This window comes from Pseudonocardia cypriaca (genome assembly GCF_006717045.1).
In the GTDB taxonomy this organism is placed as follows: Bacteria; Actinomycetota; Actinomycetes; order Mycobacteriales; family Pseudonocardiaceae; genus Pseudonocardia; species Pseudonocardia cypriaca.
In genome coordinates this window covers 680,712-736,368 of sequence record NZ_VFPH01000003.1, presented here as the reverse complement: position 1 = coordinate 736,368, position 55,657 = coordinate 680,712, and the positions used below count along the sequence as shown (strand labels likewise).

57 protein-coding genes and 1 pseudogene (2 of these 58 only partly in view) are annotated in these 55,657 nt (G+C 73.2%); 37 read left to right on the top strand and 21 right to left on the bottom strand.

Annotated elements, in window-relative coordinates; all coding sequences use genetic code 11:
• From FB388_RS35225 to FB388_RS35210, 4 genes are all read left to right on the top strand, one after another.
• Positions 1–324: the 3' portion of a MaoC family dehydratase gene (locus FB388_RS35225; RefSeq protein WP_142106995.1), read on the top strand. 129 nt of this gene lie to the left of the window's left edge; only the last 324 of its 453 coding nucleotides appear in the window; its start codon lies off the left edge, out of view; its stop codon occupies positions 322–324.
• A gap of 36 nt (positions 325–360) precedes the next feature.
• Positions 361–1,578, top strand: a complete 1,218-nt coding sequence (locus FB388_RS35220; protein ID WP_142106994.1) for an acetyl-CoA C-acetyltransferase — start codon at positions 361–363, stop codon at positions 1,576–1,578.
• A gap of 81 nt (positions 1,579–1,659) precedes the next feature.
• Complete coding sequence (locus FB388_RS35215) at positions 1,660–1,896, top strand: hypothetical protein (protein ID WP_142106993.1); 237 nt, start codon at positions 1,660–1,662, stop codon at positions 1,894–1,896.
• Positions 1,897–1,950: 54 nt separating this feature from the next.
• A complete protein-coding gene (locus tag FB388_RS35210) occupies positions 1,951–2,412 on the top strand; it encodes a MarR family winged helix-turn-helix transcriptional regulator (RefSeq protein WP_246122694.1) in 462 nt (153 codons plus the stop codon).
• 9 nt (positions 2,413–2,421) lie between these two features.
• On the opposite strand, the gene FB388_RS35205 is transcribed toward FB388_RS35210, so the two are convergent.
• Entirely contained in the window at positions 2,422–2,910 is a 489-nt protein-coding gene (locus tag FB388_RS35205; RefSeq protein ID WP_142106992.1) for an inorganic diphosphatase, read from the bottom strand.
• 154 nt (positions 2,911–3,064) lie between these two features.
• Between FB388_RS35205 and dacB the strand changes: the two genes are divergently transcribed.
• The 4 genes from dacB (at position 3,065) to hpt (ending at position 7,225) form a co-directional block, all read left to right on the top strand.
• Positions 3,065–4,489, top strand: coding sequence for a D-alanyl-D-alanine carboxypeptidase/D-alanyl-D-alanine endopeptidase (dacB, locus tag FB388_RS35200; protein WP_170225980.1), 1,425 nt, complete (start codon positions 3,065–3,067; stop codon positions 4,487–4,489).
• A 65-nt stretch (positions 4,490–4,554) separates the two neighbouring features.
• Entirely contained in the window at positions 4,555–5,631 is a 1,077-nt protein-coding gene (locus FB388_RS35195) for a zinc-dependent metalloprotease (protein WP_425468603.1), read from the top strand.
• Between the two features lie 37 nt (positions 5,632–5,668).
• Complete coding sequence (gene tilS, locus FB388_RS35190) at positions 5,669–6,649, top strand: tRNA lysidine(34) synthetase TilS (RefSeq protein WP_142106990.1); 981 nt, start codon at positions 5,669–5,671, stop codon at positions 6,647–6,649.
• Positions 6,650–6,679: 30 nt separating this feature from the next.
• Positions 6,680–7,225, top strand: coding sequence for a hypoxanthine phosphoribosyltransferase (hpt, locus tag FB388_RS35185; protein ID WP_142106989.1), 546 nt, complete (start codon positions 6,680–6,682; stop codon positions 7,223–7,225).
• A gap of 606 nt (positions 7,226–7,831) precedes the next feature.
• Here hpt and FB388_RS35180 read toward each other — a convergent pair.
• Positions 7,832–8,749 (bottom strand): serine protease, encoded by a 918-nt coding sequence (locus FB388_RS35180; RefSeq protein WP_211362428.1) that lies wholly within the window; start codon positions 8,747–8,749, stop codon positions 7,832–7,834.
• Positions 8,750–9,037: 288 nt separating this feature from the next.
• Between FB388_RS35180 and ftsH the strand changes: the two genes are divergently transcribed.
• The 10 genes and pseudogenes from ftsH (at position 9,038) to FB388_RS35130 (ending at position 18,616) form a co-directional block, all read left to right on the top strand.
• Positions 9,038–11,443, top strand: coding sequence for an ATP-dependent zinc metalloprotease FtsH (gene ftsH / locus FB388_RS35175; protein ID WP_142106988.1), 2,406 nt, complete (start codon positions 9,038–9,040; stop codon positions 11,441–11,443).
• Positions 11,444–11,451: 8 nt separating this feature from the next.
• The gene (folE, locus tag FB388_RS35170; RefSeq protein WP_142107723.1) at positions 11,452–12,066 is read left to right on the top strand and encodes a GTP cyclohydrolase I FolE; all 615 of its coding nucleotides are present in this window, start codon (positions 11,452–11,454) and stop codon (positions 12,064–12,066) included.
• A 4-nt stretch (positions 12,067–12,070) separates the two neighbouring features.
• On the top strand, positions 12,071–12,913 hold the full coding sequence (folP, locus tag FB388_RS35165) for a dihydropteroate synthase (protein ID WP_142106987.1): 843 nt from the start codon (positions 12,071–12,073) through the stop codon (positions 12,911–12,913).
• 9 nt (positions 12,914–12,922) lie between these two features.
• Complete coding sequence (folB, locus tag FB388_RS35160) at positions 12,923–13,312, top strand: dihydroneopterin aldolase (RefSeq protein ID WP_142106986.1); 390 nt, start codon at positions 12,923–12,925, stop codon at positions 13,310–13,312.
• Positions 13,309–13,809, top strand: a pseudogene (gene folK, locus FB388_RS35155) (2-amino-4-hydroxy-6-hydroxymethyldihydropteridine diphosphokinase); the annotation flags it as partial. The gene folB and the pseudogene folK, both read left to right, overlap by 4 nt.
• Positions 13,810–13,982: 173 nt before the next feature.
• Positions 13,983–14,456, top strand: coding sequence for a DUF3180 domain-containing protein (locus FB388_RS35150; protein ID WP_142106984.1), 474 nt, complete (start codon positions 13,983–13,985; stop codon positions 14,454–14,456).
• 21 nt (positions 14,457–14,477) lie between these two features.
• Entirely contained in the window at positions 14,478–15,812 is a 1,335-nt protein-coding gene (locus FB388_RS40990) for a PrsW family intramembrane metalloprotease (RefSeq protein WP_142106983.1), read from the top strand.
• 187 nt (positions 15,813–15,999) lie between these two features.
• Complete coding sequence (locus FB388_RS35140; protein WP_142106982.1) at positions 16,000–16,893, top strand: Rossmann-like and DUF2520 domain-containing protein; 894 nt, start codon at positions 16,000–16,002, stop codon at positions 16,891–16,893.
• Positions 16,890–17,768: a pantoate--beta-alanine ligase gene (gene panC / locus FB388_RS35135; RefSeq protein WP_142106981.1), complete on the top strand. Its 879-nt coding sequence runs from the start codon at positions 16,890–16,892 to the stop codon at positions 17,766–17,768. The genes FB388_RS35140 and panC overlap by 4 nt, the downstream gene beginning before the upstream one ends.
• 8 nt (positions 17,769–17,776) lie before the next feature.
• Positions 17,777–18,616: a type III pantothenate kinase gene (locus tag FB388_RS35130; RefSeq protein WP_142106980.1), complete on the top strand. Its 840-nt coding sequence runs from the start codon at positions 17,777–17,779 to the stop codon at positions 18,614–18,616.
• 6 nt (positions 18,617–18,622) lie between these two features.
• Here the strand turns inward: FB388_RS35130 and FB388_RS35125 are convergent, their stop codons facing one another.
• Positions 18,623–19,354 (bottom strand): hypothetical protein, encoded by a 732-nt coding sequence (locus FB388_RS35125; protein WP_142106979.1) that lies wholly within the window; start codon positions 19,352–19,354, stop codon positions 18,623–18,625.
• A gap of 95 nt (positions 19,355–19,449) precedes the next feature.
• Positions 19,450–20,217, bottom strand: coding sequence for a class I SAM-dependent methyltransferase (locus FB388_RS35120; RefSeq protein ID WP_142106978.1), 768 nt, complete (start codon positions 20,215–20,217; stop codon positions 19,450–19,452).
• Between the two features lie 123 nt (positions 20,218–20,340).
• Here FB388_RS35120 and lysS point away from each other — a divergent pair, with 123 nt between their 5' ends.
• The 5 genes from lysS to FB388_RS35095 all read left to right on the top strand — a co-directional run bounded on the left by lysS (position 20,341) and on the right by FB388_RS35095 (position 27,136).
• Complete coding sequence (gene lysS / locus FB388_RS35115) at positions 20,341–21,795, top strand: lysine--tRNA ligase (protein ID WP_142107722.1); 1,455 nt, start codon at positions 20,341–20,343, stop codon at positions 21,793–21,795.
• Positions 21,796–21,908: 113 nt separating this feature from the next.
• Complete coding sequence (locus FB388_RS35110) at positions 21,909–22,253, top strand: histone-like nucleoid-structuring protein Lsr2 (RefSeq protein WP_142106977.1); 345 nt, start codon at positions 21,909–21,911, stop codon at positions 22,251–22,253.
• 70 nt (positions 22,254–22,323) lie between these two features.
• Positions 22,324–23,127 (top strand): siderophore-interacting protein, encoded by an 804-nt coding sequence (locus FB388_RS35105; RefSeq protein WP_142106976.1) that lies wholly within the window; start codon positions 22,324–22,326, stop codon positions 23,125–23,127.
• 255 nt (positions 23,128–23,382) lie between these two features.
• Complete coding sequence (locus tag FB388_RS35100) at positions 23,383–25,926, top strand: ATP-dependent Clp protease ATP-binding subunit (protein WP_142106975.1); 2,544 nt, start codon at positions 23,383–23,385, stop codon at positions 25,924–25,926.
• A 211-nt stretch (positions 25,927–26,137) separates the two neighbouring features.
• Positions 26,138–27,136, top strand: coding sequence for a YihY/virulence factor BrkB family protein (locus FB388_RS35095; protein ID WP_142106974.1), 999 nt, complete (start codon positions 26,138–26,140; stop codon positions 27,134–27,136).
• On the opposite strand, the gene FB388_RS35090 is transcribed toward FB388_RS35095, so the two are convergent.
• The 4 genes from FB388_RS35090 to FB388_RS35075 all read right to left on the bottom strand — a co-directional run bounded on the left by FB388_RS35090 (position 27,122) and on the right by FB388_RS35075 (position 33,412).
• Positions 27,122–28,390, bottom strand: a complete 1,269-nt coding sequence (locus FB388_RS35090; protein WP_142106973.1) for an RNA polymerase sigma factor — start codon at positions 28,388–28,390, stop codon at positions 27,122–27,124. The two genes, FB388_RS35095 and FB388_RS35090, sit on opposite strands and share 15 nt — an antisense overlap.
• Positions 28,390–28,812 carry a YciI family protein gene (locus FB388_RS35085; RefSeq protein ID WP_142106972.1) on the bottom strand — a complete coding sequence of 141 codons (423 nt, stop codon included), beginning with the start codon at positions 28,810–28,812 and terminating at the stop codon, positions 28,390–28,392. Before FB388_RS35085 ends, FB388_RS35090 begins: the two co-directional genes overlap by 1 nt.
• Positions 28,813–29,009: 197 nt before the next feature.
• Positions 29,010–29,825, bottom strand: coding sequence for a hypothetical protein (locus FB388_RS35080; protein WP_142106971.1), 816 nt, complete (start codon positions 29,823–29,825; stop codon positions 29,010–29,012).
• Between the two features lie 11 nt (positions 29,826–29,836).
• Positions 29,837–33,412 (bottom strand): type VII secretion EssC family protein, encoded by a 3,576-nt coding sequence (locus FB388_RS35075; RefSeq protein ID WP_142106970.1) that lies wholly within the window; start codon positions 33,410–33,412, stop codon positions 29,837–29,839.
• A 78-nt stretch (positions 33,413–33,490) separates the two neighbouring features.
• Between FB388_RS35075 and FB388_RS35070 the strand changes: the two genes are divergently transcribed.
• From FB388_RS35070 to FB388_RS35060, 3 genes are all read left to right on the top strand, one after another.
• On the top strand, positions 33,491–34,837 hold the full coding sequence (locus FB388_RS35070) for a serine/threonine-protein kinase (RefSeq protein ID WP_142106969.1): 1,347 nt from the start codon (positions 33,491–33,493) through the stop codon (positions 34,835–34,837).
• Between the two features lie 61 nt (positions 34,838–34,898).
• Positions 34,899–35,534: a hypothetical protein gene (locus FB388_RS35065; protein ID WP_142106968.1), complete on the top strand. Its 636-nt coding sequence runs from the start codon at positions 34,899–34,901 to the stop codon at positions 35,532–35,534.
• A complete protein-coding gene (locus tag FB388_RS35060; protein WP_211362427.1) occupies positions 35,531–36,133 on the top strand; it encodes a DUF6529 family protein in 603 nt (200 codons plus the stop codon). Before FB388_RS35065 ends, FB388_RS35060 begins: the two co-directional genes overlap by 4 nt.
• 24 nt (positions 36,134–36,157) lie before the next feature.
• Here the strand turns inward: FB388_RS35060 and FB388_RS35055 are convergent, their stop codons facing one another.
• On the bottom strand, positions 36,158–36,856 hold the full coding sequence (locus tag FB388_RS35055; RefSeq protein ID WP_142106967.1) for a helix-turn-helix transcriptional regulator: 699 nt from the start codon (positions 36,854–36,856) through the stop codon (positions 36,158–36,160).
• Between the two features lie 65 nt (positions 36,857–36,921).
• On the opposite strand from FB388_RS35055, the gene FB388_RS35050 reads away from it, so the two are divergent.
• Positions 36,922–37,803 carry an alpha/beta hydrolase gene (locus FB388_RS35050; RefSeq protein WP_142106966.1) on the top strand — a complete coding sequence of 294 codons (882 nt, stop codon included), beginning with the start codon at positions 36,922–36,924 and terminating at the stop codon, positions 37,801–37,803.
• Positions 37,804–37,805: 2 nt separating this feature from the next.
• On the opposite strand, the gene FB388_RS35045 is transcribed toward FB388_RS35050, so the two are convergent.
• Positions 37,806–38,114, bottom strand: coding sequence for an antibiotic biosynthesis monooxygenase family protein (locus tag FB388_RS35045; RefSeq protein ID WP_142106965.1), 309 nt, complete (start codon positions 38,112–38,114; stop codon positions 37,806–37,808).
• A 19-nt stretch (positions 38,115–38,133) separates the two neighbouring features.
• On the opposite strand from FB388_RS35045, the gene FB388_RS35040 reads away from it, so the two are divergent.
• The 3 genes from FB388_RS35040 to FB388_RS35030 are packed head-to-tail and all read left to right on the top strand — an operon-like array spanning position 38,134 to position 39,948.
• Complete coding sequence (locus FB388_RS35040) at positions 38,134–38,904, top strand: alpha/beta fold hydrolase (RefSeq protein WP_142106964.1); 771 nt, start codon at positions 38,134–38,136, stop codon at positions 38,902–38,904.
• Between the two features lie 16 nt (positions 38,905–38,920).
• A complete protein-coding gene (locus tag FB388_RS35035) occupies positions 38,921–39,466 on the top strand; it encodes a PadR family transcriptional regulator (RefSeq protein ID WP_142106963.1) in 546 nt (181 codons plus the stop codon).
• Positions 39,463–39,948, top strand: coding sequence for a peptide deformylase (locus FB388_RS35030; RefSeq protein ID WP_142106962.1), 486 nt, complete (start codon positions 39,463–39,465; stop codon positions 39,946–39,948). Before FB388_RS35035 ends, FB388_RS35030 begins: the two co-directional genes overlap by 4 nt.
• Here the strand turns inward: FB388_RS35030 and FB388_RS35025 are convergent.
• Positions 39,939–40,400 (bottom strand): 2'-5' RNA ligase family protein, encoded by a 462-nt coding sequence (locus FB388_RS35025; protein WP_142106961.1) that lies wholly within the window; start codon positions 40,398–40,400, stop codon positions 39,939–39,941. The two genes, FB388_RS35030 and FB388_RS35025, sit on opposite strands and share 10 nt — an antisense overlap.
• Positions 40,400–41,260 carry an HhH-GPD family protein gene (locus FB388_RS35020; protein ID WP_170226029.1) on the bottom strand — a complete coding sequence of 287 codons (861 nt, stop codon included), beginning with the start codon at positions 41,258–41,260 and terminating at the stop codon, positions 40,400–40,402. Before FB388_RS35020 ends, FB388_RS35025 begins: the two co-directional genes overlap by 1 nt.
• 151 nt (positions 41,261–41,411) lie before the next feature.
• Here FB388_RS35020 and FB388_RS35015 point away from each other — a divergent pair, with 151 nt between their 5' ends.
• Positions 41,412–42,206, top strand: a complete 795-nt coding sequence (locus tag FB388_RS35015; RefSeq protein ID WP_142106959.1) for a hypothetical protein — start codon at positions 41,412–41,414, stop codon at positions 42,204–42,206.
• Between the two features lie 30 nt (positions 42,207–42,236).
• On the opposite strand, the gene radA is transcribed toward FB388_RS35015, so the two are convergent.
• Complete coding sequence (gene radA / locus FB388_RS35010; RefSeq protein WP_142106958.1) at positions 42,237–43,607, bottom strand: DNA repair protein RadA; 1,371 nt, start codon at positions 43,605–43,607, stop codon at positions 42,237–42,239.
• 7 nt (positions 43,608–43,614) lie between these two features.
• Entirely contained in the window at positions 43,615–44,325 is a 711-nt protein-coding gene (locus tag FB388_RS35005; RefSeq protein ID WP_170225978.1) for a copper chaperone PCu(A)C domain-containing protein, read from the bottom strand.
• Positions 44,326–44,620: 295 nt separating this feature from the next.
• Here FB388_RS35005 and FB388_RS35000 point away from each other — a divergent pair, with 295 nt between their 5' ends.
• From FB388_RS35000 to ispF, 3 genes are read left to right on the top strand one after another with little or no spacing between them, the layout of a single operon-like run.
• Entirely contained in the window at positions 44,621–45,112 is a 492-nt protein-coding gene (locus FB388_RS35000; protein ID WP_075953662.1) for a CarD family transcriptional regulator, read from the top strand.
• A gap of 35 nt (positions 45,113–45,147) precedes the next feature.
• Positions 45,148–45,810, top strand: coding sequence for an IspD/TarI family cytidylyltransferase (locus FB388_RS34995; RefSeq protein ID WP_142106956.1), 663 nt, complete (start codon positions 45,148–45,150; stop codon positions 45,808–45,810).
• Positions 45,807–46,274, top strand: coding sequence for a 2-C-methyl-D-erythritol 2,4-cyclodiphosphate synthase (gene ispF, locus FB388_RS34990; RefSeq protein ID WP_142106955.1), 468 nt, complete (start codon positions 45,807–45,809; stop codon positions 46,272–46,274). The genes FB388_RS34995 and ispF overlap by 4 nt, the downstream gene beginning before the upstream one ends.
• 64 nt (positions 46,275–46,338) lie before the next feature.
• On the opposite strand, the gene FB388_RS34985 is transcribed toward ispF, so the two are convergent.
• Positions 46,339–46,758, bottom strand: coding sequence for a VOC family protein (locus FB388_RS34985; protein WP_142106954.1), 420 nt, complete (start codon positions 46,756–46,758; stop codon positions 46,339–46,341).
• A 92-nt stretch (positions 46,759–46,850) separates the two neighbouring features.
• Between FB388_RS34985 and cysS the strand changes: the two genes are divergently transcribed.
• Together cysS and rlmB are read left to right on the top strand one after the other, a co-directional pair.
• Positions 46,851–48,242, top strand: coding sequence for a cysteine--tRNA ligase (gene cysS, locus FB388_RS34980; protein ID WP_211362425.1), 1,392 nt, complete (start codon positions 46,851–46,853; stop codon positions 48,240–48,242).
• Positions 48,243–49,223, top strand: a complete 981-nt coding sequence (gene rlmB, locus FB388_RS34975; RefSeq protein WP_142106952.1) for a 23S rRNA (guanosine(2251)-2'-O)-methyltransferase RlmB — start codon at positions 48,243–48,245, stop codon at positions 49,221–49,223.
• Here rlmB and FB388_RS34970 read toward each other — a convergent pair whose 3' ends face one another.
• From FB388_RS34970 to FB388_RS34960, 3 genes are read right to left on the bottom strand one after another with little or no spacing between them, the layout of a single operon-like run.
• On the bottom strand, positions 49,224–50,078 hold the full coding sequence (locus FB388_RS34970; RefSeq protein ID WP_142106951.1) for a metal ABC transporter permease: 855 nt from the start codon (positions 50,076–50,078) through the stop codon (positions 49,224–49,226).
• Positions 50,075–50,920 (bottom strand): metal ABC transporter ATP-binding protein, encoded by an 846-nt coding sequence (locus FB388_RS34965; protein ID WP_142106950.1) that lies wholly within the window; start codon positions 50,918–50,920, stop codon positions 50,075–50,077. The genes FB388_RS34970 and FB388_RS34965 overlap by 4 nt, the downstream gene beginning before the upstream one ends.
• A gap of 4 nt (positions 50,921–50,924) precedes the next feature.
• Positions 50,925–51,914: a metal ABC transporter solute-binding protein, Zn/Mn family gene (locus tag FB388_RS34960; RefSeq protein WP_142106949.1), complete on the bottom strand. Its 990-nt coding sequence runs from the start codon at positions 51,912–51,914 to the stop codon at positions 50,925–50,927.
• 133 nt (positions 51,915–52,047) lie between these two features.
• Here FB388_RS34960 and FB388_RS34955 point away from each other — a divergent pair, with 133 nt between their 5' ends.
• Entirely contained in the window at positions 52,048–53,151 is a 1,104-nt protein-coding gene (locus FB388_RS34955) for a LacI family DNA-binding transcriptional regulator (RefSeq protein WP_142106948.1), read from the top strand.
• Positions 53,152–53,154: 3 nt separating this feature from the next.
• On the opposite strand, the gene FB388_RS34950 is transcribed toward FB388_RS34955, so the two are convergent.
• The 3 genes from FB388_RS34950 to FB388_RS34940 form a co-directional block, all read right to left on the bottom strand.
• Positions 53,155–53,715: a TetR/AcrR family transcriptional regulator gene (locus FB388_RS34950; protein WP_142106947.1), complete on the bottom strand. Its 561-nt coding sequence runs from the start codon at positions 53,713–53,715 to the stop codon at positions 53,155–53,157.
• A 62-nt stretch (positions 53,716–53,777) separates the two neighbouring features.
• Positions 53,778–54,539 carry a trehalose-phosphatase gene (gene otsB, locus FB388_RS34945; protein ID WP_142106946.1) on the bottom strand — a complete coding sequence of 254 codons (762 nt, stop codon included), beginning with the start codon at positions 54,537–54,539 and terminating at the stop codon, positions 53,778–53,780.
• Positions 54,540–54,541: 2 nt separating this feature from the next.
• A protein-coding gene (locus FB388_RS34940; RefSeq protein WP_142106945.1) for an alpha,alpha-trehalose-phosphate synthase (UDP-forming) crosses the window boundary here: on the bottom strand, positions 54,542–55,657 show its 3' portion. It continues 306 nt past the right edge of the window; 1,116 of the gene's 1,422 nt are visible here — the last part of the coding sequence; the start codon falls outside the window, past its right edge — the gene reads right to left on this strand; its stop codon occupies positions 54,542–54,544.

Genomic DNA, 55,657 nt, shown 5'->3' with positions numbered 1-55,657 from the left:
ATCCACGTCGACGAGGAGCGCGCGAAGGCGGGCCCGTTCGGCGGCACGATCGCCCACGGGTTCCTCACGCTCTCGCTGCTGCCGCACTTCGTCGGCCAGACCTATCGGATCGATGGCACGAAGATGGGCGTGAACTACGGGATGAACCGCGTGCGGTTCACCTCACCCGTGCCCGTCGGCAGCAAGGTGCGGGGCAACATCGAGCTCGTCGACGTCGCGGACGTGGCGGGCGGCGTGCAGATGACCACGAAGGTGACGGTCGAGATCGAGGGGTCGGAACGTCCCGCGCTCGTCGCCGAGTGGCTGACCCGCCAGTACGTCTGAGACGCAGTACGTCCGAATTCTTCAGGAGGGATCTCGATGCGTGACGCGGTGATCTGCGAGCCGCTGCGGACGCCGGTCGGCGGGTTCGGCGGCGCGCTGCGCGACGTGCCGGCCCACGAGCTCGCCGCCACCGTGATCCGGGCGCTGGTGGAACGCACCGAGCTGCCCCCGGACTCGGTGGACGACGTGGTGCTCGGGCACTGCTACCCCACGATGGACGCGCCTGCGATCGGCCGCGTGGCCGCGCTGGACGCCGGGCTGCCCGTGACCGTCCCCGGCCTGCAGATCGACCGGCGTTGCGGCTCGGGCCTGCAGGCGGTGCTGTACGCGGCGATGCAGGTGCAGTCCGGGGTGGCGGACCTGGTGCTGGCAGGCGGTGCCGAGTCGATGTCGAACGCGCCGTTCTACTCCACCGGCATGCGCTGGGGCGTCAAGGGCGGCACCGGGGTCATGCTGCACGACGGCCTGGCCAGGGGCCGCGTCACCGCAGGTGGGATCAACTACCCGGTGCCGGGCGGGATGCTGGAGACGGCGGAGAACCTGCGCCGGGAGTACTCGATCCCGCGCGAGGAGCAGGACGAGTTCGCCGTGCGCTCGCACCGGCGCGCCGCCGCCGCCCGCGACGAGGGCCGGTTCGCCGACGAGATCGTCCCCGTCACCGTGAAGGGCCGGAAGGGCGACACGGTGGTCGACGCCGACGAGCACATCCGGCCCGACTCGACGGTGGAGAAGCTCGCCGGACTGCGGCCGGTGCTGGGCCGGGACGACCCGGACGCCACCGTCACCGCCGGCAACGCGAGCGGCCAGAACGACGGTGCCGCCATCTGCGTGGTCACCCACCCGGCGAAGGCGGCGGAGCTGGGGCTGCGGCCGCTGGTGAAGCTCGTGTCGTGGGGTGTCGGCGGGGTCCCGCCGGCCACGATGGGCATCGGGCCGGTGCCGGCCGTCGCGAAGGCCCTCGACGCGGCCCGGCTGACGCTCGCCGACATCGACCTGATCGAGCTGAACGAGGCGTTCGCCTCGCAGGTGCTCGCCTGCACGCGCGAGTGGAAGCTCGTGCCGGACGACTTCGAGCGGCTCAACGTCAACGGTTCCGGGATCTCGCTCGGCCACCCCGTCGGGGCCACGGGTGGCCGGATCCTCGCCACCCTCACCCGCGAGATGCAGCGCCGCGACGCCCGGTACGGCCTCGAGACGATGTGCATCGGCGGAGGTCAGGGGCTCGCGGCGGTCGTCGAACGGGTGACCCCCTGATCGTGACGTGAAACACCTTCGTCGCCGGGTACGAAAGCTCTCGTAGAGGCGGTTCGAGAGGGGTCGAGGGCGATGGCGGGCGTGGGAACTGCGACGTTGAGCGGGCGGGACCGTGCCCTGCTGCGCGCGGTCGCCGCAGGTCGTTGCAAGCTCGGCAGCGGCTGGCAGCCCGTCCTCCTGGTCGACGGCCTCGCATGCGCCGACTCCGCGGCCGGACACCGGCTGGTGGCCGCCGGGCTGATCGACCCGCCCGACCCGGACCGGCCCCTGGCACAGGCGAGCATCACCTCGCTGGGGTGGCGGGCGCTCGCCAGCTGAGCGTCACCGCCGGGGTTTGTTGCCCGAACCCGGCGCGCGGTCCATGCTCGCGCCGTGCCGTCAGACGACGACCTCGCATTGGCCGATGACGTGAGTGGTCAGCTCATCCGGCTGCTCCGCCTCATGGACCGCAGGCAGGCGCAGTACCAGGCCGAGCACCCGGACGCGGTGGAGCGGGCCACCTACTACCTGCTCGTCCACCTCGTGAAGGGCGGCCCCCAGCGCGCGGGGGCGCTCGCGGAGTCGGTGCACTCGGACCCGTCGACGATCAGCCGCCAGGTGGCGCACCTCGTGCGGCTCGGCCTGGTGGAACGGATGGCGGACCCGGAGGACGGGCGAGCAACGCTGCTCACCGCGACCGACGAGGGGCGGCGGGTGTTCGAGGAGAACCGCCGCATGCGGATCGAGCGGTTCGCCGAGATGTTGTCGGACTGGCCGGTGGCGGACCGGAGCAAGTTCGCCGAGCTGCTGGGCCGCTTCGCCACCGCGTTCGAGAGCAACCAGCGGCCGTCGTGACGGCGGCGGCTAGTGCCCGGCCACCTTGGCGCGCTGCCAGGACGCCTTGATCTCCCGCTCGGCGTCCGCCCGCCCGACCCAGGTGGCGCCCTCGACGCTCTTGCCCGGCTCGAGCGCCTTGTAGATCTCGAAGAAGTGCTGGATCTCCATGCGGTCGAACTCGGGGAGGTGGTGGATGTCGCGCAGGTGCTCCTGGCGCGGGTCGTCGGAGGGCACGCAGAGGACCTTGTCGTCGCCGCCCTTCTCGTCCTTCATCCGGAACATGCCGATCGCGCGCGAGCGGATCAGGCATCCCGGGAAGGTTGGCTCCTGCACGAGCACGAGTGCGTCCAGCGGGTCGCCGTCCTCGCCCAGGCTGTCCTCGATGAACCCGTAGTCGGCCGGGTACTGGGTGGCGGTGAAGAGCGTCCGGTCGAGCCGGATGCGACCGCTCTCGTGGTCCACCTCGTACTTGTTGCGGCCGCCCTTGGGGATCTCGATGGTGACGTCGAAGTCCATCGGCGCTCTCCTGCTGTTCCGTGGGTCGGATGGATGGCCGGTACCGGTCGGGCGACCGGCCCCGGCGCCTACCTCTAGTGTGATGGACCGCGTCGGGGATACCGACGGCCGGGGCGCGCCTCCTGCGCTCCAAGGATGTCGAGGGAGGGCGCCCGTGGGCATCGGGCGACGAATCGGTGACTCGCTGCGACTGCCCGGTCGCGGAGCGCGGCGCGCGATCGCGGTGCTCGTCGTGCTCGCGGTGGCGGGGGGTGCCGGCGGCGCGATCGCGCTCACCGGCCCCACGCTCGTGCAACGGCTGGGCCTGGTGGCGCCCCCACCGGCGCCGCTGCCGCCCGTCCCACGTGCCGAGCTGGGGGCGCTCTCGCCCGACGCGCCGATCCCCACGCCCCAGGGACTGAGCGCGGCGCTCGACGATGCCGCCGCCGACATGCCGGGCAAGTTCGCGGGCGTCGTGATCGACCCCGTATCCGGCCGCGAGCTGTGGGGCCACACGCCCGAGCGGCCGCTCGTGCCCGCCTCCACCGCGAAGGTGATCACCACGGCGGCGGCGCTGCTCGCGCTCAACCCGACCGACCGGCTGACCACCCGCGTCGTCACCGGCCCGGCTCCGGACACGATCGTGCTGGTCGGGGGTGGGGACCCGACGCTCACCGCGCTCCCCGATCCGAAGGACAGCCTCTACCCGGGCGGGTCGAGCATCGGTGAGCTCGCCGACGCGGTGCGGAAGAAGGCTCCGGGTCCGATCCGCCGGGTGCTCGTCGACACGAGCCGCTACACCGACGACGGGCTCGCCCCCGGCTGGAGCCAGGGCGACGTCGCCGCCGGGTTCATCACCCCCATCCAGCCCGTGATGCTCGACGGGGGCCGGCTCGACCCGAAGCTGCAGGACGGCCCGCGCGTCTCGGACCCCGCCCTCACCGCGGGCCGTGCGCTCGGTGACGAGCTCGGCGCGGCCGTGGTGGAGCGGGGCACGGCGGCGCCGGACGCCACCGCCATCGCCGCGGTGGCGTCGGCGCCCGTGAGCGAGCTCGCGGAGCACGCGCTGCGCACGTCGGACAACGTGCTGGCCGAGGTGCTCGCGCGCGAGGTGGCGATCGCCCGGCAGGCGGAGCCGTCGTACGCGGGCGGGGCCCAGGCCGTCCTCGCCGCGCTCCGGCAGGCGGGGATCGACACCAGCGGCGCCGAGACGGTGGACGGCAGCGGCCTGTCCACGCGCAACCAGGTGCCCGCCCGCCTGCTCGGGGAGATCCTCGCCGCTGCGGCCTCACCCGCGAAGGGGCCGCTCGACACGCAGTTCCTGCGCCCCGTCCTCACCGGCCTCCCCGTGGCGGGCGGCGTCGGCACGCTCGACGACCGCTACGCCCGTGACGGGAAGGCCGCGGCCGGGCGCGGTGTGGTTCGTGCGAAGACCGGCTCGCTCACCGGGGTGAGCAGCCTCGCGGGCGTCGTCACGGACGTCGACGGCAGGCTGCTGGTCTTCGCACTGGTGTCGAACGGGGCCAGCCCGGCCACCGTCCGCCCGTTGCACGACGCCATGGCCGCCGCACTGAGCCGCTGCGGCTGCCAGAAGCCGTGAGCGGTTACGAGTGCTCTGGCACTCGTAACCACTCACGACCCGCATCGGGCACGTAGCGTGGACCCGTGCAGCACGTGACCGACCCACAGTCCGCATCGAGTCCACCGGGCGAGCGTGGGCTCCCGGTCGACTGGGACCTCGCGAGTCGCACCGCAGGTCGGCTCATGCAGCCCGGCCCGGACGCCACGCTCGCCGAGGCCGCCGAGCTTGTGCAGCGTCTGCGCGCCGACGCGGCCGTCGCCGAGCGGCACGTCCGGGAGACCACGGGGCTCGGTCACGGCCTGCCGCTGCTCCCGGCCGACGTGGTCGACCGCAAGGCGTGGGCCACGGCCGCCGTCGCGAGCATGGCCGCTCTCACGTCGGGCGCGCAGCTGCCCGAGGTGTCCCGGGTCACCCGCACCGTCACGGCGCGTACGGCGGGGCTGCAGGTCGGCAGCGTGGTCGCGTACCTGGGCGGGCGGGTGCTCGGCCAGTACGACCCGTTCGGCGGGCCGGAAGGCGGCGGCCGGCTGCTGCTCGTGGCCCCCAACGTGCACGCCGCCCAGAAGGCGCTCGACGTGCCGAGCACCGACTTCGGGCTGTGGGTCTGCCTGCACGAGGCCACCCACCGGCTCCAGTTCACCGCGGTGCCGTGGCTGCGCTCCTACTTCGCGGAGGAGGTCGGCCGGTTCCTGTCGATCGCCCAGACCGACCGCGGCGCCGTCCTGGAACGCCTGCCCGAGGTGGTGCGGTCGCTGCGCGAGTCCGGAGGCGACTCGCTCGCGATCGTCGAGCTGCTCCAGGGACCCGAGCAGCGGGCGGTGCTCGACCGGCTGCTCGCCCTCACGACCCTCCTGGAGGGCCACGCCGACCACGTGATGGACGCGGTCGGCCCCGATGTCGTCCCCACGGTCACCACCATCCGCAACCGGTTCACCGTCCGTCGTCGCGGTGGTGGCCTCGTCGACCGCCTGCTGCGCGCCCTGCTCGGCGTGGAGGCCAAGGTCCGCCAGTACGCGGTCGGCTCGGCGTTCACGAAGCACGTGGTCCTCGCCGCGGGCATGGAGGGCTTCAACCGCGTGTGGGAGAGCCCCGAGACGCTCCCGACCCGCGACGAGCTGGCCCATCCTGGCCGCTGGCTGGAACGCGTCCACGGCATCTGAGCCGCTCGCGGCGGCCGGCGGGCTACAGTCCGCGCCCGTGGCACAGGACCCGGCGGTGCCCGCCGTGCGGCGGGCCGTTCGCGCCGCGCTCGCCGCGCTGCCCGCGCCGCACCGGGACGTCCCGCTGCTGGTCGCCTGCTCCGGCGGCGCCGACTCGCTCGCACTCGCCGCCGCGGCGGTCGCGGTTCGGGGCCGGGGCGACGTCCACGGCGCGGTGGTGGACCACGGCCTGCAGGACGGGTCCGCGAAGCGGGCCGCAGCCACCGCCGAGCTGCTCGAGGGCCTCGGTATCCCGGCGAGCGTGCACACGGTCGAGGTCGGTGGGAGAGGTGGGATCGAGGCCGCGGCCCGCCGTGCCCGCTACGCGGCCCTGCGCGCCGCCCGCCCGCACCCGGACGCGCCCGTCCTGCTCGGGCACACCCTCGACGACCAGGCCGAGACGGTGCTCCTCGGGCTGGGCAGGGGATCGGGCGCCCGGTCACTCGCCGGGATGCGGGCGTGGGACGCACCGTGGTGCCGGCCGTTGCTCGGGGTGCGCCGCGCGGTGACGCGGGCGGCGTGCGCGGCGGCGGGCCTGCCGGTGTGGGACGACCCGCACAACACCGACCCCCGGTTCACCCGCGTCCGGCTCCGGCACGAGGTGCTGCCGTTGCTGGAGGACGTGCTGGCGGGCGGGGTCGCGGAGGCGCTCGCCCGCACGGCGCGGCAGCTGCGCGAGGACGGCGACGCGCTCGACGCCGTTGCGGCCGACCTGCTCGGCCGGGCGCACGACCCGGAGGCCGGTCTCCTCCTCGCCCCGCTCGACGGTGTGCCCGCTGCGCTGCGCCGCCGGGTGCTGCGGGCGTGGCTGGCCACGGCCGGCGTGACAGCTCTCACCGACGAGCACCTCAGGGCTGCCGACGTTCTCGCTGTTCAGGGGCCGGATCGCGGCGGTGTCGCCCTACCGGGTGGCTTGGAGCTGGTGCGTGCGCGTGGCAGGCTCTCCCTGCGCCCGGTCCGCTGGCCATCCGGCGGCTGATCGCCCCGACCACGCAGGAGGCCGCCCCCCGTGTACGACGGTGAGATCGCATCGACGTTGATCACCGAGGAGGCGATCCGGGAGCGGACCGCCGAGCTGGCGGCCCAGATCGCGGCCGACCGCGCCGGGTCCGACTCGGATCTGCTGCTCGTCGGCGTCCTCAAGGGCGCCGTGATGTTCATGACCGATCTCGCGCGGGCGCTGCCGGTGCCGGTGCAGCTCGAGTTCATGGCGGTGAGCTCCTACGGCTCGTCCACCTCGTCGTCGGGGGTCGTGCGCATCCTCAAGGACCTCGACCGCGACATCGCAGGCCGCGACGTGCTCATCGTCGAGGACATCATCGACTCGGGGCTCACGTTGTCCTGGCTGCGGGGGAACCTCGAGTCCCGCCAGCCGGCGTCGCTGTCGATCTGCGCGCTGCTGCGCAAGCCGGACGCGGTGAAGGTCGACGTGCCCGTGAAGTACGTCGGCTTCGACATCCCCAACGAGTTCGTCGTCGGCTACGGCCTCGACTACGCCGAGCGCTACCGCGACCTGCCGTTCATCGGCACGCTCGACCCCGCCGTCTACGCCTGACCCACCCGGTGGTCGAGTAGCGCCGACGCGTATCGAGACAGTTGCGCCTGCCTCCTCGGTCAGGGCCTCCTGTCTCGAAGGTCTGCCTTCTCACGGCCTCCTGGCGGCGCCGCGCAGTGTGCGGGGCCGCCCCGTCACGGGATCTTCTTGCCCTCGCGCACCCGGTTCGTGCTGGCGCACCCGGGGTGAGGTCACGCTGCCCGTCGACGGGCAGCGTGGGCCGAGCAGGGGTGGGTCACCGGTGAAGAGCAGCGCGAGCAGCACACGAGGGCCTGGCTGGCCACCGTGGTGTGCGTCTCGGGTCGACCAGGAGGCGGGTGGGAGCGATGATCGGCAGTTGGGCGCGTTTCCCGACGAATTCCGTCGGGAAACGCGCCGAAACACTGATCATGTCCGTGAGTCCGCCTTCGGTGGCGCCGCGCGCCGAAGGGGCTGGCCTGTGGCCTGCCCGCGAAGCGGCCCCGCACGATGCGCGGCGCCACCGAAGGCCTGGGGAGAGGTTGCCTGGACGGTGCGTGCCACCAGTGAAGGCCTGGTGGGAGACGGCGTGGTGGTCTCGATACGGGCCGGCGCTGGGCGCCGGCCCTACTCGACCACCGGGGCTGCTCAGCCGTTCAGCACGGGGAGCGCGGGCAGGGTGGGCAGCGCCGGCACCGGGAGACCCGCCGCGGGGCCGGAGTTGAACTCCTCGGTGCCGAGCGCGAGCTGGACGTTGCCCACGTCGCCGTTCGCGCGGGCGTACTCGAGCGCGTGGGCCAGGTCGATCACCCCGTTGCTGGCGGGCAGCGGTGCGAGGTTCAGCGTGGACAGCACGCCGAACGCGGCGCCCGAGCCGTCGACGAAGGCGCTGCCGGAGTCGCCGGGGATGCCCGGGGTGAGCGTGTAGACGTCGTGGCTGCGCCCGTCGCCGGTGTCGGTGACGTTGATGCCGACCTTCGGGCCGAGCGCGCTGATCCCGAGCCGCAGCTCGGAGTTGCCGACGCTGTAGACCAGCTCGCCGGTGCGGAGGCCGTCGGTGTCGAGGCCGGTGGGGCCGCCGAAGACCGGGAGGCTCGGGTTCACGTCGGCCACGTCCTCGCCCGCGATCTCGACGAGGGCGAAGTCGTTGAAGGAGCAGAGGTCGGGGTCGGTCTCCCCGTTCGCCTGCATCGACAGCCAGGAGCTGTAGGCGAGGCGGCCGGTGCGATCGGTGCCGTCGGCTGCCTTGATGGTGACGGGGGTGCCGATGTCCATCGTCCCGGAGTCGCACCCGTCGGTCTCGGTGGCGTCACCGGTGCCGGCGCAGTGCGCGGCCTGGCCGAGGAACGTGCGGCTGCCGCTGGTGAACACGAAGTTGCTCGTGCAGGACCCGCCACCCTCGGTGTCGGTGACGACGCCGGGCCGGATCGCAGCCGAGCCGGCGGCGGCCCAGTCCGCCTGACCCGACCGCGCGGGCGCGGCCGTGGCCGCCGGAGCGAGCACAGCTCCGAGCGCGATCCCACCGAGCGCGACCGCCACCGCGACGCCACGGGCCCTCGCCGTCATGCCACCAACCCCCACCTACCGGCTTCGTCGCCGGCCAAGTCGTGATCACCATCCGCCAATGGCCCAACGACGCCGTGCGCGTGGGGATATGCCCTCCGGGAACACCGGTTCGCCACCGTCCGTTGAGCGTCTGTGTACTCGTGATGAGTACGCCGATGGACATCGACGGCGCAGCTGTGCTCGCGGCCCGCTATCCTGGCGGACTCAGGGCCGGTCAGTCCGCTGCGCCGGGTCTCTCCGCCGGAGAATCTCGCCAGGAAGGGTGAAGGCCGCCACGGCCGAAGCTGCATGGACCGCAAGCGCCTGCTCCGAAACCCGCTGATCTGGATCCTCGCCGCGATCCTGGTCTACTTCACCTTCAGCGTGCTCTTCGACGACACGCGCGGCTTCACGCGGGTGGACACCTCCGTAGCGCTGGCCCAGATCAACGACGGCAACGTCACCAACGCGCTCATCGAGGACCGGGAGCAGCGGCTTCGGCTCACGCTCGCGCAGCCCGTCGAGGGCACCACGCAGATCATCACGCAGTATCCGGCGCAGACCGCCGCCACCATCGTGGAAACGCTCGGGAACGCGAGCAACAAGCCGGCGTTCAACACCACCGTGCGGCAGGACTCGTTCCTGACCACGATGCTGATCTACCTGATCCCGCTCGGCCTCGTGCTGCTCGTCCTGTTCTGGATGATGAACAACGCCCAGGGCGGCGGAAACCGGGTGATGTCCTTCGGCAAGTCGAAGGCGAAGCAGCTCAACAAGGACATGCCGAAGACCACCTTCGGCGATGTCGCGGGCGCCGACGAGGCGGTCGAGGAGCTGCACGAGATCAAGGATTTCCTGCAGAACCCGGCGCGTTACCAGGCGCTCGGCGCGAAGATCCCGAAGGGCGTGCTGCTCTACGGCCCGCCCGGCACCGGTAAGACGCTGCTGGCGCGCGCTGTCGCGGGCGAGGCGGGCGTGCCGTTCTACACGATCTCCGGTTCCGACTTCGTCGAGATGTTCGTCGGTGTCGGTGCCTCCCGCGTGCGCGACCTGTTCGAGCAGGCCAAGCAGAACTCCCCCTGCATCATCTTCGTCGACGAGATCGACGCGGTCGGCCGCCAGCGCGGCGCGGGCCTCGGCGGTGGCCACGACGAGCGCGAGCAGACGCTCAACCAGCTGCTCGTCGAGATGGACGGCTTCGACGCGCGCGGCGGCATCATCCTGATCGCGGCCACCAACCGGCCCGACATCCTCGACCCGGCGCTGCTGCGCCCCGGCCGCTTCGACCGGCAGATCCCGGTCGGTGCTCCCGACCTCGCCGGCCGCAAGGCGATCCTCGGCGTGCACGCCAAGGGCAAGCCGTTCGCGCCCGACGTCGACTTCGAGTCGCTGGCCAAGCGCACGGTCGGGATGTCCGGTGCCGACCTCGCCAACGTCATCAACGAGGCCGCGCTGCTCACCGCGCGGGAGAACGGCACGCTCATCAACGCAGCGGCTCTCGAGGAGTCGGTCGACCGGGTGGTCGGCGGGCCGCGCCGCAAGGGCAAGATCATCTCCGAGCAGGAGAAGAAGATCACCGCCTACCACGAGGGCGGCCACGCGCTCGCCGCGTGGGCGATGCCCGACCTGGAGCCGGTCTACAAGCTCACGATCCTGCCGCGCGGGCGCACCGGCGGCCACGCCCTCGTCGTCCCCGAGGACGACAAGGGCCTGATGACCCGCTCGGAGATGATCGCCCGGCTGGTCTTCGCGATGGGCGGGCGCAGCGCGGAGGAGCTCGTGTTCCACGAGCCCACCACCGGCGCGTCCAGCGACATCGACCAGGCCACCAAGATCGCCAAGGCGATGGTCACCGAGTACGGCATGAGCGCGCGGCTCGGTGCCGTCCGCTACGGGCGCGATCAGGGCGACCCGTTCCTGGGCCGCTCCATGGGCGCACAGGCCGACTACTCGCTCGAGGTCGCCCACGAGATCGACGAGGAGGTGCGCGCTCTCATCGAGGCGGCGCACACCGAGGCGTGGGAGATTCTCAACACCTACCGCGACGTCCTCGACGACCTGGTGTTCGAGCTGCTCGAGAAGGAGACGCTCACCCGCAGGGACCTCGAGCGGATCTTCAACCAGGTGGAGAAGCGGCCCCGGATCACGGCGTTCAACGACTTCGGCGAGCGCACGCCGTCCGACAAGCCGCCGATCAAGACACCGGCCGAGCGGGCGAAGGAGCGCGGCGAGCCGTGGCCGCCGCACACCGAGCCGGTGCGCGAGCCCGCGCCCGTCGGTTCCTACCCCGGTGGCGCCAACGGCGTGCCGGCTCCCGGCCCCAACGGCGGTCCGGTGCCCGTGCCGCCCGGCGGTTACCCGGGCGGTCCCGGACAGCCGTTCCCGGGGGGATATCCGCCGCAGGGGCAGCCCGTGCCGCAGCAGGGCTGGGGCGGGCAGCCGCAGCAGCCCAACTCGGTGCCCCACAACTACGGAGCACCGCCGGACTGGCGGCCCGCCACCACCCCGCACGGGCAGACCTGGCCGCCGCCCGGCCACTGGCAGCAGCCGACGAACCCGCAGTGGGCTCCGGCCCCGAACCAGGTGCCCCCGTCGCAACAGGCGGGTGCCAACGGTTCGAGCGAGCCGACGCAGCAGCTCCAGCCCGAGAAGCCGTCCCTCGACAAGCCGAGCGAGGAGAGCGGCCCCGGGTCCGACGAAGGCGGCTCACGCTGAGCGCAGCAATACCTGGTGGTGCGGCGTCCGAGAGGGCGTCGAGGAACGGTCAGCCGGTGATCGATCACGCGCGGGCCGAGGCCGCGGTGCGGGAACTGCTCATCGCGATCGGGGAGGATCCCGACCGCGAAGGCCTGCGCGACACGCCTGCCCGCGTGGCCCGGTCGTACGCGGAGATCTTCCAGGGGCTCTACGCCGAGCCGGACGAGGTGCTCGACCGCACGTTCGACGAGCACCACCAGGAGCTGATCCTGGTCAAGGACATCCCGATGTTCTCCATGTGCGAGCACCACCTGGTCCCGTTCCACGGTGTGGCGCACGTCGGCTACATCCCGAACCCCGAGGGGCGGGTCACCGGGCTGTCGAAGATCGCCCGGCTCGTCGACCTGTACGCGCGACGGCCGCAGGTGCAGGAGCGGCTCACGGCGCAGGTGGCCGACGCCCTGGTGCGCAAGCTCGAACCGAAGGGCGTCATCGTGGTGATCGAGGCCGAGCACCTCTGCATGGGCATGCGGGGGATCCGCAAGCCCGGCTCGCGCACCACCACGTCCGCCGTGCGCGGGATGCTCCGCTCGTCGCCGACCTCCCGCGCGGAGGTGCTCGCGCTGATCCGGAACGGTTGAGCCGATGGCTGGCGGGCTGCCGGATCCCGGGCGGTGCGTTGTGATGGGCATCCTCAACGTCACGCCGGACTCGTTCTCCGACGGCGGCCAGTGGCTCGACCGCGACCGCGCCGTCGCCCACGGGGTGGAGATGCGCGACGCGGGTGCCGACCTGGTGGACGTCGGCGGTGAGTCCACGCGGCCGGGTGCACCCCGGGTCGAGCCGGAGGCCGAGCTGGCCAGGGTGCTCCCGGTGGTGCGCGAGCTCGTCGCCGCGGGGGTGTGCGTCAGCATCGACACGACGCGGGCCGCGGTGGCCGAGGCCGCCGTCGAGGCGGGGGCCAGCGTCGTCAACGACGTCTCCGGCGGGCTGGCCGATCCCACGATGGCCAAGGCGGTGGCGTCGGCGCAGGTGCCGTGGATCCTCATGCACTGGCGTGGGCACAGCGACCGCATGAACGCACTCGCCCACTACGGCGACGTGGTCACCGACGTGCGCGACGAGCTGGCGGCGCGCGTGGACTCGGCCGTGGCCGCCGGCGTGGAGCCGGGGCGGCTGGTGCTCGACCCCGGCCTCGGGTTCGCGAAGACGGCCGACCACAACTGGGCGTTGCTGCGCAGGCTGGACGTGCTGCGCGGGCTGGGGTTCCCGGTGCTGGTGGGGGCCTCCCGCAAGCGGTTCCTCGGATCCCTGCTGGCCGACGAGCAGGGCGTGCAGCGCCCGACCTCGGGCCGGGACGTCGCCACGGCCGCGGTGAGCGCGTTCGCGGCCCGCTGCGGCGCGTGGGGGGTGCGCGTGCACGATGTGATCGGCTCGCTCGACGCCGTGCGGGTGGCGGATGCCTGGCACGGCCGGGTGGAGCGGTAGGAGGTCCCCATGCCCGATCGCATCGAGCTGCGTGGTCTGCGCGTGCGCGGCCGCCACGGGGTGTTCGATCACGAGCGCCGCGACGGCCAGGATTTCGTCGTCGACGTCACGGTGTGGATGGATCTCACGGCCGCGGCCCGGTCCGACCGGCTCGAGGACACCCTCGACTACGGCGCGCTCGCCCAGCGGGTGGCCGCGATCGTCGGCGGGCCGCCGTGCGATCTCATCGAGACGGTGGCCGGGCGCGTTGCGGACGACGTGTTCGCCGATGTGCGGGTGCAGACCGTCGAGGTCGTGCTGCACAAGCCGCACGCGCCGATCCCCCTCGACTTCGCAGACGTCGCGGTCGTCGCGCGGCGTTCCCGCAGCGGCGGCCGGGCCCGGGTGTTCCCGGCGTGACGAAGGCGGTGCTCTCCCTCGGCTCGAACCTCGGCGACCGTTTCGAGCACCTGCGGTCCGCGGTCGCGGGCCTCGGTGACGCGGTGCGGGCGGCGTCGCCGGTCTACGAGACCGCCGCGTGGGGCGGCGTCGAGCAGGACGACTTCCTCAACGCCGTGCTCGTGGTCGAGGACTCCGGTACCGACGCATGGGGCTGGCTGCGCCGCTGCCAGGAGCTCGAACGGGCCGCGAAGCGGGTGCGGGACGTGCACTGGGGTCCGCGCACGCTGGACGTGGACGTCGTCACCGTCGACGGGCCGGACGGTCCGGTGCTGAGCGACCACCCGGAGCTGCTGCTCCCGCACCCGGGCACGCCCGAGCGGGCCACCGTGCTGCGCCCGTGGCTCGACGTCGAGCCCGACGCGGTGCTGCCGGGCCACGGACCGGTGGCGGCCCTGCTCGCCGCGCTCGGGCCGCGCGCGGAGGACGGGATGCACCGCCGCCACGACCTCGTCCTCCTCGTGCCCCCGACCGGGAGTCCTGCACGTACCTCGACGGCCCAGCTTCCCGCTGAGCGCACCGGCGACCCGGCCGAGTACACCCGGTACGAGGCCGGCCCGCCGGCACACCCAGCGGAAACCTGGATCCGCCGATCTACGCACCGCACTCCCGGTCGGGGACACGAGGCCCGGTGACCCCGACCCGACCGCGCGACCTGTTCGCCGTCGCCCTCGTCACGGCCGTGGTCGTGGGCATCCTCGTCCGGCTGAGCTACGGCTCGCTCCCCCAGCTGCCGCTGTTCGCGGGCGCCAGCCTCGGCGTGCTCGGCATCGCCGAGGCGGTGGGGGGCAACATGCTGCGCGCTCGCATCCGCCGCGATCCCGGCACGCGCCCCGTGCAGCCGCTCGTCGCCGCCCGCGCCGTGCTGCTGGCCAAGGCGTCCTCGCTGGCCGGCGCGATCATGACCGGCGCCTGGGGCGGGCTGCTCGCGCACGTCGTGCCGCTCGCCGGTGACGTCACGGCCGCGGGGAGCGACTCCCTCGCCGGCATCGTGGGCGTGGTGTGCTCCCTGGGGCTGGTCGGTGGGGCGCTGTGGCTCGAACACTGCTGCCGCACCCCGGACGACCCCGGGGACGAACCGAATGGTCATTCGCCGACGGGCTGATCACCCGTAGGCTCCTCGGCCATGACCCAGGCGACGCGCGTCATCCCGATGCCGACCCCGGGACGGCAGCGCCGCGGCGTGCTCGCCCCGGTCCTCGGGTTGATCGCGCTCGGCTTCTGCGGGCTCGTCGTGCTCGGGCTCGTGGTCAGCAGCGTCGGTGTCACCGGGGTGGTGGTCGGGGCTCTGTGCGCACTGGTGCCGGTCGGGCCGGTGGTGGCCACCTTCCTCTGGATCGACCGCTGGGAGCCGGAACCGCCGCGCACGCTGCTCATCGCGTTCCTGTGGGGCGCCTGCTTCGCCGCGCTGAGCGCCCTGCTGATCAACAGCAGCGCGAGCATGGTCGTCGACCAGGTGCTCGGCCGGGACCAGGCCGACTTCTTCGGGGCGGTGGCGGTGGCCCCGGTCGTCGAGGAGGCCGTGAAGGGCGCGTTCCTCGTCGGCATGCTGATCTTCCGGCGGCGGGAGTTCGACGGCGTCGTCGACGGGGTCGTCTACGCCGGGCTGGTGGCCGCCGGGTTCGCGTTCACCGAGAACATCCTCTACCTGGGCCGGGCGTTCACCGAGGACGCTGCCGTCGGCCAGGTCGGCAGCGTGCTCGCCGTCCTCGTGCTGCGTGGGGTGCTCTCGCCGTTCGCCCACCCCCTGTTCACGGCGATGACCGGCATCGGGGCCGCGATCGCGGCGCGCAGCAGGTCCGCAGGCGGCCGGATCGGGGCGGTCGCGATCGGGTACGTGGTGGCCGTCGCGCTGCACTCCCTGTGGAACACCTCCGCTTCGGTGCTCGACGGGGGCCTCTTCCTCGTGGTCTACGGCTTCGTCATGGTGCCGCTGTTCGTCGCTCTGGTGATCGTCGTGGTCTGGCAGCGCCGCCGGGAGCAGCGCATCGTGGCCTCCCAGCTGCCCGGCTTCGCCGCCGCCGGCTGGATCGTGCCGAGCGAGGTGCCGCTGCTGTCCAGCCTCGCCGGCCGGCAGGGCTGGCGGGCGGCGGTGCGCAGGCGCTCCGGGCGCCGGGTCGCCAAGGCCGTCGCGGAGTACCAGGCCGCGGTCACGGAGCTGGCGTTCCTCCGCGACCGAATGGCTCGCGGCACGGTCGGCCCGCTCGGTCCGATGTGGCACAACGAGGCGGTCGAGGCGGTGCGCCAGGCCCGTGCCCGCGCCGTGGGTCACCCGGAGGCCCTCACCGTCGCGATCCGCCACCACCGGCCCCCTGGCTGGACACCCCCGCCGCCCGGCCCGCCCCCGCCGCCTCCCCGGAGCCAGCAGGCGGCGGCGCCCCCGTACCACCCCGGCTACCCGCCGCGCCCGAGCTACCCGCCGCCGCCCCCGCCCCCGCCGCAGGGCCCCTGGCGCCGCTGAGCCGAGGCCCGTTCCGACGAACGGCGCGTTCGTCGGATAGGTACCGACGAACGGACCGTTCGTCGACGCGGGGCAGGGGACACGAGCCGGTGAAGCGCGTCACCGCTGCTCGGTGCGGCCTCGGCGGGCGGTTAGCCTGAACCGCCGTCTGGTACCCGCGTGACGGGACTGGAACGAGGAGAGAGTGATGAGCGCTGGCAGGCCCGCGCGGCTGGCGGTGGGTGTCGTGTCGGCCGGGCGCGTCGGCGCAGCCGTGGGGGCCGCGTGGGCGGGCGCAGGGCATCGGGTGGTCGCCACCTCGGGTGTCTCGCGTGACTCCGTCAAGCGGGCCACCGCGCTCCTCCCCGGCGTCCCCCTGCGCCCGCCGGACGAGGTCGTCGCCGGCGTCGACCTGGCCCTGCTCGCCGTCCCCGACGACGTCCTTCCCGGCCTCGTGCGCGGACTCGCCGCAGCGGGCAGCTTCCGGGCCGGTCAGATCGTGGTGCACACCTCGGGCGCGCACGGGGTGTCGGTGCTCGCTCCCGCCGTCGAGCACGGCGTGCTGCCGCTCGCGCTGCACCCCGTGATGACGTTCACCGGCCGCACCGAGGACGTCGCCCGCCTCGCTGCCTGCAGCGTCGGGGTCACGGCCACCGCGGGGGACGAGGCGGCGTGGAGCGTCGGTGAGGCCCTCGTGGTCGAGATGGGCGCCGAACCGGTGCGCGTGCCCGAGGAGGTCCGCCCGCTGTACCACACCGCGCTGGCGCACGGGGCGAACCACCTGGTCACGCTCGTGCGCGACTGCGTCGAGATGCTGGAGCGGGCAGGCGTCGCCCCGGCGGAACGGCTCGTCGCGCCGCTGCTCTCCGCGGCGCTCGACAACGCGCTGCGCCACGGCGACCGCGCCCTGACCGGCCCGGTGGCCCGCGGCGACGTCGGGACCGTGCGCATGCACCTGCGCGAGCTCGACGCGGCCGACCCGGACCTCGCCGAGACCTACCGCGTGCTCGCGGGCCGCACCGCGCACCGCGCCGTCGACGCCGGGCTGCTGCCCGACCACGCCGCCCACGACGTGCTCGAGATCCTGCAGGAGAAGCCATGACGACCGCACGCACCCGGGGTGGCTACGCGTCCGGTGCGCTCACCGTGCACGGCTCGCCACGCGAAATCGCCCCGGTCACGCGGGCGTTGCGCGCGGCGGGCCGCAAGATCGCACTCGTGCCGACGATGGGTGCCCTGCACGAAGGGCACCGCGAGCTGATCCGGCACGCCCGCCTGGCGCCGGGCGCGGTCGTGCCGGTCGTGTCGATCTTCGTGAACCCGCTGCAGTTCGGGGCGGGGGAGGACCTGGAGCGCTACCCGAGACCGCTGGAGGCCGACCTCGAGGCGTGCCGGGAGGAGGGCGTGGAGCTGGTGTTCCTGCCCGGTGTGGCCGACATGTACCCCGATGGCGCCGACACCACGGTCACGCCGGGCCCGCTGGGTGAACGGCTCGAAGGCGCCGTGCGGCCGGGGCACTTCGCCGGGGTCCTCACGGTGGTGGCGAAGCTCTTCCACATCGTGGGGCCGGATCTCGCCTTCTTCGGGGAGAAGGACTACCAGCAGCTCGTCCTCGTCACGAAGATGGCGCGGGACCTGGACTTCCCGCTGTCGGTGGTCGGCGTGCCCACGGTCCGCGAGCCGGACGGGCTGGCGCTGTCCTCCCGCAACGCCTACCTGTCTCCCGAGGACCGCCGCCGCGCGCCCGTGCTGCACCGGGCGCTGACCGCCGGTGCCGCGGTGTCGGCGCGCGGGCCGCAGGCGGTGCTGGACACCGCCAGGGCCGTGCTTGCCGAGGAGCCCGGTCTCGCGCTCGACTACCTGGAGCTCACCGATCCCGACCTCGGCCCCGACCCGCAGGCCGGCCGTGCGCGGCTGCTGGTGGCCGCGCGGCTCGGTGGCACCCGCCTGATCGACAACGTCCCGGTCCAGCTGTAGGAACGGCCGTGCTGCTCTGCGTGGACGTCGGCAACACCCAGATCGCACTCGGCCTCTACGCCGACGAGGCCGGGTCGGCCGACGAGGTCGACCCGCCGCTCGTGCGGGACTGGCGGATGCGCACCGACCCGCGGATGACCGCTGACGAGCTGGACGTCGCCTTCGCGGGCCTGCTCGGCCCGTACGCGGCGCAGGTCACCGGGATCGCGGCGCTCTCCACGGTGCCCACCCTGCTGCGCGAGCTGCGGCTGCTGATCGATCGACGGGACGTGCCGGCGGTCGTCGTCGGGCCCGGCGTCCGCACCGGCGTCCCGCTGCTCGTGGACAACCCGCGCGAGGTGGGCGCCGACCGCGTGATGAACACGCTGGCCGCGCACCGGCTCTACGGCACCGCGTGCGTCGTGGTCGACTTCGGCACCTCCACCAACATCGACGTCGTGTCCGCGAAGGGCGAGTTCCTCGGCGGCGCGCTCGCGCCGGGCATCGAGATCTCGATGGAGGCGCTGGCCACCCGCGCCGCGGCGCTGCGCACCGTCGAGCTGGTCCGGCCGCGTTCGGTGATCGGCAAGAACACGGTCGAGTGCCTGCAGTCCGGCGTGCTCTTCGGCTTCGCCGGGCAGGTGGACGGGCTGGTCCGCCGCATCGTCGCCGAGCTCGGCCCGAAGGCGGGGGCCGTCACCGTGCTCGGCACCGGTGGGCTCGCGCCGCTCATGAGCGGGGAGTCGGAGACGATCACGGAGTACGTCCCGGACCTCACTCTGCTCGGCCTGCGCCTGACCTACCAGCGCAACGCGCACCCCCAGGCGCCGAGCGGAGACGGCGCCCGAGCCGCCGGATCAGCGTCGTAGGACGCATCATCGGCGGCTCGCGAGTCCTCCGCGGGACCGGCACACGAGCATCCGGTCGCCACCGGGCAACGGGGTGTAGGAGCAGGCCGCCGTGCGGATCGCGGTGCTGACGCCCGAGTCGTGCAGGCAGCTGCGGAGCCGGTCGAGCTGGCGGTACGGCATGCCTGTCGTGTCGTGCAACGGGAAGACCCGCACCTCGCCGCGCGTCACCCGCGCCAGCTCGACGATGGCTGCCCGGTGAGCGTCGAGATCGAGCAGGTCCGGGTAGACGAACAGCAGGAACCCGCTCACCGTCAGGGCGAAGTGGCCATCGGGGAAGGGCAGCTCGGGCAGTGTGGCCGCGACGTACCGGTTGTCGTCGAGCGCGAAGTCGGCGGCGAACTCGTCGACCGCCCCGGTCCAGAGGTCGTGCACCCTGTCGGGTGACCCGAGGTAGGACCAGTCGAAGCCGTCCGGGGCGGCGCGCTGCCACGCCACGACGCGCTCGACGTCGGCACGGGCTCTGGTCACCAAGCCGTCCGGATCGAGGTAGGCCGGGTCCACGCTGACGGCCGTGCCGCCGAGCGCTCGCACCTGCGCACCGAACGGCGACGCACCTGCCGGGCAGTCCAGGACCGGACCGCCACGCAGCTGCTCGTCGTCGAGCAGGAACATGTCGCGGTACGCGGCCAGCGGACGGGGCGTCGTCGCGATCTCGCCGGTGAGAGCCACCCGAGCGGGGGTCGTCGTGCGGTCCATGGGCTCCTCCAGCGGCGACGAACGGTTGGCCCCATGCTCCTGCCCCCGCGCCGGACGCACATCGGCAGCGACTGCCCAGATCGGTGGGCGGGTCGTCACGCCCCCGGGGACGGAGCCTCCTCCCGCCGCACCGCCCGCACCACGTCCGTCACGAGCGGGTGGTCGAACTCCCCCGACGCGGTCTCGGGGCGCGCGGCGAGGTAGGCGCGGATCCGGTCGAAGATGACCTCCCGCTCCGCGGGATCCGTCGTGAGGGCCCACGAGTGGGTCCGCAGGGTGGCGATCAGCCCGTCGACCGTGGTGGGGATCGGGTTGGCGAACTGCGCGAACCCGTCGGGGGTGAACGCCGGGTGGGTCGGCAGCGACGGCTCCTCGTCCGGCCTCCGGATCACGGTGGACTTCCAGCGCCCTGCCTCGTACATGCCGCGCACCCAGTCCACGTGGGCGTCGTCGCCGTTCCACAGCACCGCCAGCACCCCGCCGGGCCGCAGTACCCTCGCCACCTCCGCGAAGGCCCGGTCGGTGTCGAACCAGTGCCACGCCTGCCCGACGAGCACCGCGTCGAACGACGCGTCCGGCAGCGGGATCGCCTCGGCGCTGCCCTCGAGCGCGTCGACTCCGGGGAACCGGGCCCGCAGCTGGGCGAGCATGGCCGGGTCGGGCTCGACGGCGGTGACCGCGCCCCTGGTCAGCAGCCCCTCGGTGAGCTTTCCGGTGCCTGCGGCGAGATCCAGTAGCCGGAGCGGGCCTCCGGCGACGGGCGCGAGCGCCCAGTCGACGGCGTCGGCGGGATACCCGGGTCGGTGTTCTGCGTATGCGGCGGCCGCCGCGCCGAAGGAGCGGGCTCGCGAAGAGGTGGTCACGTTCGAACACCGTACGGAGCACCACCGGGCAGGCGAGCGAATTCGGCTCGATGCACCTCACTACCCTTGACACCCGTGAGCAACGAGCCCCCCACCAGCCCCGACGACGACCTGCCCGAGCAGATGCGGGTGCGCCGGGCCAAGCGGGCGGCGCTGCTCGAACAGGACCGCGACCCGTACCCCGTCGCCGTCGAGCGCACCCACACCCTGCGCGAGGTGCGCGCCGCCCATCCCGATCTCCCGCCGGACACCGCGACCGGCGACGTCGTGGCCGTCACCGGGCGGGTGATGTTCCTGCGCAACACCGGCAAGCTGTGCTTCGCCACCCTGCGCGAGGGTGACGGCACCGAGCTGCAGGCCATGCTCTCCCTCGCGCTGGTCGGTGAGGAGGAGCTCGCGCGCTGGAAGGCGCAGGTCGACCTCGGCGACCACGTGCAGGTGCACGGCGAGGTGGCCACCTCCCGGCGCGGTGAGCTGTCGGTCATGGCCGACAGCTGGCAGATGGCCGCGAAGGCGCTGCGGCCGCTTCCCGGGCTCCATCGCGAGCTTTCCGAGGAAACGCGGGTCAGGCAGCGTTACGTCGACCTCATCGTCCGGCCCCAGGCACGGGAGACGGTGCTGCGGCGCGCCACGGTCGTGCAGACCCTGCGGTCGGTACTGCACGATCGGTCGTTCGTGGAGGTCGAGACGCCGATGCTGCAACTGCAGCACGGCGGGGCCACCGCTCGTCCGTTCGTCACGCACTCCAACGCCCTGGACACGGATCTGTACCTGAGGATCGCTCCCGAGCTTTTCCTGAAGCGGTGTGTGGTCGGCGGCATCGAGCGCGTCTTCGAGATCAATAGGAACTTCCGGAACGAGGGCATCGACTCCTCGCACTCGCCGGAGTTCGCGATGCTGGAGGCCTACCAGGCCTACGCCACGTACGACGACATGGCCGAGCTCACCCGTGAGTTGGTGCTCGCCTCGGCACGCGCCGTGTTCGGCTCCACGGTTGTACGCCATGCTGACGGTTCGGAACACGAGCTGGGTGGCGAGTGGCGTTCGGTCACCCTCCATACGGCGGTCTCGGAAGCCGTCGGACAGGAAGTGACCCCGGACACCTCGGTGGAGGAGCTGCACAAGCTGGCGATCGCTCACGACGTCGAAGTGGACGGTTCGCACACAGCCGGCCAGATCGTACTCGAACTGTTCGAGAAGCTCGTCGAGCACACGCTGCACGAGCCGACGTTCGTCCGTGACTACCCGATCGAGGTGCGGCCGCTGACCAGGCGGCACCGCGCGAACCCGCGGCTCTCCGAAGCGTGGGACCTCATTGCCTTCGGCACCGAGCTCGCAACGGCCTACTCGGAACTCGTCGACCCGGTCGACCAGCGGGAACGCCTCACGGCCCAGTCGTTGCAGGCGGCGGCCGGTGATCCCGAGGCGATGCAACTGGACGAGGACTTCCTGCGCGCCATGGAGTACGGATTGCCACCCACTGGGGGGATGGGAATGGGCATCGACCGGCTGCTCATGACGCTCACCGGCCTCGGAATCCGTGAAACCATTCTGTACCCGCTCGTGCGTTCTGAGTAACTATGACGCGACACCGGACAGGGTGACTCGACGAACCGCCACATCCGGTTTATGGTTTCGCTCGCGGCATTGCCGCGGTCAGAAGCAGGCACGAAGTGTGGAGGGTTGCGGCGATGGCGCAGATCCGTGAGGTCCGACTGGTCGACGACCTGGACGGAGAGGCCGCCGACGAGACGATCGAGTTCGGTATCGACGGCAAGAACTACGAGATCGACCTCTCGAAGGCGAATGCGGGCAAGCTGCGCGACGCGCTGGCGTCCTACGTTGCGGCGGCCCGCCGATCGGGTGGTCGGCGTAGCCGCTCCGGTGGTGCCGGCACCGGTCCGGCTCGGCGGCCCTCGATCGATCGTGAGCAGAATCAGGCGATCCGGGAATGGGCGCGCAAGCGGGGCATGAAGGTCTCCGACCGCGGGCGCATCCCGGCCGAGGTGCTCGAGGCGTACCACAAGGAGAACTGAGTCCGGCCCGCCGTCGCCACCGCGCACATCAGGTTAGGCTGGCCTCAGCAATCGAACCTCAGGAGGCCAAGTGGCGCGCAGGACGACCACCCTCGAGGTGCGCCGCACCGAACGGCTCACCCCGCACATGATCCGCGTCGTCGCCGGGGGCGAGGAGCTCGCGGCGTTCCCGGAGACTCCCCACACGGACCGCTACGTCAAGATCCTCTTCCCGCGCCCGGGCGTCCGGTACCCCGAACCGTTCGACATGGACGCGATCCGCGCCGAGCTCCCCCGGGAGCAGTGGCCTGCGATGCGCACCTACACGGTGCGGGCGCTGGACCACGCGGCGGGCGAGCTGACGATCGACTTCGTCCACCACGGCGACACGGGGCTCGCCGGGCCGTGGGCCGCGTCGGCCCGACCGGGCGACGTGCTGCGGCTCGCCGGCCCCGGCGGGGCGTACGCACCGGACCCGGACGCCGACTGGCACCTCATGATCGGCGACGAGAGCGCGTTGCCCGCGATCGCGGCCGCCTGCGAACGGGTGCCTGCCGGGGTGCCGGTGGTGGCCGTTCTGGAGGTCGCCGACGCCGCGGAGGAGCAGGAGCTCGCCTGTCCCGGCGCGCTGCGCGCCACCTGGCTGCACCGGCGGGCGAGCGAGCCGGACCAGCTGCTGGACGCGGTCAGGGCACTCGACTTCGCGCCGGGGCGCGTCCACGCCTTCGTGCACGGCGAGGCGGGCATCGTGCGGGGCGTGCGCCGGCACCTCGTCGACGAGCGCGAGGTGCCGCGCGAGCTGCTGTCGGTGTCCGGATACTGGCGTCGTGGCGTCGACGAGGACGGCTGGCAGGCCGAGAAGGCGGCGGAGCGCACGGCGGTCAGCGGTCGCTGAGCGTCTCGGGCCCGCACGACCCCGGCCGAAAACGTCGGCCGGGTTCGCCGGGCGGTCGGATACCCCTGAACGGGCCATCGTCACAGCCCTGACCAGGGCATCCGCCCTGCGTCGGAATTCGGCTCCGCGTGAACGCGTTGTGCCGAGTACGTGCGAGAGGCGCGATCCCCCGCCCCGGGCCGATACAGTGGAAGCCACGGGGTGTACACGGTGCGCGAGTGCGCCGGTGCATGGCGCAGCAGGCTAGGAGCGTAAATGTTCGAGAGGTTCACCGACCGAGCGAGGCGTGTTGTCGTCCTGGCCCAAGAAGAGGCCCGGATGCTCAACCACAACTACATCGGCACCGAGCACATCCTCCTGGGCCTGATCCACGAGGGTGAGGGTGTGGCCGCGAAGGCCCTGGAGTCGCTGGGCATCGCTCTTGAGGGCGTCCGCCAGCAGGTCGAGGAGATCATCGGCCAGGGGCAGCAGGCACCGAGCGGGCACATCCCGTTCACGCCGCGGGCCAAGAAGGTGCTGGAGCTGTCACTGCGCGAGGCGCTGCAGCTCGGCCACAACTACATCGGCACCGAGCACATCCTCCTGGGCCTGATCCGCGAGGGCGAGGGCGTCGCCGCGCAGGTGCTGGTCAAGCTGGGCGCCGACCTCAACCGGGTCCGCCAGCAGGTCCTGCAGCTCCTGTCCGGCTACCAGGGCAAGGAGCCCGCGGAGGGCACGTCCGGCGGCCGCGGCGAGGGCACCCCCAGCTCCTCGCTCGTGCTCGACCAGTTCGGTCGCAACCTCACCCAGTCGGCCCGCGAGGGCAAGCTGGACCCGGTCATCGGCCGGGAGAAGGAGATCGAGCGGGTCATGCAGGTCCTCTCCAGGAGGACCAAGAACAACCCGGTCCTGATCGGCGAGCCCGGTGTCGGCAAGACCGCCGTCGTCGAGGGGCTGGCCCAGGGCATCGTCAAGGGCGAGGTGCCCGAGACGCTCAAGGACAAGCAGCTCTACACGCTCGACCTGGGCTCACTGGTCGCGGGATCCCGCTACCGCGGTGACTTCGAGGAGCGCCTGAAGAAGGTGCTCAAGGAGATCCGCACCCGCGGCGACATCATCCTGTTCATCGACGAGCTCCACACGCTGGTCGGCGCCGGTGCCGCAGAGGGCGCCATCGACGCCGCGTCGATCCTCAAGCCGATGCTGGCCCGTGGCGAGCTGCAGACGATCGGCGCCACCACCCTCGACGAGTACCGCAAGTACGTCGAGAAGGACCCCGCGCTGGAGCGCCGCTTCCAGCCGATCCAGGTGGGCGAGCCGAGCGTCACGCACACGATCGAGATCCTGAAGGGTCTCCGCGACCGGTACGAGGCGCACCACCGCGTCACGATCACCGACGCCGCGCTCGTGCAGGCGGCCACGCTGGCCGACCGGTACATCTCCGACCGCTTCCTGCCCGACAAGGCGATCGACCTGATCGACGAGGCGGGCGCCCGGATGCGGATCCGCCGGATGACCGCACCGCCGGACCTGCGCGAGTTCGACGAGAAGATCGCGGCCGTGCGCCGCGACAAGGAGTCGGCGATCGACGCGCAGGACTTCGAGCGGGCCGCGCACCTGCGCGACCAGGAGAAGCAGCTGCTCGGCCAGAAGGGCGAGCGGGAGAAGCAGTGGAAGTCCGGTGACCTGGACGTCGTCGCGGAGGTCGACGACGAGCAGATCGCCGAGGTGCTCGCCAACTGGACCGGGATCCCGGTGTTCAAGCTCACCGAGGAGGAGACCACGCGTCTGCTCCGCATGGAGGATGAGCTGCACAAGCGGATCATCGGCCAGGAGGAGGCCGTCAAGTCGGTGTCGCAGGCCATCCGCCGCACGCGCGCCGGCCTGAAGGACCCGAAGCGCCCGTCCGGCTCGTTCATCTTCGCCGGCCCGTCCGGTGTCGGTAAGACCGAGCTGTCCAAGGCGCTGGCCAACTTCCTGTTCGGCGAGGACGACGCCCTCATCCAGATCGACATGGGCGAGTTCCACGACCGCTACACCGCCTCGCGGCTGTTCGGTGCCCCTCCCGGCTACGTGGGCTACGAGGAGGGCGGCCAGCTCACCGAGAAGGTGCGGCGCAAGCCGTTCTCGGTGGTGCTGTTCGACGAGATCGAGAAGGCGCACCAGGAGGTCTACAACACCCTCCTGCAGGTGCTCGAGGACGGCCGCCTGACCGACGGTCAGGGCCGCACGGTCGACTTCAAGAACACCGTGATCATCTTCACCTCGAACCTCGGCACGCAGGACATCTCCAAGGCGGTCGGGCTCGGGTTCGCCCAGAGCAACGACGAGAGGTCGAACTACGAGCGGATGAAGAACAAGGTCGAGGACGAGCTGAAGAAGCACTTCCGGCCGGAGTTCCTCAACCGCATCGACGACATCATCGTCTTCCACCAGCTCACCGAAGAGCAGATCATCACGATGGTCGACCTCATGATCGGCCGGGTGGAGACCCAGCTGGCGGGCAAGGACATGGCGATCGAGCTCACGCCGACCGCCAAGAAGCTGCTCGCCCGCCGCGGGTTCGACCCGGTGCTGGGGGCGCGGCCGCTGCGCCGCACCATCCAGCGCGAGATCGAGGACCAGCTGTCGGAGAAGATCCTCTTCGGCGAGGTGGAGCCCGGCCAGATCGTGGTCGTCGACGTCGAGGGCTTCGACCCCGACGCCCCCGAGGGCCGCGCGAGCGACGACAAGGCCAAGTTCACCTTCCGCGGTGAGCCGAAGCCGGTCACGGTGCCCGACTCGCCGCCGGTCGACATGGCCAAGCAGGGCGACGAGTGATCGCGTAGCACGACGAGCGGACGGCCCGCCCGGACCCAGGTCCGGGCGGGCCGTTCTGCTGTCCGCGGATGGCCGGGGCGACGCGTGCCGGTTCAGTACTCGCTCGTGGCGCAAGGCGTCGGCGAGCCGCGGCAGAAGTCCGCTGCACCGTGCCCGATGCGAGTCCTCGCGACCCTCGTCGCGGCGATGACCCCGGGGTTAGATTCGCAGCGTGAGCTCGGTGCGCGTCGTCCCGGAGACCGAGCTCATGTCCGGCGAGATGCTCTCCGCCGACGACGCGTGGCACACCGTGCGCCACTACGGCCTGCGGCACCTGCTCGTCGCCTCGTTCCTCCGTTTCCGGTACGGCGACGGGTTCAGCCATGCGCGGGCGTTCGCCCTGCAGCTCGCCCTCGCCGCGGTGCCGCTGGTGATCGCGGGCGCCGGACTGGCAACGGCGCTCGGGGCCGAGTCGTTCGCCGAGGTGGTGGCCCGCACGGTGATGGCGATATCGCCGGGCAGCAGCGACTCGCTGCTGGCCGAGGTGCTGGCGGGCACCGACGAGGGCAGCGAGCGCGGCGAGGTCGTGGTCGTGCTGGGGCTCGCCACCGCGTTCGCGGCGGCGACATCGGCGTTCGCGCAGCTGGAGAGGGGTGCCAACCGGATCTATGGCACCAAGCGCGACCGGAAGGCGCTGCGCAAGTACGGCCGGGCCGCACTGCTCACCGCGACGGCGGGCGTCGCGATGGCGGCGGGCCTGCTGCTGATCGTGGCCGGCGAGCCGTTCGGTGAGGCGATGGAGGCCGTCTACCGGTGGGGCGACGACGTCGAGGAGGCCTGGGACGCGCTGCGCTGGCCGCTGGGGCTGGCGGCACTCGTCGTGGCGGTCACGCTGCTGTTCCGGTACGCCCCGCGGCGCAGCCAGCCAGGCCTCAGCTGGCTCGCTGTCGGGGCTGCGGCCACCGTGCTCGCGTGGCTCGCGGGCTCCGGACTGCTGGCCCTGTACGTCGTGGTGGCTGCCGGCTTCGACGACACCTACGGCCCGCTGACCGCGATCATGGCGCTGCTGCTGTGGGCGAACATCACGGGAATCGCGCTGCTCGCCGGCATCGCGCTGGCCGCGCAGCTGGAAGCGGTGCGGGCGGGCCGGCTCGACCCGCTACTCGCCGACAGCGACGATGACGGCATTCCGGACGAGCTCGACGAGCACCCCGACTCACCGGCCCGCTGACCGCTGCGATGTGCGACAGGCCGCTGCCCGTTCCAGCAGCGCGGCCCGTTGCCTCGTGTTGGCGGTGAGCAGCGCCGCTCGTCCGAACTCGGCCGCCGCCTCGGCGCGGCGGCCGAGTTTCTCCAGCAGGTCGCCGCGCACGGTGGGGAGCAGGTGGTAGCCGTCGAGCCGGGGGTCCCCGCGGAGGTTCTCCACGGCGTCGAGCGCGGTCTGCGGGCCGAACGCCATGCCGACGGCCACGGCGCGGTTGAGCTCGACCACGGGTGACGGCATGAGCTGAGCCAGCCCGTCGTAGAGGGCGACGATCCGCTCCCAGTCGGTGTCGTCGGCCCTCCGCGCCCGCGAGTGGCAGGCGGCGATCCCGGCCTGCAACGTGTACGGCCCGATCGGGCCGCCGGTGGCGTAGGCGCGCTCGAGCGCGGCCAGCCCCCGTCCGACGAGGAGCCAGTCCCAGCGGGAGCGGTCCTGGTCGAGCAGCAGGACCTGGTCGCCCGACGGGGAGATCCGCGCCCGGGTGCGTGACGCCTGCAGCTCCATCAGCGCGACGAGGCCGTGGACCTCCGCCTCCCGGGGGAGCAGCTCGGCGAGGATGCGCCCGAGCCGCAGGGCCTCCTCCATGAGCTCGGGGCGGATCAGGTCGTTACCCGAGGTTGCGGAGTAGCCCTCGTTGAAGATCAGGTAGATGACCTCGAGCACCGACGCGAGGCGCTCGCGCAGCTCGTGGCGCCCGGGGATCTCGAACGGCACGCGGGCCGCGGAGAGCGTCCGCTTGGCTCGGACGATGCGCTGCGCCACGGCCGGCTCCGACGCCAGGTAGGCGTGCGCGATCTCCCTGGTCGTGAGCCCGCACAGGAGCCGGAGCGTGAGCGCCACCCGGGCGTCGGTCGACAGCACCGGGTGGCACGCGATGAAGACGAGCCTCAGTAGATCGTCGTCGAACGGGTCGTCGACGGCGGGCTCCCCGTCGTACCGGAACTCCGCGATGCGGCCGATCTCCTCGATCTTGCGCTGGTGGACGTCCGCCCGGCGCAGCCGGTCGATGCCGCGGTGCTTCGCCGTGGCCATGAGCCAGGCGCCCGGGTTGTCCGGGACACCTGACTCCGGCCACTCCTCCAGGGCTGCGACGAGCGCCTCCTGGGCGAGGTCCTCGGCGAGGCCGACGTCCCGCACGAGCCGGGCGGCGCCCGCGATCAGGCGCGCGGACTCGATCCGCCACACCGCCTCGATCGTGCGTCTGACGTCGGCCCGCGCCATCAGGAGCCTTCGACCTGCGCGCGCAGCTGCGCGTCCTTCTCCCGGAGCTCCGGCGTGAGCGCGTCGCCGAAGTCCTCCACCTCGAAGACCGGACGGATCTCCACGACGGAGTGCTCATTCATGGGGTTCGGGATCCGCTTGGTCCACTCGACGGCCTCGTCCATCGACCTCACCTGCCACACCCAGTAGCCCGCGAGCAGCTCCTTCGTCTCGGCGAACGGCCCGTCGATCACCTTCCGCTCGCTGCCGGCGAACTCGACGCGCACGCCTCGAGAGCTGGGGTGCAGGCCGCCCCCGCCGAGGATCACCCCCGCCTTCACCAGCTCCTCGTTGTAGGCCGTCATCTGCTCGAGCAGCTCCTGGGTCGGCATCTCGCCGGCCTCGCTCCGCTCGTTGGCCTTGATCAGCACCATGACTCGCATCCGCGGTTCCTCCCATCGATCCGGTTTCGGTCCTACTCGTGCGGCGAGCGAGCCAGGCCGATATCGACACCGGCGGCTCATGTGACTCACATCACCCCATCCGTGGAGGGGCGATGGCGGTCTACATAGTTGCCGCGGCCGGTGCCTCTGGGGGGTGGTGCCGGCCGCGGTGACCCGGAGACCGACGCGCGTCTGCGTCAGCCGTCGATCACGTCCGGGCCGACCGCCCTCGCCCGCCAGAGCGCCTCGGCCACGTACCGGTTCCGCCGCTCGGCCCGCTGGTCCCGGGTCTCGTCGCTCGACTCCTCGTCCAGCCACGGCGGCCAGGACGGGAACACCTGGTCGGCCCGACGGCCATCGGTCAGCCGCGCGTAGGCGACCCGCTCGGCCAGGCCGTGCAACTGCCGACCGAGCACGGTGATCATGTTCTGCTCGGCGATCGTCCACCCGAGCTGTTCGAGCCGATCGGCGACGTCTCGACCGGACCACCCGGCGTTGTGCGGGCGCCTGCGGGACGGCATGCACGGCCAGGCCAGTGCGTGGCCGACCGTCCAGGCGAGCGACGCGGGTTCGAGGTTGATCTTCAGGAGCAGCGTGGTCCCGCTGTCGGCGGGGACCGCGGGTTCGCCGAAGTCCTCGGCCCGGAGCACCGTGAGCTCGAAGTCCACGTACAGGCCGGAGGGCGTGGGGCTGACGTAGTTCGTGCCCAGCGTCAGCACCACCGGCTCTGGCCGTACCGAGCCGTCGACCACGACGCTGCTGCCGCGGTGGCAGCGGATCGCCACGCCCACGGTGCCGACCCGCAGCTCGAGCTCGCGGACGGAGAGGTCCGGCAGGGCGTTCGGAACCGCCAGGTGGGCCGCTGCGAGCTCGGGCCGGTCGGCCAGGAACCCGTCGTCGCGCCTGCCGACCGACCAGACCTGGCCCGCGTGGAGCTCGATGACCCGCGGCGACGAGGCGCCGGGCGGGATCAGGCCGCTCACGCGCGCGGTCGGCTCGGCCCCCGTGATCACAGCGGCTGATGCTATTCGGATCGGGAGAGCCTGGCTGTACGCATCGGCGCTCGCGCCGGGTCCGGCTCCTCGGCCTCCGCCAGCCGTGCTGCGACATCGGCCAGTGCGGCGGCCTGCGCCGGGCCGGAAGGGTCCGCCGCGAGCAGCGGCACCTGGACCTGGTTCCCGTCGCCTGCCCACAGGCCGCGTCCGGGCGGAAGGTCCTCCGGGAGGTTGCGGACCTGCAGGCCCAGGAGCGTCGCGTCGGTCGGGTTGTCCAGGCGCAGGCACAGGCGGTGGGTGAGCCGGGCGAGCAGGCGGGACTCGAGGATCCGCTCGTCGCCGGCCAGGCACACCGTGATGCCGGCAGCGGGGCCTCCGGAGAGCAGCTCGAGCATCGTCGTCCGGGCTGTGCCGTCGGGGCTCTCGACGAGGCCGTCCCAGCCGTCGACGAGGAGCACGACGTGCGGCGGCGCATCCGCAGCACCCCGTGACCACAGCTCGGCGACGCTCGTCGCCCCGAGCCGGCTCACCTCCCGGCGGCGGTCCCGCATCGTCGCGGTGAGCCGGCTGAGCAGCCGTTCGCGTCGCTCGGGGTCGTCGGGACCCACCACCACCCCGGTGTGGGGCAGCGCGTCGAGCCCGGCCAGACCGCCGGAGCCGTCGATGACGTGGAGGTGCAGCTCGGCAGCGTCGGCGGCACGGGCGAGGCCGACGGCGGCCGCGCGCAGCGCGGTGGTGCGCCCGCTGCGGCCGCTCCCCACGATCGCGACGTGGCCCGACCCGAGCGGCACCTCCAGGACGTCCTGGCGCTGGTCCTGCGGTCGGTCCCGGAGCCCGAGCGGGATCGCGAACTTCGTCACCGGCAACGTGTCGAGGGCCAGCGCGGCGGGCAGCGGTGGGAGCCACGGCCGGTAGGGCGGGGCGAGGCCCTCGGCGTCTGCGGCCGCGCGCACCGCGTCCGCCAGCACGTTCAGGTCCGTGGTCAGCTCGTCGGCGCGAGTGTCGGCGGGCGGTGGCGGAGGTGCCACATCGGTCCAGCGCAGCGCGACGGCCCGTCGGACGGTTCCCGACGCCGCGCGCCTCGGCGCGGTGACCCGCGCCGTCTGCAGCAGCTGCGGCGGGCCGCTGCCCCGGACGAGCAGGGCCCGGCCCGGGTAGGCGTTCGGGAGGTGTGCTGCGTCCGGCGTATCGATCACGTCCTGGCTGTCGCCGATCTCCTCGACCTGCAGGCACACCCGGAGATCGGTGTCGGCGCGGAGCTGCCCGTCGACGGCACCCGCCGCCTTCTGCGTGGCCAGCACCAGGTGGACGCCCAGCGAGCGGCCCACTCTCGCCACGTCGACCAGGCCGTCGACGAGGGACTGGAGCTGCTCCTCGAGCTCGGCCAGCTCGTCGGCGACCACGACAAGCCTCGGGAACGGCGGTAGCGCCGGATCGGCGACCGCCCGCCGCCGGTAGTCGGCGAGGTCCTCCGCTCCTGCGGCGGCCAGCTGCGCCTGTCGCCGGTTCAGCTCGGCCCGCAGCGACGAAAGGGCCCGTGCCGCGAGCCGCGCGTCCAGGTTCGTGACGGATCCGACGACGTGGGGCAGGGCGTCCAGGTCCTTGAAGGTCGCGCCGTCCTTGTGGTCGAGGAACAGGAAGTTGAGCCCGGTAGGCGGGTTCGCACGAGCCAGACCGGCGATCAGCGTGCGCAGGAAGTCGCTCTTGCCGGAGCCGGAGATGCCTGCGACGAGGGTGTGCGGCCCGTCGCGCGCGATGTCCACGAGGACGGGCCCGTCGGCGTCCGCGCCGATGACGATCTCGGTCTGGTCCTGCAGCAGCCCCCACGCGCGGCGGATCTCGTCGATATCTAGCTCGGTGAGCCGGATCGACGGGGGAACGTCCTGGCCGGGCTCGTCGCCGACGCGGCGGATCGGCGCGAGGGACCGCGCCACCAGCTCCGCGGTGCCCGGGGCGATCTCGTCGGGGACGACCGTCCGGGGCTCGCCCCGGTCGACGCGCAGGACCACGTCCGTCCCCTTGGCGACCAGGCGAGCGCGCGCCCCGTCCGGCAGCTGGCGTTCGTCGGTCTCGGCGCACACGAAACGCAGGCCTGCGGTGGGCCCTCGGTTTAGGAGGTTGGTCAGCTGCGGGCGGCGATGCAGATCCGCGGTACCGGCGAGGACGACGACGAGATCCGGTCGCGCCTGCCGGTTCGAGGACGGCTCGCGCGACCGCGCGGCAGAGCGGCGCTGCAGCTCGTCCCCCAGGAACTCGATCATCAGCTCGGCTCCGGCCGCGTCCCACGCGGCCCGGACGGACCCGTCCTCCGCCCTGAGGTGGGGCAGCCAGCGCAGCCAGCCGAGCTGTTCCTCCCCAGCGTCCGGCGCGATGACCACGAGCCGCAGCTCTTCCGGGCCGTGGTGCACCGCCAGCTGGGTGATCACCCACGCCAGCTGGGCGTCGATCCAGCCCGGTGGACCGGCGAGACCGAGCACCGGCTGGTCGACCAGGCTCACCCCGAGCGGGGCCAGTCTCAGCGTCGGTGGCGACCAGCCGTCCGGCGGCTCTCCGGTGATCTTCACGGCGGCCGGCCGGTCGGCGCGGCCCAACCGGACCGCGAGCCAGTCGTCGTCGGCGGGCTGGCGTTCCCACAGCTGGGTCCTCGGCGTGATCGCCGTCCGCACGGTCGTCGCCGGGTCCGGCCAGCCGGAGCGCAGGTCGGCGTCCTCGTCGTCCGCGGCGGCCTCGATCCGGACGCGGGCCGCGGTCAGCTTGGAGCGGTACGCCTCCTCGTTGCGCTGCCCGCGCCGTTGCCGGCGCCGCCGCTCGGTCCACCAGGTGCCGACCAGCATGAGCGGGCTCAGCAGGCCGAACAGCAGGAAGATCGCATTCCGCAGCACGAGGGCCATCACGACCGCGGCCACCAGCGGAAGCAGTGCCGGCAGCACGGGGAAGCCGCGATCGTCGTCGTCGGTGGGCTGAGCCGGCATCGCGACGGTTGGTGGCTCGAAGCGCTCCGGGCGGGATCTGGGGGTCCGGTTGAGCAGGACCTCGCCGCCCTCTCCCCGTCTCACGACGGCGGCCCGGTCCCGCAGCGCCTCCACCACCAGACGGCTCCCGCCGATCTGGACCACCTTCCCGTTGACGTCCGCGGCGCCCGCGACCGTCTCCCCGCCCAGGTGCACGCCGTTGCGGGAGCCGAGGTCGGCGAGCGCCACCCGGCTCGGGCCGACGACGAACTGGGCGTGCCTACGGGAGACGTCGGGGTCGTCGAGCACGAGCTCGCAGGACGCCGCTCGCCCGACGACCACGGTCCGGCCCGGTACGAGGGGCAGCTCCGTCCCGGCGGCTGGACCGGACAGCACCCGGAGGACCAGCTGCGCGGACCGCGCGGGGGCGAGCTGGGGTCGGCGGCCGTAGTGCAGCACGCTGCCGTGCCGCAGCGGCGAGGCGGCAACCGGCTGGTCGAGCCGGAGCGGGCCGCCGTCCACCGCCGGGGGGCCGTGCACCGGCAGGACCGCGCCGATCATGGCCAGGACGTCGCCGACCTGGTCGGAGGGCTCGCAGTCGACGTGGACGTCGCTTCTGACACCGGTGGCGTCGTCCTCGACGGTCAGTCGCATGCGCGTCCCCCGGTTCCCGAAACTAACTCGTTTCCCGACGGTAGTGGGCGTTTCGTCCCGCGCCGTTACGCTGGCCGCATGGGGACGGGGGGGTCTGCCGCTATCCCGAACCTGTCCGGCCTGGTCGACCTCTCACCCATCGGTGCGGGTGGCTTCGCCGACGTCTACCGCGCCCGTCAGGCCCACCTCGGGCGGTGGGTTGCGCTGAAGGTCTTCCGGGTCGCGCTGCACGACCCGGCGGTGACGGAACAGTTCCGGGCCGAATGCCAGGCCGTCAGCCGGCTGGACGACCACCTGCACGTGATCCGCGTGTACGACGCGAGCCTCCTCCCGGACGGCAGGCCGTACATGGTCATGGAGCTGTGCGACAGCTCGCTCCAGCAGCTCGTGGTCCGCCGCGGTGGGGCGCTTCCGGAACCGGAGGCCGTGGAGATCGGGTACCGGGTGGCGATCGCCCTGGTCGCCGCCCACGCGGCTCAGGTGATCCACGGCGACGTCACGCCGCACAACGTGCTCATCCGGCCCTCGGGCGCGCCAGTGCTCGCCGACTTCGGCCTCGCCGTACTGCGCGACCACCGCGGCAACACCGCCGCCGGCTTCAACCCCGCTTACGCGGCTCCGGAATCGCTCGGTCACCAGGGCCGGATCGACGAGCGGACGGACGTGTACGGACTCGGTGCCACCCTCTACGCGATGCTGACGGGCCGCGCCCCGTTCGCGGCGCGCCGGGGCGAGCCGGACGCCGAGCGCAACCGGCGGGTCCTCGCGGAGCAGGTCTCCTGGCCTGCGGGTATCTCCGTCAGCGACCGGCTCCACGGGTTGGTCTCGGCCATGTTGGGGAAGGACCCCGCCCAACGGCCGGACCTCGACACCGTCGCGGACGAGCTGTCACAGCTGGGGGACGACCTGACTCAGCCGCACCCGCTACGCGGGGCCCACTCGGGACCTCGGAACGACGCGAAGGCGGTCGCCGTCTCCCGTGCCCTGCCGCGGCTGCCCGTGGCTCCGCTCCCGGTGCCCGGCCCGGAGCGGTCCGCCCGCCCCCGCTCCGCGCGTCGGCTCGTCGTGGGTGCGGCAGCGGTCCTGATCGTCGCCTGCGGCGTCCTCGTCGCGGCGGTCGTCGCTCCCGGGGATGGCGAGCCACCGGTCCCCGGCACGGCGGGTGTGCCGGTCGTCGAACTGGCGCGCCCAGCTCCACTCGGTGCTCTCGCCACCAGGTTGAGCTGGTCCGGCACGCCCGGGCTCAGGTACACGCTCGTCGTGACGAGGCCGGGCGAGGAGCCCCGCGAAGAGCCTGCCGGCGATGCGACGACCTTGACGGTCGCGACGGAGCCGGGATCGGCCTACTGCTTCCGCGTCCGTGGCACGGACGGCCGGCAGGTGGTAGAGAGCAACGTGCAACGGCTGCGTGACGCGGTGTGTTGACCGCGACGACTCGACTGGTCGTACCGGGGGGAACATGAGGACGCGTGGTCCATTGATCACCATGGCCGCTGTCGGGGCGCTGGCCGTCATCGTTCTCGTCGTGAGCATGGTGCGAACGCCTGCGCCGGCTCCGGCCGCGGCCTCGGCGGCGCCCGAACCGCCGCCCCGCGCGCTCGTGAACACCGCACCCCCGACGACGTCGGCCGCACCGGCCCGGGAAGCCGTCTACGTCGGGCATTCCAGTGGCAACGAGATCACCGTTGCCGTCGCCGTGTCCGGCGAGGAGGCGTCGGCCTACATCTGCGACGGGAAGCGGATCGAGGCGTGGATGGAAGGCACGGTGTCCGGTGAGCGGGTGAGCGTCCAGGGGAAGAACGGCGCCCAGATCACCGCGACGCTGACCGACTCCGCGGCCCTCGGGTCGGTCACCGTCGCGGAGGAGCAGCTGCCGTTCTCGGCGGCGGCAGCCGGGCCGCCGGCAGGGATATACGAGGGCAAGGCCACCGTGGACGGGAAGCCCAACCGCGTCGGCTGGATCGTCCTGCCGAGCGGACGCCAGGTCGGCATCAACAACGTGGCCGGGAACAGGGCGCCCGCGCCCGAGCTCGACCCGAACGACATCGACGGTTTCAGGATCGAGGGCGTTCAGGTCGAGGTGCAGCGCATCGGGGGCGGGGACCCGGTGGTCCCGAGATGACCACGCCCGACCCGGAGCTGACGCGGCCGCGCGCCCGGGCCCGGCCGGCGCATGCGGCACCGGCGCAGGCGGCCGTGCCGTGGAGATCGATCCTGGTGCCGGTGGCCGTCGGTACGGCCGTGGCCGTCGTGCTCGGCGTGTACGGCCGCCTGCACACCGGGGCGAACATCTCGCTCGCCCTGCCGGGGTTCACCGGAACGCTCTACGTGAAGGCGTGGCTGACGACGCTCGCGTTCGTGTTCGCCCTCGTGCAGATCTTCACCGCGCTGGTGCTGGAGGGCCGGATCAGGCTCGACCTGTCCGGGCTCCCTGCCGTTCACCGCTGGTCCGGCCGCCTCGCGGTGCTGCTCACCGTGCCGGTGGCGGTCCACTGCCTCTACTCGCTGGGGCTCCGGTTCGACGACCCGCGCGTGCTGGTGCACTCGCTGGTCGGCTGCCTGTTGTACGGGGCGTTCGTCGCGAAGATGCTGCTGCTGGTGCGGTGGGGACTGCCGCGGTGGGTGATCCCGTGGGCCGGGGCGGTCCTCTTCACCGCGTTCGTCGCGCTGTGGCTGACGTCCTCGTTGTGGGTGTTCACGACCGCCGGGTTCCACCTCTAGTAACCCCCGGCGGGAAGCACTAGCTCAGCGCAGCCGCACCGGACCCGCGTCGGCCGGGGGGACGCCGAAGAGCGTGGCGGCGTCGTGCTCCGGAGCCTGCTCGGTGGTGAGGTGGGCGTCGCGGATCCGGTCCGTCCGGAACCAGCGGGGCGCGGTGCGCAGCCGGCACCACGCCAGCAGGTACCAGTGGCCACCGGTGGCGGCGAGCGCGGCGGGCTCCACCGCGCGCTCGACGAGCTCGCCCGCGCGGCCCTCGTAGTGGAGGACGATCACCCGCCGGGTGCGGACGGCCTCGTCGAGGGCCCGGGCGACGGCCGGTCGCGGCGGCGGTTCCGGTGCCCGCAGCCAGAGCCGGTTCGCGATCTCCTCGGCCCGCTCCAGCTCCGCGGTGGGCATCGCGGCGAGCACCTTCGACAGCGCGGTACGCCCGTCCGCCGCGAACGGGAGGGCCGGGAGCGTGGCGAGGGCGACGGCTATCGCGGCGGCCTCGGCGCCCGTGAAGTTGAGCGGGGGCAGGGTGCGTGCGGCGTCGAGGACGTAGCCGCCACCCGGGCCGGCCTGCGCCCACAGCGGGACGCCTGCCTGCAGGAGCGCCTCGATGTCGCGCTTGATCGTGCGGGTCGACACCTCCAGCCGGCGGGCGAGCCAGGTGCCCGTGCGTCCGGTCGGGCCGGCTGCGCGCAGCTCCTCGGTGATCGCGTAGAGGCGTTCGGTGCGGTTCACGAGCTCAAGGATGCCGAGAAACGGTGACATCCTGGTGTCACCGAGGCGTCGGCAGACTCGTCCCCATGACCACCACCCGATTCCTGACCCGGCCCGGCGGCCGCCGCATCGCGGTCCGCGACCTCACCCCGGATGCGCCCGCGGACGCGCCGGTGGTGCTCTTCTGCCACATCGCGCCGGGGTCGGGCGAGTTCGATCCGGATCCGGAGGTCACGGCGGCACGGGGCGTGCGGCTGATCACGGTGGACCGGCCGGGGTACGGGGGATCGGAGCCGGCCGGCGACGAGTTCGCCTCGGTCGGTCTCGTCACGGACGACGCGATCGCCGTGCTCGAGGACGTGCTGGCCCCGGGCGCGACGGCCGGGGTGGTCGGCTGGTCGGCGGGCGGCCGGGTCGCGCTGTCGGTGGCGGCGCGGCGGCCCGACCTCGTGTCCCGGGTGGCGGTGATCGGCACGCCCGCGCCCGACGACGCGGTGTCGTGGATCCCGGAGGAGTACAAGGCGGGGATCGAGGCTCTGCGCGGAGCTTCGGCGGCCGATGCCCACGCAGCGCTCACGGCGGCGATGGGGCCGATGGTGGAGTCGCTGGCGGGCGATGACCGGTTCGCCGTCCTCGGGGTCGGCGAGGCCGATGGCGCGGTCATGGCACGGCCGGGGGTTGCCGATCGGCTGCGCGGCATGGTCGACGAGGCCTTCGCGCAGGGTGCCGCGGGCATGGTCGCCGACGTCGCCGGCTACACGCTCCAGCCGTGGGGCTTCGAGCCCGCGGACGTCACCGCCGACGTGCTACTGGGCTACGGCGCCGACGACCCGCTGGGTGAGCCGCACGGCCGGTGGTGGGAGCAGGAGCTCCCGAAGGCGCACCTGGAGGTGGTGCCGGACGTGGGGCACGTGGTGGTGGTGCCGTTCTGGGACCGCGCCCTGGAGCACGTGACGCCCGGCCGCTGACCTCAGTCGGCGGCTCGCGACTGCTGCACGACCTCGAACTCCAGCAGCGCCGACCCGGTGCCCACCGGGCGCGCCCGCTCGCCGGAGTGGGCCTGCATGCCTGCGCCCTTCATCCACGCCTGGAACGACTCGTCGTCCTCCCAGTGCGTGACCACGAAGTAGCGGTTGTCGCCGGACACGGGGCGCAGCAGCTCGAACGACAGGAAGCCGGGCTGGCCGTCCACGGCGTGCAGCCGGTTTGCGAACCGCCTCTCCAGCTCCGGGCCCGCGCCCTCGGGCACCTCGATCGCATTGATCTTCACAACGGCCATGAGACCTAGGCTAACCACCGTGCGAGCGTCCGACGGGGTGGAGCTCGCGGTCACCGAGTTCGGCGGCGCGGGCCCACCGATCCTGCTGCTGCACGGGCTCATGGGATGCGCGAGCACGTGGGCGCCGCTCGCCGGGTGGCTGGCCGGCCACGGCCGCGTCGTCGCGGTGGACGCGCGGGGGCACGGCCGGTCGGGTGCACGGGGCCCGTGGACCACGGACCGGATGGCCGCCGACGTCGTCGACGTGCTCACCGAGCTCGGGCCGTCGGTCGTGGTGGGGCACTCCATGGGTGGGCTGCACGGGCTGGTGGCCGCGGCCCGTCGCCCGGAGCTGGTGCGGGCGCTCGTCGTGGAGGACATGGGTGTGGACTTCCGGGGGCGCAGCGCCGCCGACGCACGCGCCTGGTTCACCGCGATCCCGCAGCCCTTCCCGACCCTGGCGGCCGTGCGGCGGGCGTTCGCGCACCCGCGTGCCGAGTTCGGCGAGTACATGACCGAGTGCGTCGAGGAACGGGCCGACGGCTACCACCTGCTGGCCCGTGTCGAGCACACCACGGCGATCGCGGCCGAGTGGGCCGAGCGCGACCACTGGGCGGCGGTGGGCTCCGTGCGCTGCCCGGCACTTCTCGTCGAGGCGGAGGAAAGTGCGGCCCCGGAGGGGCAGATGGCCCGGATGGCCGCACGCATGCCCGCTGCGACGCACGTCCGCGTGCCGGGGACGGGTCACCTCGTGCGTTGCGGGGCGGGCTTCCGGCCGCTCGTGGAGTCGTTTCTGAGTACTCATATGTGAGTGCTTTACTGGCGCGGTGAACCCGACGAGGCTCTTCGTGCTGAGCGCGCTGGCCAAGGGCGGCGCGATGTACGGCCACCAGATCCGCCGGGACGCCCGGGTGGACCGGGCTGACCTGTGGTCGGACGTGCGCCCCGGCTCCCTCTACGGGGCGCTGCACCGGCTGGAGGACGAGGGACTGGTGCGCGCCCTGCGCACCGAGCAGGAGGGTCGCCTGCCGGCCCGCACCGTCTACGAGATCACCGACGAGGGCCGCCGCGAGCTCGCGGTGCTGCAGGCGGAGGCCCTCGAAGAGGTCCGGTTCCCGCCCGACCCGGTCGACCTCGCGCTCGCTACCACCTCCGACATGGACGAGGCAACCCTGCGCGGCCACCTCGAGGACCGGGTCCGCGACCTCACGGCCCGGCTCTCCCGGCTCGACCACCTCGGCGAGCGCCGCTGGCCGGACCAGACCCCGGCCGACGACCTCGTGCTCGAACACGCGCGGCTGCGGTTGCGCGCAGAGCTCGACTGGCACGCGCTGGTGCTCGACCAGCTCGGGAAGGTGGGGGTGTCGGAATGACGGTGCGGGAGCTGCGGCTGATCGGCGATCCGGTCCTGCGCACGCCGTGCGCCGAGGTCACCGAGTTCGACGACCGGTTGACCGCGCTGGTCGCCGACCTGATGGACACCGTCTCCCTGCCCGGACGCGCCGGGCTCGCGGCCAACCAGATCGGGGTGTCGCTGGCCGCGTTCTCCTACGACGTCGGCGGCGCACGCGGCTACGTCGTCAACCCGCGGCTGGTCGCCACCGACGGCGAGTACGACGGTGAGGAGGCCTGCCTCTCGGTGCCCGGGGTGTCGGCGCCGCGGCTGAGGGCGGCGTACGCGCGGGTGGAGGGGGTCGACGTGAAGGGGCGGCCGGTCGTCGTCGAGGGCACCGGTGAGCTCGCGCGCTGCCTGCAGCACGAGACCGACCACCTGCGCGGCGAGCTCTACATCGATGCCCTCGGCGGGGAGCGGCGGCGCGCGGCGCTCCGGCAGCTGCGGGAGCGTCAGCTCTGAACGTCCACCGCAACGACGCGGGCGCGAACCGTCGGCACGGGGTGCAGCAACGCGAACGCGTCGGCGGGGCGCTCCGTGGCGAGCACGCAATGCGGGAGCCAGGTGCCGGGCAGGTAGGCCGCGAGCGGGGAGCGCACCCGGCCGGCCAGCGCGTCGTGCACCGCGCTGTGGACGGCGAGCAGCTCGGCGTCGACCACGGCGGCGAGCACCAGCTCGTCTGGGCGCCCGGCCACGGTGCCGAGCGTCTCCAGCCAGACCGACGGCAGCGCGAGCAGCCGCACCTCGGCGGCGAGCGCGTCCCTGGCCGGCGGCGGGATCGTCCCGGCAGCGGCGGCGATCACCGATGGCGGATCGGCCGGCGTGGGGATCCCGTGGGCGGCGAGCCGTGAGCGCAGGGCGGCGAGCTCGGCGCACGCCGCGTCGTCCAGGCGGAAGCGAACCGTCTGTGCCATCAGGCCGGCAACGCGAATCGGCCGTCGTCGTGCTGCTCCGCGAGCCCGTCGACGAGCAGCGAGTCGAGGCAGCGGTCGCGCTGGGCCGCGTCGTCCCACGCGGCGTCGAGCGCGGCTCGTTCGACGGGGCCGTCGGCGCCGCGCAGGACGTCGAGGAGCCGGCCGCGGACCTGCCGGTCGGTACCTGCGAAGCCCTGCACCGGCCGGCGGGGTCCCGTGTACTCCGGTCGGCCGGCGGCCCGCCACGCGCACACGTCGCGCACCGGGCAGATCCCGCAGCGTGGGGCCCGCGCCGTGCACACCACGGCACCGAGCTCCATCAGCCCGGCCGAGACCACCGCTGCGGAGCGGTCGTCGGGCGGGAGCAGCGCGTCGACGTCGGCGAGGTCGGCGGCGGTGCGGGCCGGGCCGGCGTCCCCGCGGCCGTGCACCGCGCGGGCGACGACGCGGCGGACGTTGGTGTCGACCACCGGGCAGCGTCGCCCGTAGCCGAATGCCGCCACCGCCCGCGCCGTGTACGAGCCGATGCCGGGCAGCGCTTCGAGGGCCTCGACGTCCGAGGGGACGACGTCGCCGTGCTCGCTCGCGATCGCGCCCGCGGTCTCGTGCAGGCGCAGCGCGCGCCGGGGGTAGCCGAGCTTGCCCCATGCCCGCAGCACCTCTGCCCGCGGCGCCGCGGCCATGGCCGACGGGGTGGGCCAGCGCGCCATCCACTCGGTCCAGATCGGCTCGACGCGCGCGACCGGCGTCTGCTGCAGCATGAACTCGCTCACCAGCACGCCCCACGGGGTGGTGCCGGCGCGGCGCCAGGGGAGGTCGCGCGCCGCGGCGGGGTACCAGTCGAGCACGACTGCGGCCATCGACACGGCTCCAGATGCTGCCATCGTCCGGTCGGCCGGATGCAGCAGCCCGAATGATCGACCGCCGCTCGGGTACTTCCGGCGCGTCGCGACGCGCCGTAACTCGCCCCGGTTCGCAACTCATGGTAGTTGCGGATATACCCTGCGTGATGTGTGGGAGCCGATGGGACCGTTGCCCGCGGCCGTCTACTGGAGACGGCGCTGGGTGGCCGTCGGCTCGATGGTCGCCGTGATCGTGGCGATGACCTGGGGGATCGCCGCCCTCACCAGTACGCCCGACGAACCCGAAACCGCCCGCCGGACCACCAGCCGTGCCGCCGTGTCCGCTCCCCAGGAGACCTCCCCGCCCCCGGCAGCGCCGCCGTACGCCGCGCTGCTTCCCGCGACCCTCCCCTCAGCAGCGCAGCCCACCGGCGCGCCGCAGCCGGGGGCGGCGGGGTCCGTTCCTCCCACCGCGTCCATCCCGGAACCGCTCGTCGTCGACGACGCGCCACCGACGACCGCGCCGCCACCCACGACCACGCCGCCGCCGACGACGCCTGCTCGCCCCGTGCCGTGCACGAACGACATGATCGCCGTCGGGGCCGAGGTGGTCGGACCGGAGCGTCGCGTGGGCGAACGCATGGTGCTGCGGCTCGTCGTCACCAACAGCTCCACGCAGCCGTGCGTGCGCGACCTGGACCCGGTCCGCCAGGAGATTGTCGTCTGGAGCGCCGACGGCAGTCAGCGGCTGTGGTCGAGCAACGACTGCTCCTCGGCGAAGGGGGCGGACCCGCGCACGCTCGCTCCCGGGCAGCCCTTGACGTTCACCGTGCGGTGGGCCGGCCGCACCTCGGCCCCCGGCTGCCCGCAAAGGCGTGACACGGTGCCCGCGGGCGAGTACCGCCTGCTGACGAGGGTGGATGACGTGATCAGCCCACCGACCCAGTTCGTCCGGGAGCCCTGACCTGACGGCGAGTGGCCCGGGGGTGGCGCCTCAGCGGATCGCGTCCAGGACCACGCCCACGTCGCGGACCTCCGTCAGGCGCATACCCGCGGGTGCGGTGCCGCTGTCGGGTGGGACCAGCGCGTGCGTGAAGCCCAACCGGGCGGCCTCGGCGAGCCGCCGTTCGACGCCCGCCACCCGGCGCACCTCGCCCGCCAGGCCGAGCTCGCCGAGCACCACGACGTCGGACGGGAGGGCCACGTCGCGGCGCGCCGAGGTGATCGCGAGCGCGAGCGCGAGGTCGGCGGCGGGCTCGACGACGCGCATTCCGCCCACGGTGGCCGCGTACACCTCCGCGTCGTGCAGCCGCACGCCCGCCCGCTTCTCGAGCACGGCGAGCAGCATCGCGACGCGCGCGCTGTCGAGGCCGCTGACGGCGCGGCGCGGGCTGGGGATGTCCTTGCCCGTCACCAGGGCCTGCAGCTCGGCGGGAAGCGGTCTGCGGCCGTCCATGACCACCGTGACGGCGGTGCCGGGCACCGGCGGACCGCCGAAGCGGGCCAGGAAGAGCCCCGACGGGTCGGGCATGCCGACGATGCCGGAGTCGCGCATCTCGAAGCAGCCCACCTCGTCGGCGGGCCCGAACCGGTTCTTGACGCCGCGCACCATGCGCAGCGTCGAGTGCTTGTCGCCCTCGAACGCGAGCACGACGTCGACGACGTGCTCCAGCACGCGCGGCCCCGCGATGCCGCCGTCCTTTGTGACATGTCCCACGAGCAGCACGGGCAGCCCGCGTTCCTTCGCCAGCGCGGTGAGGGCAACGGTGACGGCCCGGGTCTGCGTGACCCCGCCAGCGGCGCCGTCGGAGTCGCCGCTCGACATCGTCTGGACGGAGTCGACGATCAGCAGGTCGGGATGCAGCTCGTCGACGTGGCCGACGATCGCGCCGAGGTCGGACTCGGCGGCGAGGTACAGCTCGTCGTGCACCGCGCCGGTGCGCTCGGCGCGCAGCCGCACCTGGCCAGCCGACTCCTCGCCCGTGACGTACAGCACCCGACCCGTGCGGGCGACCTGCGCGGCCACCTCCAGCAGCAGCGTCGACTTGCCGACGCCGGGCTCCCCGGCAAGCAGGACGACCGCGCCGGGCACGAGACCGCCGCCCAGCACGCGGTCCAGCTCCGACACCCCGGTGGGCCGGGCGCGGGCCGAGTCCAGCGCGACGTCGGCGATCCGGCTGGCCGGTGCGCTCGGCGCCCCGGCGACGACCCGCTGCCGGGGACGGGCCGCTGCGACCGGTGCGGCCGCCTCCAGCGTGCCCCACGCCTGGCAGCCCGGGCAGCGCCCGACCCACTGCGCGGCCTGGTGCCCGCACTCCGCGCAGCGGTAACCCCCGCTGCGGGCCGTGCGCGTACGTCCGGTCACGCCGGGACTAGGCGTGGCCGTCCTCGCGGAGCTTGTCCGGGTTGGCGACCGGGACGTCGAAGCGCACCTCGCCCGCGCGCTCGAAGGTGAGGATCAGCGGGTAGGTGAGGCCGGCCTGGACGTCCTCGCGCAGCCCGGTGAGCACGATGTTGCCGACGCCCGGCTCACCCTGCGCCGCGGGCGGCGGGACGACCGGTGCTGGCTGCGCGGCGGGTGCCGGCGTGCTGGTGGGGGGTGCGGTGGCCGAGGGCGCGGGGGTCGAAGGCGCAGTGGTCGGCGTCGACGTGCCGGGAGCTGCGCCCGGGGTGGCCGCCGGTGCCGCCTCCGCGGGCGACGGTGCCGCCAGGGCCGCCGGGGCGCCCTCGACGGTGAGCGCCTGACCGCCCGGGATCCGCAGGACGCCGCTGATCTGCACCGACTCGGCGACCGGGCTGCTCGCCGCCACCAGGCGGTCGACCTCGGCGCCCGTGTTCACGATGACCATCTGCAGCGGTGCGCTGCCGCCGACCGGGTAGATCGCGGCGCCGTGGGCGGCCTCGTCGAACTCGATCATCGCGTTGCGGACCGAGATCTGGCCCCCGGTCGCGCTCGCACCCTCGACGGCGGCGACCTGGCGGCTCGTCTGCGTGATCTGCCCGGCACCGCAGCCTGCGACCGCGACGGCCGCGATCAGGGCGCCGATGACGAGTTGTGCTCGGTTCCGGCGGGGGTCGCTCACCTGTGTGACGTCCTTCCTCATTGCCGGGCACCGCGCCGAGCAGGGGCCGGCGCCGCGACGGGTGCGGGCGTGAGGCGCCCGCCGTGATCGCTGGGTGGTCGCCGGTGCGACCGGTCGAAGCCTAACGCCACGGGTAGCAGCGCTGGTCGCGGTCCCCTCGCTCGGTCCGGTGCACGCGCACCTGCACGTTTCCCCGCCATTGTCAATCCCCTGACCTGCGACGACAGTGCACACCGGGGAGCGAAGGCGGGTTGGGGCGTGTTAACCTGGAGGCAGCGAAAGGGGCAGAGGACACATGGTTTTCAAGGTCGGAGAGACCGTCGTCTACCCGCACCACGGTGCCGCTCTCATCGAGGCCATCGAGACTCGGACGATCAAGGGCGAGGAGCGCAAGTACCTCGTCCTCAAGGTCGCGCAGGGTGATCTCACGGTGCGTGTTCCCGCCGAGAACGCCGAGGTGGTCGGCGTCCGCGATGTGGTGGGCCAGGAAGGTCTGGATCGGGTGTTCGAGGTGCTCCGCGCCCCGCACACCGAGGAACCCACGAACTGGTCGCGCCGGTACAAGGCCAACCTCGAGAAGCTCGCTTCGGGTGATGTGAACAAGGTTGCCGAGGTCGTTCGCGACCTGTGGCGCCGGGAGAAGGACCGCGGCCTGTCCGCGGGCGAGAAGCGCATGCTGGCGAAGGCGCGGCAGATCCTCGTGAGCGAGCTGGCGCTCGCCGAGGGCACCGACGAGGAGCGGGCCGAGGTCCTGCTCGACGAGGTGCTGGCCACCGCCACCGCCTGAGTGCGGTAGTCCTGCCTCTCTTCGACGACCGCCCGGTGCACGTCATCGCGGTGGTCGTGGCCGGGTCGGCTCATGCGCTCACGCCGGTCGCCGGTGTTCCGATGGTCGTGCGTGGTGTGCGCACGCTGCTGGCCGGCGCCGGGGTCGAGCGGGTCGTCGTAGCGACGGCGAATGTCCTGCGCCCGGAGGTCGAACGCGTCTGCGTGGGCGCGCCCGTCGACGTGCGGTCGCCTTCGGCGCACGGTATCGGGGCACACATCGTGCAACGACCGGGCGCCACTAGAGGTGACGATCCCGGCACGTCGAGTCGCGACGGCATCGTGCTGCTCCACGACGCGCACCGGCCGTTCGCTCCGGCCGAGCTCGTCGCGGCGGTCGTCGCAGCCGTTCGCGCCGGACACGGCATGGCCGTACCCGCATTGCCGCTCACCGACACCGTCAAGTCGGTGGATGATCGCGGTGCCTTCACCGGCACTCCCGACCGCGCCGCGTTGCGCGTCCTGCAGACCCCGATCGCCGTGCGCGCCGGGGTGCTGCCGGCCGACGCCTGCACGGATCCGCTCGCCGCCGTCCGCCGGTACGCGGCGGCGGGGGGCGAGGTGCGGACCGTCACCGGCCACCCGGCGGCGTTCGCCGTGCGGAGCGCATGGGACCTGGAGCTCGCCGAGCTGATCGCGCACGGGAAGATCCGCCTGTGAGGGTCGGGATCGGCACGGACGTGCACCCCGTCGCGCCCGGGCGCGAGTGCTGGATCGCCGGGCTGCTCTGGGACGGTGTTGACGGTTGCGCGGGCCACTCCGACGGTGATGTCGCCGCACACGCCCTGTGCGACGCGCTGCTCTCCGCGGCCGGCCTCGGCGACCTCGGGGCGGTGTTCGGCACCGGGCGGCCGGAGTGGGCGGGCGCCAGCGGGCTCGCCCTGCTCGCCGAGGTGCGGCGGCTCGTCACCGCCGATGGCTGGCAGGTGGGCAATGCCGCCGTGCAGGTCATCGGCAACCGGCCCAAGATCGGCACCCGGCGCGAAGAGGCCCAGCGGGTGCTCTCGGAGGCGGTGGGTGGCCCGGTGGCGGTCTCCGGGACCACCACCGACGGCCTGGGCCTCACCGGCCGGGGCGAGGGCATAGCGGCGATCGCGACGGCCCTGCTGGTGGCCGGCTCCTGAAGGTCAGGAAAGCCACTTTCCTGACCTGCAGGGCCCTGAACGTGGCTTTCCTGACCCTCCCGCGTCAGCCGACGCGTTCCTGGACCTGCTCCGGCGTGAGGTTCTCGATCCGTTGGGCGATGAGCCACTGGTGACCGAAGGGGTCGCGGAGGCGCCCGCCGTAGTCGCCGTAGCCGCGGTCGGCGATCGGGAAGATCACCGTCGCGCCCGCGCCGAGCATGCGTTCGGCCACGGCGTCCGCGTCGGACACGTCGAGCGACATGATCACCGGGACACCGTCTCCGGTGGGTGCCGGATCACCGTCACCCGCGTCCTTCACCGCGAAGCGCGCCGGGCCGGCCTCGACCATCGCGTGCACGACGCGGCCGTCGGGGCCGGTGTAGCGCTCGGTGACGGTGCCGCCGAACGCGCGGGTGTAGAAGTCGAGTGCGGCGTCGGCGCCCTCGACGACGAGCCGCGGGTAGAGGGCCGTGATATGGGTCATGCAGTCATGGTCGCGAGCCCGTCGCCACCCGTCGTGGACGAAACGGAACACCGCGCGCGATGCACGCCACACCGGCTCCGTACCCTGGAGTCGTGAGCCTTCGCCTGCACGACACCGCCACGAGGATGCAGAGGGACTTCGTCCCCCTGCGGGCCGGGGCTGCGTCGATGTACGTGTGTGGGGCCACCGTGCAGGGTCTGCCGCACATCGGGCACGTGCGTTCCAGCCTGAACTACGACGTGCTGCGCCGCTGGCTCGCCCACGGCGGGCTGGACGTCGCGCTGGTGCGCAACGTCACCGACATCGACGACAAGATCCTGCGCAAGTCCGCGGAGGCCGGCAGGCCGTGGTGGGAGTGGGCCGCCACCCACGAGCGGGCGTTCTCGGCCGCCTACGACGCGCTGGGCTGCCTCCCGGCATCCGTGGAGCCGCGAGCCACCGGGCACATCACGCAGATGGTCGAGCTGATCGAGCGGCTGGTCGACGAGGGCCACGCCTACCCGGCAGGCGGCGACGTCTACTTCGCCGTGCGCTCGTTCCCCTCCTACGGCGAGCTGTCGCACCAGAAGGTGGACGACGTCGCACAGGGCGAGGGTGACATCGGCGGGAAGCGCGACGCCCAGGACTTCACGCTGTGGAAGGCCGCGAAGCCCGGGGAGCCGTCCTGGCCCACCCCGTGGGGCCGCGGTCGGCCGGGCTGGCACCTGGAGTGCTCGGCGATGGCCACCTTCTACCTCGGCCCCGAGTTCGACATCCACGGCGGCGGGCTCGACCTGGTGTTCCCGCACCACGAGAACGAGCGCGCGCAGTCCAACGCGGCGGGCGACCCGTTCGCCCGGTACTGGCTGCACAACGCCTGGGTCACCATGGGCGGCGAGAAGATGTCCAAGTCGCTCGGCAACACGCTCTCGATCGAGGCGCTGCTGCAGCGCGTGCGGGGCGTGGAGCTGCGCTACTACCTCGTCGGGCCGCACTACCGCTCGTCCATCGAGTACTCCGACCACGCCCTGCAGGAGGCGGTAGCCGCGTACCGGCGCATCGAGTCGTTCGTGCACCGGGTGCGCGAGCGGGTGGGTGCTCCCGAGCCGGGCGTCGTGTCGCCGGAGTTCACCGCCGCGATGGACGACGACCTCGGCACCCCGGCGGCGCTCGCCGCCGTCCACGGGGCCGTCCGGGAGGGCAACGCCGCGCTCGACAGCGGCGACCGGCCGTCGGCGCTCGCCGCCGCCGGCTCCGTGCGCGCGATGACGGGCCTGCTGGGGCTCGACCCGTTCGACCCGCACTGGGCCGACGGCGACCGCGCGGCCGACAGCGCCACCGGCGCGCTCACAGCGCTCGTCGAGGATCTCCTCGTCCAGCGCCAGGAGGCGCGGGCCCGCCGCGACTTCGCCGCCGCCGACGAGGTGCGCAACCGGCTCACCGCTGCAGGGATCGCAGTGGAGGACTCACCCGACGGACCCACCTGGTCCTTGAAGGACGGATAGATGGCCGGCAATTCCAAGCGCCGCGGAGCGATGCGCAAGGAGGGCACCAAGAAGGGCATGGTCGTCGGGTCCGGCGGCCAGCGCCGCCGTGCGCTGCAGGGCAAGGGCCCGACGCCACCCGCCGAGATGCGCCCGGGCCACCCGGCCGCCCGGCGCGCCGCCCGGGCCGTCACCGCCAAGGCCAAGCAGGGCGGCCGCGCGGGCGACAAGCGGCGTCCCGGCGACGGTGAGACCCCGGAGACCGTGCTCGGGCGCAACCCGGTCGTGGAGTGCCTCCGGGCCGGCGTGCCCGCCACCGCGCTGCACGTGGCGCTGGGCACCAACGCCGACGAGCGCGTTGCCGAGGCCGTCCAGCTCGCCGCGGACCGGGGGATCTCGATCCTCGAGGTACCGCGGAACGATCTCGACCGGATGGCCGGTGGTGCGCTGCACCAGGGCCTCGCGCTGCAGGTGCCGCCGTACTCCTACGCACACCCGGACGAGCTGCTGGAGGCGGCGAGCGAGTCCGCCGAGCCGGGGCTCATCGTGGCCCTCGACGGCGTCACCGACCCGCGCAACCTCGGCGCCGTCGTGCGGTCGGTCGGGGCGTTCGGCGGGCACGGGGTGGTCGTGCCGCAGCGGCGGGCCGCCGGCATGACGGCCGTCGCGTGGCGCACGTCGGCCGGCACGGCCGCCCGCGTCCCGGTGGCCCGCGCCACCAACCTCACCCGCACGCTCCGCGAGTACGCCACGGCCGGCTTCATGATCGCCGGCCTCGACGCGGAGGGTTCGGTCTCGCTCGACGACTTCGAGCTGGCCACCGACCCGCTCGTGCTCGTGGTCGGCTCCGAGGGCAAGGGCCTGTCCCGGCTGGTGAAGCAGACCTGCGACGTCACGGTGTCGATCCCGCTCGCCGGGCAGGTCGAGTCGCTGAACGCCTCGGTGGCCGCGGGCGTCGTGCTGGCCGAGGTGGCCCGCCAGCGGCGCGTGCGCGGCGCCTGATCAGGCGGTGACGACGGCCCGGCTCCTGCGGCCGACCACCCGGCAGGCCACGTAGATCAGGAACGCGATCGTGGCCACGTAGCCGGAGATCGGCAGGCCGGGGGCGAGGGAGAGCAGGATCCCGCCGAGCAGGGCGGTCTCGGCGAAGACCACCGCGAGAACCGTGGCCATCACCGGGTTGGCCGTCACGCGCGCAGCGGCCGCCCCGGGCACGATCATCACGGTGAGCACGAGGATCGCCCCGACGATCGGCACCACGAGCGCGGTGGTGAGCCCGATCAGCACGGCGAACACCAGCGACAGCATCCGCACCGGTACGCCGCGGGCGAGCGCGACGTCGGGATCCACGCTGGCGAACAGCAGCGGCCGGTACAGCACGGCGAGCGCGCCGATCACGATCACCGACACGGTGCCCAGCACCGTGATGTTCGTGGTGTCGACCGCGACGATCGAGCCGGTGAGCAGCCCGAACTTGTTCGATGCGCGCCCGGGGTAGAGCGCGAGCATCAGGACCCCGAGGCCGAGGCCGAAGGCGAGCACCACGCCGATCACCGAGTCGCGCTCGCGCTGGCGCAGTCCGAGGAGGCCGAACACGAGCGCTGCGACCACCGCCCCGGCGACCGCGCCGAACTCCACACCGACGCCGGTGAGGAGCGCAGCCGCACCGCCCGTGAAGGAGAGCTCCGCGGTGCCGTGCACGGCGAAGGACATCCCGCGGGAGACGATCAGCGGAGCCAGCACACCCGCCACCAGCCCGAGCACGGCGCACGCGATCAGCGCGGACTGCACGAAGTGCACCTGGAGCAGGTCGCCGATGCCCTCGAACGAGAACAGCTTGCCGAGGAGGTCGGTCATGCCGACTCCTCGTGGCAGTGCTCGCCGTGGTCCTCGGCCCCGACGACGACCAGCCGCCCGCGGACCCGCAGTACGTCCACCCGCGTGCGGTAGAGCTCCGAGAGCACCTCGGAGGTCATGACCTCCTCGGGCGGGCCGATCCGGAACCGGCCGTTGACGAGGTAGAGCACGCGGTCGACGAGCGGGAGCACGGGGTTGATCTCGTGCGTGACGAACAGGACGGCCGTGCGGGCGGCTCGGCGCCGCTCGTCGATGAGGCGGGTGACCGTGCGCTGGTGGGACAGGTCGAGCGAGAGCAGCGGCTCGTCGCACAGCAGCACGTCCGGCCCGCCGACGAGCGCCTGGGCCACGCGGAGCCGCTGCTGCTCGCCGCCGGAGAGCCGCCCGACGGGCGCGTCGGCGTATGCGGTGCCCCCTACGGCGGCGAGCGCGGCGTCCACCCGCTCGCGGCGCTCCCGTCGCCCCCGGAACCCGATGCCGAGGCGGTGGCCGTCGAGCCCGAGCCCGACGAGGTCGCGGCCGCGGAGCGGCAGGTCGGGGTCGAGGGCCTTCTGCTGCGGGACGTAGCCGATGCTCGGGCTTCCCCGCCGCGGCGGCCGGCCCGCGATCCGCACCTCGCCCGCGGAGAGCGGGAGCAGGCCGAGCAGCACGCGCACCAGCGTGGTCTTGCCGGAGCCGTTGGGCCCGAGCACCGTGACGAACTCGCCGGGTGCGACGTCGAGGTCCAGCCCGTCCCACAGCGTGCGGTCGTCGAAGCTCACCCGCGCGCCGCGCAGCGACACCGCGGGCGTGGTGACGGGGAGTGTCGAGACGTCCGGGGGTGTGGTGGGAGGGGCGGCCATGGGATCAGCTTCCGGATGGGGGCGTTCCGAGAGCGCCGGCGAGGGCGTCGATCTGCCCGCCCATCCACGCGACGTAGTCCGTGGCACCCTCGGGAAGGGTCTCGGTCATCTCGACGACGGGCACCCGTGCAGTTTGCGCCGCGCCGCGAACCTGGTCGGTGCTGGGGGTCTCGGTCTGCGCGTTGACGATGAGCGCGCGCACCGGGTCACCGGAGAAGAGGGCGAGCGTCTGCTGGAGCACCGCGGCAGGCGGGTCGGTGTCCTCCTCGATCGCCTCGGTGAACTCGTGGGGCGTGACGTCGGTGAGCCCGGCCGTCTGCACCAGGTAGCCCGGGACGGGTTCGGTGACGGCCACCCGGGCGCCCGGCTGCGCCTTGCCGACGGCCTCTGCGCGGCTGATCAGCTCGGCCACGCGGGAGTTGAAGGCCTGCGCGTTGGCCGTGTACTCGGCGGCATCGGCCGGGTCGGCGGCGGCGAGATCGTTCGCGATCTGCGTGGCGACCTTCTGCACGGTGGGCAGGCTGTACCAGAAGTGCTCGTTGAACTCGCCGTGCTCGTGCCCGTCGCCTTCGGCGTGCGGCTCCTCGGCGTGCGGCTCGTCGGCGTGCGGCTCCTCGGCAGGCGCGAGCCCGGAGACGGCGGCCACGTCCACCACGGTCGGCGTCGCGCCCGACGACTCGACCAGCCGCGTGAGGAAGTCGTCGTAGCCACCACCGTTGACGACGACGAGCCGCGCCTTGGCGACGGCCGCGGCATCCGCAGGCGTGCTCTCGTACGAGTGGGGGTCGGCGGCGGGATCGTCGATCAGCGATTCGACGCTGACGCGGTCGCCACCGACGGCCTCGACGATGCTGCCGTACACGTTCGTGGAGGCGACGACCGGCAGCGCGGAGTCGGCTGCGGGTGGCGCGGCGGCGGGCGTCTGGGTGCCGGAGCTGCAGCCCGCGGCGGTGAGCACGGCGAGCGCGGCGACGGCTGCGCGACGGAACGGCATGGCGAGTGCTCTCCCCGGAGTCGATCGTACTGATAACCGTTGTCGATTCACTGTAGCCGTTCGGGCGTCGCCGGTTCGGAGGGCCGTGTCACACGAGTTTCCCGTCGAGTGTCTGAACCGTTACGGTTCGACGATGGCCGGGCCCACCAACGTCCGCCGTCCCGCGACTCTCGCCTCGCTCGCTGCCGAACTCGGTGTATCGCGGACGACGGTCTCGAACGCTTACAACCGTCCTGACCAGCTCTCGGCGCCCTTGCGGGCCCGCGTTCTGGAGGCGGCACGACGCCTCGGGTATCCGGGGCCCGACCCGGTCGCACGTTCGCTGCGCACCCGCAAGGCCGGTGCGGTCGGCCTGCTGCTCACCGAGGCGCTGTCGTACGCGTTCCGGGACCCGGCGGCCACCGGGTTCCTCGAAGGGCTCGCGCTCGCCTGCGAGCAGGCGGGCCAGGGACTGCTGTTGGTGCCGGTCAGCCCCGACCAGGCCGACGTCACCGCGGTGCACCAGGCGGGCGTCGACGGCTTCGTCGTCTACTCCGTGCGGGAGGACGACCCGCACTTCCTCGCCGTGCTCGAGCGGCCCGTGCCCACGGTCGTGTGCGACCAGCCGATGGGGGTCGAGGGCGTCGACCGGGTCGGCGTCGACGACCGGGCGGGGATGCTCGCGCTCACCCGGCATCTCACGGGGCTCGGCCACCGCCGGGTCGGGGTGCTGTGCATGCGCCTCGCCGCCGGCCACAACGACGGTCCCGCCAGCCCGGAGCGGCAGGCGAACGCCACCTACCCGGTGCAGCGCGACCGGCTCGCGGGGATCTGCGACGGGCTGGCCGAGGTGGGGGTCGACTGGGCCGACGTGCCCGTCCACGAGCGCTTCGAGCACAGCGTCGACGCCGGGCAGGACGCGGCCGCCGCGATGCTCGCGGCCCACCCCGACATCACCGCCCTGGTCTGCACCTCCGACATCCTCGCCCTCGGCGCGCTGCGCCACGCCGCCGATCGCGACCTCAACGTGCCCGACCAGCTCACGATCACCGGTTTCGACGGGGTGCCCGAGGCGGAACGGGCCGGGCTCACCACCGTTCGCCAGCCGGTGCTGGAGAAGGGCCGGGTGGCGGGCGAGCTGCTGCTGGAGCGCGGCGAGCGCAACCGCCCGCGCCGGGTGACCCTGCCCACCGAGCTGGTCGTCGGCACGACGAGCGGCCGCCCGCGGGTCGAGGAGCGCTTCTTCTCCGGTTGGTGACGGTCAGGAGGGCGGGCGCAGGCGGGCCGTCACCGCCCTGGCGAGTTCCGTCACGTCCGTGTCCGGCTTCAGCGGGATCGCGCCTTCCAGGATCAGGGCGGCGAGGCCGTGGACGAGCGACCACGCGGTCAGCGCCGTGGTGTCGGTGTCGCGCGTGCTGCCCGCCTCGAACCGCTGCACGCCGGATCGCAGCTGCTCACGCGCGCGGCCCATCGCGGCATCCAGGTCGGGGTCGTCGGCCCGCGCGAGTCCGGGGGCCCGCATCACGGCGAAGTGGGCGGGGTGCGAGGTCGCGAACACCACGTACGCGACACCGAGCTCGGCGAAGTCGTCCTCGCGCCTGACCGCCTCCTCGAGCGAGTCGGCGAGCAGCGACCAGCCCTCGGCCGCGAGGGCCGTGAGCAGTCCGGTCTTGTCGCGGAAGTGGTGGGTCGGTGCGGCGTGCGAGACCCCGGCGCGGCGCGCGACATCGCGGAGGCTGACGGCTGCTGGGCCCTGCTCCCCGATGGCCTCGAGCGCGGTGTCGAGCAAGGCGCGGCGGAGGTCACCGTGGTGGTAGGGCATCCGCCCACCCTACCTCAGGTCTTGTCATTGACAAGATGTGTGATCGGAGGTATCCCGCGTGATCACGACTCGGAACGTCGCCTGCGGGCCTCGACCAGCTGCTGCAGCAGCGCGGTGATGTCCGGCGGCGCGTCCACCCGGTGCTGCGCGGCCGTGTCACCCGGCCCGACCTTCACACCGACGTCGCCCGGCCGCAGGCGGGCGAACACCGTCTCGTCGGTGACGTCGTCGCCCGCGAACAGCACGGCGTCGGCGGCCTCGCCCTCGCGGAGCAGCTCGAGCGCCGCGCCCTTGTCCATCCGGGCGACGGACAGGTCGAGCACGGCCTTCCCAGGGGTGGCCTCGATCCCGTGCCACGTGGCCGGGCCGGCGCGCACGGCGTCGAGCACGCGGGTGCCGACGTCGGGCGGCGCGTTCCGGACGTGCACGGCCACGCCCGCGGGCTTGGCCTCCAGCGTGACGCCCGGCTCGCCGTCGACGAGCTGCCGCAGCTCGGCCGCCAGCCGATCGAGACGCTCGCGCTGCTCGTCGTCGAGCAGGGAGGAGCCGTCGGCGTCGAACTCGCTGCCGTGGCTGCCGATCAACCGGACCGGGCTTCCGAAGCCGGAGACGGCGGCCAGGTCGGCCCGCCCGCGGCCCGACAGCAACGCGACCGTGGTGCCGGGCAGGGCTGCCAGCTCCTCCATCGCCGCCGCGCTCTCCGGGAGCGGCCGCGCCTCCGACGGGACGGGGACGATCGGGGCGAGCACCCCGTCGAAGTCGAGTGCCACGAGCAGGCGGGGGACACCGGCGAGCGCCTGAACGGCCGCCTCGAGGTCGGTCATGCTCAGGCCTCGTCCGCGGGCGGGAGGCCGAGCGCGTCGAGGAACGTGCGCGCCCACCGGTCGACGTCGTGGCTCAGCACCTGCCTGCGCAGCGCGCGCATCCGCCGGCGGCCCTCGTCCGGGTCGATGGTGAGGGCGGCGTGGAGCGCGTTCTTGACGCCGTCGGTGTCGTGCGGGTTGACCAGTATCGCGTCCTTGAGCTCGAGGGCTGCGCCCGCGAATTCCGACAGCACGAGGACGCCGCCGTTGTCGTGGCGGCAGGCCACGTACTCCTTGGCGACCAGGTTCATCCCGTCGCGCAGAGGCGTGACGAGCATGACGTCGGCGGCCACGAAGAACGCGACCAGCTCCTCCCGCGGGAGCGACTGGTGCAGGTAGTGCACAGCCGGGTGCCCGACCCGCGCGTACTCGCCGTTGATCCGGCCCACGGACTGCTCGATGTCGTTGCGCATCTTCTGGTAGTGCTCGACGCGCTCCCGGCTCGGTGTGGCCAGCTGGATCATCACCGTGTCCTCGGGACTGATCCGGTCCTCGACGAGCAGCTCCTCGAACGCGCGCAACCGCACGTCGATGCCCTTGGTGTAGTCGAGGCGGTCGACGCCGAGCACGACCCGCTCCGGGTCGCCGAGGTCGGCGCGGATCTGCTTCGCGCGCTCCAGGACGTCCGGGTTGCGGGACAACCGGTCCAGGTTGCCGGAGTCGATCGAGATCGGGAACGCCCCGAGCTTGACCGTGCGGTCGCCCACCATGACCTCGGTGCGGCCATGGCCCGGGTTGGCGCCGGCGAGCCTCGTGGCGAGCCAGCGGAAGTTGCGGGCGCCGCCGGGGGTGTGGAAGCCGACGAGGTCGGCACCGAGGAGGCCCTCCACGATGTGCTTGCGCCACGGGAGCTGCATGAACAGCTCGGTGGGTGGGAAGGGGATGTGCAGGAAGAACCCGATGCGCAGGTCGGGCCGCAGCTCGCGCAGCGCGGCCGGGAGCAGCTGGAGCTGGTAGTCCTGCACCCAGACCGTGGCGCCCTTCGCGGCGACCTGCGCCACGACCTCGGCGAACCGCTGGTTGACCCGCACGTAGGTCTGCCACCAGTGCCGGTGGAACGCGGGTGGGGCGACCACGTC

Bases quoted from the DNA above. Each gene is read 5' to 3' on its own strand.
- FB388_RS35220 (WP_142106994.1), top strand. From the start codon at position 361: ATGCGTGACGCGGTGATCTGCGAGCCGCTGCGGACGCCGGTCGGCGGG.
- FB388_RS35205 (WP_142106992.1), bottom strand. From the start codon at position 2,910: ATGGACTTCGACGTCACCATCGAGATCCCCAAGGGCGGCCGCAACAAG.
- FB388_RS35180 (WP_211362428.1), bottom strand. From the start codon at position 8,749: ATGACGGCGAGGGCCCGTGGCGTCGCGGTGGCGGTCGCGCTCGGTGGG.
- ftsH (WP_142106988.1), top strand. From the start codon at position 9,038: ATGGACCGCAAGCGCCTGCTCCGAAACCCGCTGATCTGGATCCTCGCC.
- folP (WP_142106987.1), top strand. From the start codon at position 12,071: ATGGCTGGCGGGCTGCCGGATCCCGGGCGGTGCGTTGTGATGGGCATC.
- folB (WP_142106986.1), top strand. From the start codon at position 12,923: ATGCCCGATCGCATCGAGCTGCGTGGTCTGCGCGTGCGCGGCCGCCAC.
- FB388_RS40990 (WP_142106983.1), top strand. From the start codon at position 14,478: ATGACCCAGGCGACGCGCGTCATCCCGATGCCGACCCCGGGACGGCAG.
- FB388_RS35140 (WP_142106982.1), top strand. From the start codon at position 16,000: ATGAGCGCTGGCAGGCCCGCGCGGCTGGCGGTGGGTGTCGTGTCGGCC.
- panC (WP_142106981.1), top strand. From the start codon at position 16,890: ATGACGACCGCACGCACCCGGGGTGGCTACGCGTCCGGTGCGCTCACC.
- FB388_RS35125 (WP_142106979.1), bottom strand. From the start codon at position 19,354: ATGGACCGCACGACGACCCCCGCTCGGGTGGCTCTCACCGGCGAGATC.
- lysS (WP_142107722.1), top strand. From the start codon at position 20,341: ATGCGGGTGCGCCGGGCCAAGCGGGCGGCGCTGCTCGAACAGGACCGC.
- FB388_RS35110 (WP_142106977.1), top strand. From the start codon at position 21,909: ATGGCGCAGATCCGTGAGGTCCGACTGGTCGACGACCTGGACGGAGAG.
- FB388_RS35100 (WP_142106975.1), top strand. From the start codon at position 23,383: ATGTTCGAGAGGTTCACCGACCGAGCGAGGCGTGTTGTCGTCCTGGCC.
- FB388_RS35090 (WP_142106973.1), bottom strand. From the start codon at position 28,390: ATGGCGCGGGCCGACGTCAGACGCACGATCGAGGCGGTGTGGCGGATC.
- FB388_RS35085 (WP_142106972.1), bottom strand. From the start codon at position 28,812: ATGCGAGTCATGGTGCTGATCAAGGCCAACGAGCGGAGCGAGGCCGGC.
- FB388_RS35075 (WP_142106970.1), bottom strand. From the start codon at position 33,412: ATGCGACTGACCGTCGAGGACGACGCCACCGGTGTCAGAAGCGACGTC.
- FB388_RS35070 (WP_142106969.1), top strand. From the start codon at position 33,491: ATGGGGACGGGGGGGTCTGCCGCTATCCCGAACCTGTCCGGCCTGGTC.
- FB388_RS35065 (WP_142106968.1), top strand. From the start codon at position 34,899: ATGGCCGCTGTCGGGGCGCTGGCCGTCATCGTTCTCGTCGTGAGCATG.
- FB388_RS35060 (WP_211362427.1), top strand. From the start codon at position 35,531: ATGACCACGCCCGACCCGGAGCTGACGCGGCCGCGCGCCCGGGCCCGG.
- FB388_RS35050 (WP_142106966.1), top strand. From the start codon at position 36,922: ATGACCACCACCCGATTCCTGACCCGGCCCGGCGGCCGCCGCATCGCG.
- FB388_RS35045 (WP_142106965.1), bottom strand. From the start codon at position 38,114: ATGGCCGTTGTGAAGATCAATGCGATCGAGGTGCCCGAGGGCGCGGGC.
- FB388_RS35030 (WP_142106962.1), top strand. From the start codon at position 39,463: ATGACGGTGCGGGAGCTGCGGCTGATCGGCGATCCGGTCCTGCGCACG.
- FB388_RS35025 (WP_142106961.1), bottom strand. From the start codon at position 40,400: ATGGCACAGACGGTTCGCTTCCGCCTGGACGACGCGGCGTGCGCCGAG.
- FB388_RS35020 (WP_170226029.1), bottom strand. From the start codon at position 41,260: ATGGCCGCAGTCGTGCTCGACTGGTACCCCGCCGCGGCGCGCGACCTC.
- FB388_RS35000 (WP_075953662.1), top strand. From the start codon at position 44,621: ATGGTTTTCAAGGTCGGAGAGACCGTCGTCTACCCGCACCACGGTGCC.
- FB388_RS34985 (WP_142106954.1), bottom strand. From the start codon at position 46,758: ATGACCCATATCACGGCCCTCTACCCGCGGCTCGTCGTCGAGGGCGCC.
- rlmB (WP_142106952.1), top strand. From the start codon at position 48,243: ATGGCCGGCAATTCCAAGCGCCGCGGAGCGATGCGCAAGGAGGGCACC.
- FB388_RS34970 (WP_142106951.1), bottom strand. From the start codon at position 50,078: ATGACCGACCTCCTCGGCAAGCTGTTCTCGTTCGAGGGCATCGGCGAC.
- FB388_RS34965 (WP_142106950.1), bottom strand. From the start codon at position 50,920: ATGGCCGCCCCTCCCACCACACCCCCGGACGTCTCGACACTCCCCGTC.
- FB388_RS34960 (WP_142106949.1), bottom strand. From the start codon at position 51,914: ATGCCGTTCCGTCGCGCAGCCGTCGCCGCGCTCGCCGTGCTCACCGCC.
- FB388_RS34955 (WP_142106948.1), top strand. From the start codon at position 52,048: ATGGCCGGGCCCACCAACGTCCGCCGTCCCGCGACTCTCGCCTCGCTC.
- FB388_RS34950 (WP_142106947.1), bottom strand. From the start codon at position 53,715: ATGCCCTACCACCACGGTGACCTCCGCCGCGCCTTGCTCGACACCGCG.
- otsB (WP_142106946.1), bottom strand. From the start codon at position 54,539: ATGACCGACCTCGAGGCGGCCGTTCAGGCGCTCGCCGGTGTCCCCCGC.